Genomic DNA, 57,671 nt, shown 5'->3' on the forward strand with positions numbered 1-57,671 from the left:
CAGCATATCAACATGAATAGCAACACATTAACGTTAAAATCGTATATCTGGGTAAACCCTTTTAGAAATTTAATCGTCTAGAGATAAAACCCAAAGTCATAAAACAAAATTGTTTTTTCGAATGTGCTTATATCACCAAAAATAAATACATTTGCCCTAAAACGATCACTGAAATTTGATTTTGGATTTTAGATGGGAGCGAGAGTTAGTTATTTGCACCGATAGCATAGGTTCAATCTAATAAACGCTCGTGATTAAGGGGAATCGTTTATGTTGATTTCTACGTTTAGATCTCGATAACGTCGATTTTTATTATCAAGTTATCAATACAAAACGATTCCGTCGATGGGGTACACAAGACCTTACTTGTACTCATAACTTACTCACTTAATTATCAAGCCTTACAACAAGGCTAAATGGAATCACCGTTCGTAGTATAACGTTTTGAACATTGGAGTTATAAACGCAGTGACTACAAAAATGGTTAGTTACTGCGTCTGTCTATAAATTGGGAATATTATGAAATCTTCGGGATTAAAAAAATTTTTTAAGATCGCAGTACCTGTTTTGATTATTGTGGGTGGTTGGGGTTTATCCAAAATAATCGTTGCTGTGGCAAGCCCAAATGAAGAATCTACGGTTATTGATTCAATACCCACTGTTAAAGTGGAAAACGCCGTCGGTGAAGACTATCAGATGGTACTTACCGCTCATGGCGAAGTTGAGCCCATAGAAATCACACAGCTTTCAGCCAAGGTTTCGGGTGAAGTAACTAGCTGGCACGAGAACTTCATTGAAGGTGGACTGATTCAACGTGGAGAGCTGCTTTTTACCATCGAAAAAGATCTGTATGAAGCCGCTGTTCTGCAAGCTGAGGCCGCTTTAATTTCTGCCGAGGCTGCTTTAATAGAAGAAGAAGCTATGGCCGATGTTGCTCGTGATGAAGCCAAGCGTAACCCAAATAAAAAATATACCGACCTGTTTCTGAGAAAACCGCAAATTTTAAGCGCAAAAGCCGCGGTTAAATCGGCAGAAGCGCAACTCAAAGCTGCCAAGCGCGACCTTGCCAATGCTGAAGTGTACGCACCCTTTGATGCATTGGTTGTTGCCCGTGATATCGGCGTTGGCCAGTTCTTGATTGCAGGCTCTTCGGTGGCAACAATTTACAACATTGAAAGCGCAAAAATTGTGGCACCAATCCCAGGATTCGACAGTGTCTTTTTACCAGAAAGCTTAAATGGAACACCTGTTTCGGTCTTTGATCAAGGATTAAAGGGAGTTGAACGTAACGGTTTTATCAAACACGATTTAGGCGTTGTCGACCAAGACACACGTATGTCGAGTTTGGTCATCGAAGTGAAAGATCCTTACAGTATTGATTCTGGTCTTCCGGTTTTAAAATTTGGCAGCTATGTTTCTGTGCGGTTTGCCGGTAAAACACTGCCACATGTTTATAAATTACCGCAAGATTTGGTCAACAATAAAACGGTATGGGTGGTAAACAGTGAGCTTCAGCTAGAGCCAAGAACCGTTCAAGTAATTCGTGAAGAAGATAAATATTTTATTATTAATTCTGGCCTTACCGATGATGATCGAATTGTCACTACACCACCGGAGTACCCACAAAAAGGAATGCCGGTAAAAATTCAGGATTCAACACCAGAAAGCCCAGAAACCGACTCGCAAACCAATCTGAGTTCCCTCTAAGTTAACCACGGGATTTTACAGACATGACTGATATTCAAGACAGTAATTACTCAAGTGATGCCGAAAGCGCCGCAGCCTTTGAGGACTCAAAAAAAGGTGTAATCGGTTATTTCGCTCACAACCCCGTCGCTGCAAATTTACTAATGGTGACGGTCATTATTCTTGGCTTATTTAGCTATTTCACTCTGCAACGGCAGATGTTTCCTAACATCGAAACCAACAGAATCGAAATTCGGGCTACCTATCCGGGTGCTTCTCCGCGTGAAATCGAAGAAAGTATTCTGGTTAAAATAGAAGAATCTTTAAAAGACGTAACCGAAATTGAACGCAGTATTTCTAGAGCGTTTCGAAGCAGCGGTTCAGTTTCTTTAGAAATTGATAGCGAAGAAAGTCTGACAGACGTTCTAGACAAGGTAAAACTGCGAGTCGATGGAATTGCTACATTTCCTGCGGCAATGGAACCTTTAGTTGTTTACCAACGCGAATTCCAACAGCCTGTACTTGATTTATCGTTGGTGGGTGATTTACCTGTTTTCGAATTAAAACCTATTGCGCAAGAAATTCAAGACGAACTGCTGCAATTATCAAACGTAGCGTTAGTGGAATTAAACGCGCCAGAGTATGAAATTGGTATCGAAGTTCCACCTGAAACTTTACGTAAATACAATTTAACAATTGCAGATGTTGCGCAGGCTATTCGCGAATATTCCACCAATATTTCTGCCGGTGAATTACGAACCGGTTCGGGAATTATATCGGTGCGGGTTGAAAATCAAGCCTACCACGGTGAAGACTTTTTGGATATTCCCGTAAAACTGGGTGCCAACGGTGCCAAAGTATTGTTGGGCGATATCGCTGTTATTAAAGACGGATTTGAAGAAGGTGAAAATTACTTCAAATATTCCGGTCTTAACGCGGTACATATGAATGTAAATGCAACGAAAACACAAAGTGTTGAACACGTTGCCGACAGCGTTTACAAATACATTGAAAAGAAAAATGCCGAATTACCCGAAGGTATCGAGCTAAAAGTTTTGGTTGATGTAACCTATTATCTGGATGCCCGTTTAAACATGATGCTTGAGAATTTAGCACTGGGTGCTGTTCTCGTGATGATTATGTTGACCATCTTTTTGCGATTTAAACTCGCATTGTGGGTAATGGTAGGCTTGCCGATTTGTTTCCTTGGCGCATTACTGTTAATGCCATTGCTGGGCGTAACCATCAATATTGTGTCTTTGTTTGCCTTTATTATGGTGTTGGGTATTGTCGTTGACGATGCCATTGTAATTGGCGAAAGCGTATATACCGAAATTGAAAAAAATGGCGGCGGCGTAGTTAGTGTTGTAAGAGGTTCACGTAAGGTGGCAACACCCGCAACATTTGGTGTATTAACCACCATGGCTGTATTCGCGCCATTTACCTTGTCATCCGGCCCCGAAAGCGCGTTTTTCTTCGGTATTGCCGTGGTTTCAATGTTGTGTTTGTTCTTCAGCTTGGTCGAATCAAAACTGATTTTACCTGCACACTTGGCACACACTCATTTTACACCGCCTAATCCTAATGGTTGGCGAGCAAAATTTAATAATCGATTCAACCATTTTGTAAACGTTAAATATAGAAAAGTTGTTGAGTGGTGTACTCGTAATCGTTGGCCGGTTTTCGCAAGCCTGATTGCGTTTTTTATCATGAGTTTAGCGCTTGTTACTTCAAACCTCGTGCGTGTTATTCCCACACCTCAGGTGCCTCATGATTTTCCAAGTATTGTCGTAGAAATGAATGAAAACTCTTCCGACGAAGCTATCGTGGAAGCGCTACAAACCATCGAAAAAGTGGTTTGGAACGTAAACCAAGAAGTTATTGAGGAATATGGTCGTCCTGTTGTTCGAGATGTTTTAGCGTTCAATATCTCTCGTGACGAAGGTCGTTTGTTGATTCCTTTGGTTGACGAAGAAGTTCGAGATTTAAACGCATTTGATCTTTCTCGCAAATGGCGTGAACAAATGCCGGTTATCGCAGGTATGCGTTCGGTAAAAATTCTCGATGATGTTAACGATCAAGACGATGGCAACAACGAAATTGCTTATTTGTTCTACGGAGCGGATATCAATGAATTAAACGCTGCTGGTCGTGAATTTATGAGCATGCTAAGTCAACAAACCGGCGTGTTTGACCTAAGCTCAACTATCGATCCAGCATCAAAAGAAGTTCAACTAAGATTACTCCCGGTTGCTTACGACCTAGGTTTAGACCTAGCGGACATCGCGAATCAAGTCGGTGTGAGTTTTTACGGTGGTGAGGCGCAACGAGTTATCCGTAATGGCGACGAAATTCGCGTAATGGTGCGTTATCCAGAACTCACCCGTGAAGCGTTTTCTTCATTAAAATACACGGTAATTAAAACGCCCGCTGGCCGAGAAGTAATGTTAGGTGATGTTGTCGAACTGATTGAAGTTCAGGGTATCAGCTACATTCGTCGTGAAGGTGGTTATAGAAGTGTATATATTGGCGCCTCTATCGACGAACAAGTAATTGAACCGAGCGAAGTGGGTAAAAATATTCGCGAAAACATTTTGCCTGAGTTATTTAAGAAGTTTCCCGATGTTAAATCTAAACTCAGCGGTGATTTAGAAGAGCAACAAGCGCAGCAAATTGAGCAAGTGGCGTTCTTTTTCACCGGGTTGTTGTTGGTATATATTCTTTTAGCGATACCGTTAAAGAGCTACTCTCAGCCACTCATTATTATGTCGGTAATTCCGTTCAGTATTATCGGTGCACTATGGGGCCATTTCTTTATCGGCTTAGATTTAAGTACCATGTCAACCTTCGGTTTAATTGCCGCCGCTGGTGTTGTCGTTAACGATAGTTTGGTAATGACGGATTATGTCAATCAGTTAAGAAAAGAAGGCGTTAGTATTGCAGATGCTGTTATTGAAGCTGGTTGCGCGCGTTTCCGTGCGATTACGTTGACTTCGATTACAACGTTTGCTGGTGTAATGCCGATTATGTTTGAAACAAGTTTACAAGCAAGATTTGTTATTCCCATGGCCGTTGCTTTAGGCTCATCGGTTTTATTTGCGACTGTACTAACCTTGTTGATTGTTCCTTGTTTGTACTTAATCTTGGAAGATATCAAAGCTCTGTTTGGCAAAATATTCGGAGCAATATCTCGTATGGTTCGAAAAGTACCCGTGAACAATACCAGTGATACACCTACAGAAAAGACCGCGTAAGCGGTCTTTTCTTAGACTAACTGCCTTTCAAGATAGTACCATTCTCTAGCTGGGAAACTTTACGATATTGGTAGGGTTTCCCAGCACCTCCTCTTGTTTAATACAGACTTTTATTCTGCGCAAACTGTATTTTTAATATCCCTAGCGATTTAATTAAGCAATCACCGAGTAGTAGAAACCCTGATTTTTCAGGATCTTGGGAAAACGTCACCTACTTAAAGAAGGTATGTCATTAAAGTTGTAGGGTAGGTCATTAACGCTGCGAATAAATTGGGGAAACTCTGATTAACCAGAGTTTCTCGCGACACAAGGATGTGTCGCCAATTTCAAGAACGGTAAGTGATTGAAATTGTGAAGAAATTGGAAATCGCATTTTCAATTTCTGTCCTCTGATTAAATCATGGATGAGTTAATCAGAGGTTCCTGGAATTGTATAAACAATTTCTGCTCTCTGATTAAACTACTAATTTAATCAGAGACTTCTATATATTGAATAGCGATATCAGAAAAATTTAAGCGTCAATCTCACTTCTTATTGAGCTGCTTTAAATCTTGATTTACCTGTAAAAGTGCTTTCATCGTGTTAGATTGAAATTCTCGCTGATACAAAATCCAAACAACTATGCCTACAGAAATAACAAAAAATATCGGATGAATAAACCAAGATAACGCCGCCATCGAAAAATAATACGCACGTAAACCAAAATTATAGCTGTGTGACGCTTGGTCTATTATTTTAGCACCATGGCGAACCAAAACTTCGTATTCCGACTGATCAGCATCTTTAGAAAATAACGGTGAGGCGCCAATCATTACGCCACTAAAACCAAATTGTCTGAGTGACCAAGTGAACGTAAAAAAGGCATAAATAAAAATAAATGCTAGTAGAAGTAATTTAAATTGAACAAGTTCTGTAGAGTTATCTGCGGAGATATGCATACTCGATAACATATCACTAACCTGATCCGCAGAAGTAAGTGCCGTAACAATACCCGCCAGAACTAAAATGCTGGTACTGGCCATGAAAGCAACATTTTTTTCCAGATTTGATACGATAGATGCATCGGCTATGCGTTGCTCACGTTTAAGCATGGCTTCCATCCAACTCAATCTTAAACTGTGCATGGTTGAAGCAATACAGTGAGACTTTTTGGCCATGTGTCGAGCAAATCTCGCGTAGCCAATCCAACAGGTGAAAAACCAAATCAGACAGCCAAGATTTATCCAGTCGATGTTTTGTAAATTAACGGTGTAATTAGCGATAGTCATTTAATGTGAACAAGTTGTTTGTTGAGTTATAAATAGGCTGACTTTTCTTTATACCAATCAGCACACAAAAAATTGAAAAAGTTGTCGTTAATTTTTAACAGTTTCAATTGCTTATGGTTATTGAAATTATCGTTATGTCTTTGTTTCGTAAAAATCTCAAGATTAATGAATGTTTCGAATATTTTATAACGAAATCAACTTTTATACCTAATCAACAAAACACCATTATTGCTCAAACACTTACTGTTTCAGTATGAATAATGATTCTCTAACATTGAATACTGACTAAACATCAGAATCGGATTTCTTATGTTTTTCGGCTTCATCACGTGAATCGAGCATGTCAGCGACTTGAGCCGGGTAGGGTTTTGCCCATAAAGGTGGGCGATGATAACGCCCAACGACCGAAGAGAGCGCAATGAATCCGATGATAGACCACAACACCTTTTCGAATTCGAGCACAAAACATCCAAAAAGCACCACTATGATATCCAAAACAAATGTGGTTTTACCCGGATGCCATTTAAAACGTTTTTCTAAAAACAACACCATAATATTGAATCCGCCTAGGGATGACCCGTGGCGAAATAAAATAATAATTCCAAAACCGACCAATAGGCCGCCAATTATTGCCGTCATAAAATCTTGTTCGGTATTGATATGGAAATACAACCTCAAGATTTCACTGATGCCGCTTAACAATGTAACACTAATGATCGTTCTTAATGTAAATGCCAGCCCCATCTGCAAGAGTGCAAGAATGTAAAAAGGTATATTAATTAAAAAGAAAATTTGACCGAAAGATAACTCGGTAATATTAATTAATATAAGACCAAGCCCCGCGGTACCACTGATCATCAGCTGTGCGGAAGCTAATATGTGAATGCCTAAAGCAACTAAGAAGCAACCTTCAAGAATTGAAAGCCATCGATGAGATTCTTTTAAATAACGCTCTTTACTCGCAGGTGTCATTTTAATTCCTTGGTGCTTGTGGCACTGGTATTTTTGCATGCCTCAACAGAACGGATAATTCTGAAGCGCTTATGATGAAGATCAAATCTTCGTCTAATCTATAGCCAATCCTGCCTTAGTTGGGTAGTCGCAGGCGTTGGATTTGACTGAGACGTACTTTTGGTACACCTCTTCATACATATTTGAGGAATCTAAATGCGAAAAATATATAACACTTTTCGAAACCAGAATTAGAATTAAAAGTGGCTACAGCTAAATACGCTAACTTATTAAACCTGTAAGTTTTTCGGCCGATAGACCATTAACTAGCTAAAGCTTCGCTTTACACGCATGTTAAGTAAGTAAGATTTGGATTGATCAATACAATGAAAAATTTGTTATTGGCGATTATCAATAATAAACGAGATGTACCGTCAACAATTTGAAGTTTTTAGAAGTATATGAAACTCTGATTAACCTAGAGTTTCTCGCGATACAACGATGTGTCGCCTGTTTCAAGAACGGTAAGCGATTGAAATTGTAAAGAAATTGGGAATTGGCTTTTCAATTTCTGTTCTCTGATTAAATCACGGATGAGTTAATCGGAGATTCCTATACAACAGTGTGATTGTAAGCCTTTGATTGATAAAGGAAATTGTAAGTAACATTGAATTATTCAACGTGACAAGTAGATGAGCGAGAGAGAATAATGATAAGAAATTTATCTATTCAAAATAGAATGATACTGCAATCGGCGCTGGTAGCGCTTGGCCTTGTGGTATTAATGTTTGATGGGCTTTCTACTTTGAAAGAAACTCTCTACCACAGCCGCACAGCAAGTACAGAAAACGTGGTATCTACAGCGCACAGTATTTTAGAGCGCTATTACAAACTGGAACAACAAGGCACCTTATCTCGCCAGCAAGCACAAGAACAAGCGAAAGAGGCCGTAGGTGCATTGCGCTACCAAGATGGTAATTATTTTTGGATTCAAGACATGAATCTAAAGATGGTTATGCATCCCATTAAATCCGAGCTTATTGGCCAGAATTTATCCGAAATAAAAGATTCGGCTGGTAAAAATCTGTTCGTTGAATTGGATCGTGTGGTGAAAGAGCAAGGTGCTGGATCGGTGTCTTACATGTGGCCCGCCATTGGTTCTCAAGAAATTGTAGGTAAAATCGGTTATGTCATCGGATTTCAGCCATGGCAATGGATTGTAGGTTCTGGAGTTTACACCACCGATATCGAAACCGCATTTTGGAACGAGGCGCCAACCCAAATTGTAATCAGCGCCATAATAATTGTCATAATTTTATCCTTTTCAGTTTATATCAGTCGCTCCATTTCTGTACCTTTGCAATTAACCTCAAGAGCACTTAAAGATATTGCCGAAGGGGATGGTGATCTAACAAGAAGATTAGAAGTAAATGGTAATGACGAACTTGCCGAAATGGCTAAGAACTTCAATGCCATCGTAATAAAAATTGATAATACGCTCGCTGAAGTTGCCCATGCCACAGCCATGGTTGAGACCTCCTCGAAGGAGCTCGACTACAATATGCAAAACAGTAAAGAGGTGTTAGATAAACAACAGAAACAATCAGAGACCGCCGTGCAGGCTATAATGGAATTGGTGCAAACCGTCTCTGAAATTGCTCGAAATGCAGAAGGTGCAGCATCTTCTGCGCAGGAAGCCAATCGCGAAGCCGAGATGGGTCAAGGCGTTGTCGAGCAAGCAAAAGCATCGGTAAATAATCTCGCGGAAGAAGTTCAGCAAGCCGCGATGGTTATTAAAAACGTCAATACCGACAGCCAAGCTATCTCGTCCGTATTGGAGGTCATTCGCGGAATTGCCGAACAGACCAACTTACTTGCGTTAAACGCAGCGATTGAAGCCGCTCGTGCGGGTGAGCAGGGCAGAGGATTTGCGGTTGTTGCCGATGAAGTTAGAACTTTAGCGGCAAGAACTCAAAGCTCAACTGAAGAAATTCGATCTATGATTGAATCCTTGCAAAATGGCAGTGAAAAAGCCGTAGTCACCATGGACAACGGAGAAAAAACCACGGCCATTACAGTAGAAAAAGCTGCCGCTGCTGGGCAATCGTTATCATCCATAGTTGCGTCGATTAATTCTATTTCAGATTTGAATTTACAAATTGCCAGTGCCGCCGAAGAGCAATCAGCAGCGGTACAAGAAATTGATCAAAGTATTAGCTTGATGGCTAACTACTCTAATCAATCACATTTTGGTATAGAAAAAACCGCCGATACCACCCGTGAGTTGGCAGAGTTAAGCAGTCGCTTACGACAACTCGTAGGGCAATTTAAATTAAGTCGTTGATAGAAATAACCTCTTTCTGTGCCGGTGACAGCGTCACGATATAGCGTTTATCCGAAGGTAAAACTGTAGGTGTAAACGGATAACAGGTGATTAAAGATATTTCATTTTTCGAATCGGAAATTGGAATTCGGCCATCAACCGGTACAGAAACTTCGGTGTTGCTAACCGTATACTCAGTCCAAGATCCCTGATCATTTTGTATTCGAACGATATCACCAATTATTAAATGTTCTAAAAATTTAAAATGCGTGTCTTTATGCCCTGCGATAATTCTACTGTGATTAGGTAATGGGATAGAGTGATTAACGCTTACATGGCTAGATACCACAGGTAGATTTTCACCAAATACCTCTTGGTTGGTTACTCGTCCTGGCCCAAAGGCCAAAGACTGTCCATGCATTCCTTCTAAAATAAGATAATCAATATTCAATTTCGGAACTGTCATTCGAGCGACGGGCCAAGTATCGGCCCAGGACCAAGGTTTAAAAAAATATTCCTTTCGATTTATTGCTGTATTTTCCAGAGTACGACTCCAGGCATTATTCAGTAATAATTGTGCGGTGTAAGCCTTAATCTGTATCCAACCCGCAGAGACAAACATAAAAATACTCGCAAAAAATACCAATAGAGAAAGACCTCTAATTATTCTGTTTCTCGATGACAACATGGTTAACATGAGAGAACCTCTGAATTTTTGCGATTAAAGTTTCGTAATAGTAAGCTTGTGATACTTAAAATAAGGCCGAGCAATATAAACAAATTAGTTCTAGTATCCGTTTGAGGTACCTGTGTCAATTTAAGACCAGCAGGTGTATCGAGTGGTACCGCAGATGTGTACAAAGGGGCTGCGACCGGGCGAGAAATTTCGGTCTCAATAGCAAGCAGACTGGTATAGGCGGTTACCAAATTATGTTTAAGACCTAACTCAATAACCTCAGGCTTTATGGTTGCCTCGGGTTTCCCGACAATTATTTGATCCATTAAGTCTTCAACTTTTTCTTTTGCCCAAAGTTTATCGATACCCGTACGCTTTGGTTTATTTCGGTTAAAGTCCAATATAATTTGTGATTGCCATAGAGTTCCATCTGAAAAATATCCGTGTACGTCTACATTCTCAGCACTTAAAATTCCTTGTTTAGTACTTTTAATTGCCACAACTAAAGGCTCATCTTTGTATAAATCGGTAATTTTTTGTGGCCAAACTTCAACATGATCTGGCCAGTTTATCTGAATGTTTTGTAAAGCCGCGCTTTCTAATTTTTTAAAAAGCTTCTGCATTTGCGTGTTAACCTGTGTAATATCTCCAATGTGAATGTAACTACCTCGACCAAATTTAGCGGATTTTTTCATAAAATAACCATTTGGAGCAGAACCAATGGCTACCGTAAATAAACGTGCTTGATCTAAGCGTTCGTAAATTAACTTTAATAACTCCTGCTCATTGGTTACCGCGCCATCGGTAATAAACACAATTTGCCGTAAATACTTTTCCTCACTGGTTGCGTTAAGAGCAACTTCTAAAGCCGGTCTCATTTCAGTACCGCCATTCGCATCTAAGGTAGAAACAAATTGAATGGCTTGTTGAATGTTGCGCGAATCCGCGAATACAGGATGTGAATACAAGGCACGAGTGACAGAATTGAATTCAATTATATTAAACTTATCCGTAGGTTTAAGACGAGATAGTGCGAGATTGAGCGCATTTTTAGCTTGATTAATCGATGCTCCACCCATTGAGCCAGACGTATCAATTATAAAGCTTACCGATCTGGGAATTGTTTCGACTATTTCTGAAGGTGGAACTAGCATCAATAAACCAAAATTCTCGTTGTTTACAATATCGGTCACGAATGCCGCCTGTGGCGTATCGGTGATTTGCGGTTTCCACGTTAATACAAGATCTCGATTCATAGGAATCCATTCATCTTTTGCAGTGATTTTATAAATTGACTGCATACGCTCTATTTCGATTTCATGAAAAAGTACTTCGATATCTGACAAATTTAAACCGGCTTCAATTTCAATACTAAACTTCATGGGATTTTCTAATTGAGTAGAAAATCTTGGGGTTGGAATAAAATCTTGATTTTCGAAACTAAGTACTTGCGGTAGATTCGCTCCTGCGCCTTTTTCTAAGTTTACCTTTGTATCAACCTCTAAATTAGTAGGCGTACCATTTTGCCGAGGACTGTAGCGAGGCGTCATGGTAGTAGGTAGTCGATATTCAAACTCGCCATTTCTAAAGGGTATAATTTGGTAAAAAGTAATCTCAACATCAATGTTTTCATTGGGCGGAATATTACTTACAGCCTGCACAAATAGATTGGGTTTTTGTTGCTCCAATAAGGCCGCTTTTTTACCTTCTTTTTTGGCAACTTCATATTTGTGTCGTGCTTCAATTTTTTCATGTATTTCGGCGACGATTTTTCGATCGTTTGTGAATATGGCTAAATCTGTCACGGCTGAATCTTCTGGCAAGGGGAATACATACAATCCTTCTTGCCAGTTACTCGATTCGTTTTTAAACGTTTGTCGAACGGTTGTTGTGCCCACTAAACCGGTAATTCTGGTATTGACTTCGGTTTTTAGATGCACAGAAGTTTGAAATCCATTACTGTCGTTTTTGAACAACAACTGAGGTGACTCTTGATATTGCTCTGGTATTGCCGCCCGAGCAACTTTCGCAAAAAATATCGACGTCAGTGTAATAAAAATAATTAGCAAAAATAATTTTAAGAATAAGTCACGCTTTCGTTTTCTCGGCTTGTGATCGAGCAGCATATGTTTCGGAAACTTTTTGGGCTTGTAACCAAGAGGAGGGTAGTCGTTCAAAGCCATATTAATGGCTATTAATTTTGATGATATCAGTGTTGCGCTTTTATGTTTTTGCAAGCAACGGTAGATAAACCAACAAATAAGACGAACAAGGTTCAATAACAGAAAACTAATCATAAATACTCCCTCAATTTTTAGGTTGTATTTAAGCGATCAATTCTCTTAATGAAGGGCTGCAAAAATGACTTTATAGTGATCAAATATGGCAAATTGTGGCAATAACTTGTTAGCGTCTTGCAATTAAGAGCGAGTGGTTCTACTGCATCAAACTCGCAATAAAATTGCACTCGAATGACCATGACTTTGAGAAAGCTCTGTGGTTAGCAAAATACGCTATCCGTGATAGACTGCGCGGCGATAAAACCATCAAAATAATAGCTTTTATCAGTGTTTATTGGCTAATTAGCACATAGGGAGCATTTCATGGCACGTCATATCGCCATTGTTGAAGATGAAATCGCCATCGCCGAAAACTACCGCGATGCTTTAACACGTCAAGGTTATAAGGTTTCCCTTTATCATGATCGTCCCAGTGCACTGAACGCCTTTAATAGCCGCCTGCCTGATTTGGCGATAATCGATGTCGGCTTGGGTGATGAAATAGAAGGCGGTTTTGACCTTTGCCGTAGCTTAAGAACTATGGCACCAACCTTACCAATCATGTTTTTAAGCGCGCGCGACAGCGACTTTGATATAGTTTCAGGTTTACGCCTAGGAGCTGACGATTATTTAACCAAAGATATTTCCCAACCTCACATGCTGGCTAGAATCGTCGCTTTATTTCGCCGTCTTGACGCCATGAAAGAGTCTTCGGCTAATAGCTCTAACGCCATAATTCAACGCGGAAATCTTTCTATCGATATGGATAGATTAATTGCACGCTGGCAAGATCATCTGATTGATTTGACAATTACCGAATTATGGATAGTTCATAGTTTGGCAAAAAATCCGGGCCACGTTAAAAATCGACAACAATTGATGGATGCAGCAAACGTCGTGTTGGATGACAATACCATTACTTCCCACATCAAACGTATTCGCAAAAAATTCCAAAAATATGATCCAGAATTTTCTTCCATACAAACAGCTTATGGTATGGGTTATCGGTGGGAAGAGAAGTAATCTGATTAAATAATAATGAAACTTAGAAAACAACTATTTTTAATTAGCTTATTTTTATTAATACTACCGCTGGCGGGTTTTTTGTACGTTCGAGAAATGGAAGCCATTATCAAGCTTTCTCAGCAACAAGCCATACTGTCTACAGCTCAAGCTATTACGGATCGAGTTCACAATGATTTGGGATTGCAAGAGTTTATTAAAACTACCAATAATACCAACACCAATTTATTTGCCGGTGAACAAACCTATTTAGGTGGCAAAAACATATATTTTCATGATATTCAATCGAACTTAAATTTAGACGGCTATGAAGACGATTGGCAGGCTCTAAACGTCGATTATCACAACTTCATCAATGTAGAAACTCAGCAAAAAATTGGTGTTAAGTCAGTCAAATCTCAAAATTTTTATTATATTTTCGCTACCGTAAATACCACGCAGTTTAGTTATCACAATCCACAATTCAGCTTTCCTGCGTCGGGTGATTATTTTCGTTTAATATTGGGCTCTGAAGAAACGAACATCAGCTACGTATTAAGAACCAGCGCACCGGGTCAATTACAGGTCGTGTATGAACGCGACGGAAAAATTTTTCAAGAATTTAGAATCAAAGGTTTTTTACGAGAATATCAAAGTGATATTCAAGTTGAGTTGCAAATTCCTCAACAATTAATGGGTGATAACTTCGGTATAGCGTTTGTTCCGAAAACTGGCACCCCATTGGGGAATTTCATGCCTATATCTGACGCATCAAATCCAAAAAAACTTGAGATTCCAAAAATTCAGACACAAATAGTGTCTATGAACGCCTTTTTAAACGGTTTCACCCATGAAAATACTCGTGTGCTATTAACAAACCAACAAGGTTGGATTTTGGGAGATATAAATCGGTTAGACATCAGTGATGAGTCTTTAAATCAACAAACGCCACCATTTTTTTGGTTATTACGTCTTGCATTGAATACTCGATCATATCCCGCCTATTATTCACGATACACTCAAGGATTTATAGATACCCCCGAGACTCAAGCGGCAATATTAAACGGTAACATGCTCGGAAATTGGTATCGGTACGACGCCAGCAATCAGCTTATTCGCATGGCTGTGCCACTGGCGGATGAGACACAACAGATATTTGGCGCCGTAGTCCTAGAACAGACCACAGCATCTTGGTGGTTTCTCACCGCAAATGCCGTCTCAAGTTTATTTATTTATACATCTCTAGCCACGTTAATTTCCGGTTTTGCGTTATTAGTGTATGCCAGCTGGTTAAGCTACCGTATTCGCAAACTTAAACGCTACGTCGATCAATCTATCGATAGCGAAGGTTCGGTCCACACGTTAATACCTGTATCAAAAGCTAAAGATGAAATTGGCGAACTATACCGAAGTTACGCAGAAATCATTGGCAGAGTAGGTGAGTACACCCATTATTTAAAAACCTTATCCAGCAAGTTATCCCACGAATTGCGTACGCCAATTGCCGTGGTGAAAACCTCGTTAGATAATCTCGAGCTCACCGCGTTAGATAATGATCAAAGAAAATATCTTGAACGCTCGCAACAAGGTGTCGCACGATTATCTAATATACTGTCTTCTATGGCATCGGCCAAGCGACTTGAAGAGACCATAACACGAACAGAACTCGAGAGTTTTTCTATCACAGATTTATTAAAAGATGTGAGTAATGCCTATCAATCCCTGGCCGAAACAAAAAGCCTTAGATTTTCAAGCAATATTGACCACGTACTTTTAGATAGCGCTGTGTTTGTAAATGGAGCGCCAGATTTAATTGTACAAGCATTAGATAAGCTTATTGATAACGCTTTGGATTTTTGTGTAGCAGAGGGCGAAGTCACGTTGAGCGCGATATACTTGCACCAACGTATAAAGATTGTAATTGCTAACGATGGGCCATTACTTCCAGAATCCATGAAAGAACAATTGTTCGACTCCTTGGTGTCACTACGCTCCAATAAGCAAACACAAACGGCTAAAAACAACGAAGAAACTCAGGTCCATTTAGGTTTGGGACTTTTTATTGTTAAATTAGTCGTAGACTTTCATAACGGTAGAGTCTACGCCACTAATAAATCGAATAATCGAGGTGTCGAGTTTGCAATTGAACTGCCTTGTAAAGGACGCTGATTTAATAAAACGATAGTTGCATATTATTCGAAAGCTTTGTAACTGGCTCGGTTTTAACTTAATCCGAAGAGCCAATCAGAGGCGCTCCTGTAGTTTCTCTTGTGGTCTCTCGTGTAGTTTTTTTCTGTAGCTTCTACCATCTCTCTGTCTTTTAATTATTGCTTAAAACTCCTGGTTAATTAATCTCATCCTAAATAATTTCCGTTTTTTTGTACCTTTTTTCTATCTGCTCTTGCCATAATCGTTGGAATTTTAAAAATCTTAAATGCAGTAATAAATTGTTTCCGTTAAAGCAATATTTTACTGATGTTTCTGCCAGTAGATACCAATAAAAAATGCATAAATTATTCACTGGTTTCGACGTCATTAATCATTAACGTCATTAGCCCATTATTTTTTTCATAAATCATCATTTCGTAATTTAGTTCTATATACTTTTAGCTTGTTTGAATATTCATATAACCACATCTTTATTAATTCGTTATTTATATATCAATACAGGTAGATGTATGAACAAGTTCGTTATTGCGTTACCCATTTTAATGGCCAGCCTATCAAGCCAGGCCAGTATGATTATTACTGGTGTCTTTGACGGACCTTTAGTTGGCGGTTTACCTAAAGGCGTTGAAATTTATGTCAATGAAGATATTCCCGATTTATCGATTTATGGCTTAGGTGCTGCCAATAACGGTGGCGGTACCGATGGACAAGAATTCACATTTAATTCCGGCTCTGTAAGTGCTGGAACTTATATTTATGTTACGTCCGATATTATTGGTTTTAATGATTATTTTGGATTTACGCCCAACATAATTTTCCAATCAAGTGTTGGAAACATTAATGGTGACGACGCAATTGAATTATTTCAAAACGGATCTGTGATTGATGTTTACGGCGATCCCTTAGTCGATGGTACTGGTCAACTATGGGACTATATGGATGGCTGGGCCTATAGAATTAGTGGTTCTAGCATTAATAATGGACAATTTAATTTAAACCAATGGACACTCAGCGGCGCCAATGCCTGGGATGGTGAACTCAGCAACCTAACCGCTGCCAGTCCAATGCCCGTTGGTACCTTCAGTGCTGATGGTGGTTTTACGCCACCACCGGTTGTTGATATTGGCGCATGTTTTGATCCTGCGACATTTATAAGCAGTGTGCAAGGCGAGGGCACTACCGTAACAACAACCGACGAAGTCATTGTTGAAGGTATTGTTACCGGAATTAGAGATAACGGTTACTTCCTGCAAGAAGAACCATCCGATAGCGATTTAAACAGCTTAACATCGGAAGCAATATTTATTGCCACAACTATTTTTGATGGAATATCGGTTGGTACCGTGGTGCGAGTGTCTGGAGCGCCGGGCGAATTTTTTGGTAATAGCCAAATCACACCTAATCAATATCTTACTTGCGGCAGCAGCACCGAAGTTATTTCGTCGGTGAATGTTCCGTTGCCATTCGAAGGTATTATCAATCTCGAATCGCTAGAAGGCATGATTGTATCGGTTAACAACGCTACCATTTACAGCCTAGATAACTTTACGCGTTTTGGTGAAATATTTTTAAGCGATGCCATTAAACGCACACCAAGTGACGTGGCGATTCCCCTGAGTGCCGAATACCAACAAGCAGTAGCGAATACCACTGCAAATATCATTTATGTTGAAGACAACAACGGTCTTACATTTCCAGACACCATCAGTTATTACTCAACACCAACATTTGATGGTTTGAATTACGATAACGCTCCGCGATTAGGCGACTCTGTGAATGCAACCGGACCATTAATGTTTGCCTTTGGCCAATATAGAATCAACCCTACTAAAGAAACATTCCAGATCAACTCTACGCGAACACCATCGCCTAACATCATTAATGGTGATGTATCTATCGCGAGCTTCAACGTACTTAATTATTTTAACGGTGAAGTTGTACGTGGAAATAGAATTACTTTTGATTATCCAGAAAATCGCGGTGCTGCAAATGCCGAGGAATTTGCACTCCAACAAGCTCGCATTGTAGAAGCTCTAGCAACTATTAATGCCGATGTAGTCGGTTTAATTGAAATCGAAAATGATGGTTTTGGTAATAACAGCGCTATTAAACAATTAGTCGATGAATTAAATAATCGTTTAGGCTCCAACGTATACGATTTCGCTAGTTCCAACGATACCAGTATTACCGGTACAGATGCGATCAGTAACGCCGTTATTTATAAACCCAGTATTGTTACACCCGTTGGCGATTTGGTTGGAATACAACTACCCACCCAACAAAACGGTGCTTCAACGGTACGTCAGCGCAACAGTTTGGTTCAGGTTTTTGAGCACACCGCAACTAACGAGCAATTTGCAGTTGTTGTAAATCACTTTAAATCTAAAGGTTCCACTTGTTTTGAAGACAACAACACGCCAACTGAATTAGATACAATTCAAGGCAGTTGTGGCGCATTCAGAGTTTCAACAGCAGTTGCCCTAGGTAATGCATTAAATACCTTAGCCTTGCCAGCCAGACAAATTATTCTGGGCGACCTAAACACATATACTCATGAAGACGCCTTAGCAATATTAACGAGCTATGATCCACAAACACGTGGCTACACCATTCAAACCGCTGTGAATACCGAGTTGAACAACGGTAATTCAGTACCTGTAACAGATACCTTCGGATTTATATCCGTTGCAGAGACTTTTGATCCAAACAGTTTTTCGTTCTATTTCTCGGGAACGGATCAGGCCGGCTCATTAGATCACATATTAGCTTCGCCAAGTGCGTTTAATGATATTGTCGATCTAACTCATTGGACAATTAACAGCGTCGAACTGTTTGAATTAACCTACGATCGAGCCTTGGCGTTCTACAACCCAAATCTTGGTGATCTTATCGACTTTACCGAGGTAGGGCCTTATCGCAGCTCTGACCACGATCCAGTAATTGTTACCCTACAACTGCAACCATAACAATTACCAAAAGTAATACGGATTAATTCAGCGTTTATGGCGACACAAGGACGTGTTGCGAATTATAAAAAACTGCTTGCAATAAATGCTTTGAAGACATCACCGGTGTCTTCATCGAGTTCTATCTACCGGATAAATCGCTGAGATTTATTCGGTAGCCTTCCTTTTTACATCACTGATCCATTTTGGCTCACCTAAAACCCGCTCATCTAAGTATTTTAAAAACCACAAAAAAATAGTGTATTTATAAATGCGGCTTTTTTCGGTAAAAATAGCCCTTAAAATCAATCAAACCCGAAAAAAATCAAAAAATTTATTTAGACTTTAGTCTATTTTTCCTGCACCAAAAATTTGCAGCGAGAGTTTACAATTGATTTACATCCAGTTTTAATCGATAAAGAATTAATTAGGTCGATATACTATTGTTATCAACACTGGTAATAATTGTAGGAAATAGCACACTTTATATTTCTTTATGGAATAATAAATTAATCTTAAAACACGAATAAGTAATTTATTAGAACATTAGTCAACTTTCTAAGTAGGCTTTTAATTACTCCCTAAAATAGTGCGCGAAAAAAGCGTTAACAGAGTAATTTTTTATTCATTGAAACAATATAAAAAATCATTTTGGAATGGGTAAACCAAATATCGGCAATATTAACAAAAAATAAATTTCAATTTATAATCTCATCCGTTCCAACTAGCACGACCAACTAACAAATAAAAATTCGGGCGAAAAATATTTAAAGCGGTAGAACTCCAATTAATTGACCGCATGATTAAATATTTTTAAATCGGTTAATTAAAGATACCCAAAAGGATTTGGCTGGAGGATACATGAAACATCTTTGGATACTTTCCTTGATATTTTTGTGCTCGTGTAAGCCGAGCGAAACATTTAACTATAACGATAACGTTGTTTTTTCTTCTATAAATCAATCTGAAAGTAAAAATTACCAATCTCGATCGAAAGAAGTTCAAAGCCTTTGGATTGAGAAAAATGGAATCACAACCAAACGTATTGCATATTTGCCCAACTTTAACGCAAGCAATGAAGAAGATTGGAAAGCGTTAATTCATTACGGCAAAGAAAAATCGAAAGCAGCTGTTGAAAACGAAAACGCAGAAATAGTTTATTTTGTGTTATCTGAAAACATCAGTGAACCTGCCGATTTTTCGGAATTCGAGCACAGTCTTAATAAAAAAATATTCGCACAATTTAATGGCTGGTGTGTGCAAAATGGCCTTAATTTTCAGGTGCACAATTACCACGGATTTGAAAAAAGCTTTTTTAACAATTACAGACAATCGTTTAGTTCAATTTCAGAAGAATTCCCAAGCGTACTATTATTCTAATCGTCAGATATTTATTTCTTATCTAATAAAACCAATCTCCAAGCTTATCTAAAGGCTTGGAGAGCAGGTGAGATCTACCTATTACTAAATCCGCCAGATTCCCATCCAAGCTGCCCACCATACATTTTGGAATGCTCGGTAATATCTATTTTTAACCATCTAACTTGCTGATTCTTTTGGTTAATTTACATCTAGTTTGCTACCAATAAAGACAAAGTGATCAGTCATTAATCGAAAAATAAAGAAATACAAAATTTTCAAAATTTTTGCTTGACTCCGCAAACTCTATCCCTAAAATACGCACCTCGTTGCATGACTTGAGCCTTGTTTACTTACGTTATGTCTGGTTTGCAGACTCTAAAAAGTCGCTAAGCATCAGAAAAGACTAGGAATTTTCTCTTGCTTGGTTTAGAATTCGCAACCTCTGGCGCGATAGCAAAGCGGTTATGCCACGGATTGCAAATCCGTTGAGGCCGGTTCGACTCCGGCTCGCGCCTCCACAAAGCTCTGTGAGCTTTGGTTGAGCTACCACTCAACTAAAAAAACACTTCCCTTAGCCCGGGTGGTGGAATAGGTAGACACAGGAGACTTAAAATCTCCCGGCCTCACGGCCGTGCCGGTTCAAGTCCGGCCCCGGGCACCACCTTAAATATTCTTTAAATACAATAGCTTAACTAACTATACCGTAGTAATCTGCTTTTTGGTATGTTGTTTTTGGCGTCAAAAATTGATGCTAGGTTAGCACCAGGTGAACACAGAAGTTTTAAACTGAGTGTTCCGGCTCACACAGGCTTTTGCCTTAACGAGAAGAATCTGTTCTCTAAACCATCTATGTGATATTACGTTCAAGCTCATGCTCAGCCGCTATACTTCAAGAGTAAGATAAATCACCTCTTTAAAAATACTCATATCAAACTAATACAACCGTGTTTAGTACCGCTCTAATTTGTTTCTTGAGTGAATTTTGTCAATGGCCAAAAAGATATTTTCGGTTTAAATCCTCGCCGTTTTTTGCTTTTCGAATTCTTAATCTCTTTTAGACTCAAAGTCGATTTTCAGTAATACCGCTAAATCTGTGCCGGGCGTTTTAATACAAGATTAATTTTAAAAAAGAACATAAACTCTTTGATGTTATATTTTAAATTCCACGAATTGGCAAAAGATTGTGTCTCAATTTAAATAATGATTTTAAAAGACAGAAAGATGCAATAAGTGCCAAATAATTTCTCACAAGCTCTGAGTGTTTTAGAAGAAGAATTAGATTGTGATTTGCGCTATTCAACGTTTTTATGCGCTCCTCTAGTACTTTGTTATTAATTGATCATATTTATATTACCTAATGTGTCCGAAGGCTTATCATAGCGTCACAGTTTAATAATTGACCGAAAGTAACCATTAATTTACACGTCATTGCACGCACTCTTCCTACCGCCTGTATTTTTTCGATTATTTTGTACATAAGAAATGGGGTTATGACGAAACCTGTGTGGCTGGCGAACCATAGGACAAGTGATAATTTCACAAAGTGAACAAGAATGACGGAATATGAAGCTTTATTTCAGATAGTATTGTAAATTACTCAACTCGAAACATAACGGTAATTGATAATTGACTGTGATTTTAAATTTACATTGATTTGGATTTGATGAAATGCCTGAGTGGTTATATTTAGCACTATTACTAACAATTCCTCCTCTTCTTTCCATTACATTAGTTGTAATTATATTTAAACAAAACGAAGATAGTCTTCATTCCGAAATAAAGAAGATATTTCAACTAGACGAAAAAAGCTTACATAACCAAAGAATTTTTTGGCACTCAATAATGTTACCCGTTCTATATTTTTTGGCGCTCTGTAGTTTATTTTGGGAAGACTATGATCTATGTCTAACTGTAGATGGGATTAATACTTTTTGGGATCTTGGCAAGCTTCAACTTGCAGTACTTTCCACATCAATACCACTTTCAATATTGGCGTCACGTGCGCACAGTACTTATCAAACTGAAATTCAAATAAAAACAGCACGAGATAAAAATAATTTTGATTTTTATAATGAACAGAGAAAAGATTTACTCGATTATTTCGATAAATTGCCAGAAAAAAATTATCATGATGTGTTCACAGGAAAGTTTTTGATAGATATTAGGCTTCACTATGAACTTTTTTTAAAAAAAGATCATGAATATTTATTGCAAATAAAAAATTCTGACACAGAAAATACACAAAGTTTTGAAGATTTGGACAAAAGTATATTGGCAGCTGGCAATGCATTAATTAACTTAAAACAAAAAGTGATTTTTGATGAATTCGATGCTGAATCACATTTTGAAGCTATGGAGTTAAGTCGTTCTCATCATGAAGACTACCGTTATTTTTCTGATCAAATAAGACAGTTGATTTCAGTACTTCTTATGTCTGAATTAAGAGATATTGCGCGAGAAGGTGCCACTATTTACGAGACGGTTGATGATGATGTAGTAACGACTTGGAAGGCTTTTGGTTCGTCAACAAAGGAATGTGTCGCTATTTTCAGTTATGTTTATGACTATTACCTTTATCTATGTTTATTTTCTGGACGAAAACCTAAGCAGAAATTCATTCACAGCTTCACAGATGTAGAAAAAATAACAAGCAATATCGATGATCTATATATTGACAAATTACTAAAAGGCTTTAATAGGAATGGGTCGGATATATATCATGCTCTGGAATTATAATTCGTATCCTTTCTTCTATTAAACTTTTTGAAGCCATCACATTAATTCTCTACGACAATTGTTTTCTTTTCGGTATATCCTGTATCAAACCCTTTTTCTTTAAGCGCTTCGGCTATTTTTCCGGGTGAATAAAAGTTTTGTGTTTCTACTCTTAAAAATGGATGTATACCTAAAAGTGCGTGATTGACATATTGATCTCGATGATATCGAGTTTGATTTTTATGGCTGCTGTCGTCCAACTCTATAACGGCTTTTATTTTTGTTTTCCAATCAGTAATTACAAAATCAATAGGTTTATTATAGGCTTTGCTACGGTGTTCTTTAAGCGTGGGTTTGGTTAATGCAATTAAAGAGGTTTGGCAATGAATCATGTAGCGATCACCCAATACAACTCTTAATGCTTGAAATAGTTTTTGTTTATTTTTTGAGGTTAAGTAACCTTGCTTTAAGTGCTCAATATTTGTATAAGTACTGTTATCTTTTATAACTTTATTAGTGTTGCCGTTTTTACCGTATTTTATTGCGGCTACAATTAACGCAATTAAAAGTAATGCAATTACGTAATCCATATTTAATTTCTTCAATATTGAAGGTAGAGGCGAAGGCCTATTATATTTATTGACGGATAAATAAATAGTATTCCATAAACTTTTTACAGGTTGCGGTATTTGCGGTTAATTAATGGTGGTTAATTCTCAGAGTTTGTTTGTTGCTTATGCATTAACAAAAAACGCAGCCATATGGCTGCGTTTTTTTAAGTTATTTAAGCGCTTTTGATTTTTATGTATACATCAGTTGGCCATAAATTGGCCGCCATTGATTGAAAGGGTAGCGCCGGTTATGAAGCTATTTTGTTCATCAGCCAAAAAGCGGGCGGCTCTTGCGATGTCACCGGTATTGCCTAAACGACCAACGGGAATACGTTTTACAATTTTTTCTAATACGTCTGCAGGTACAGCGCGTACCATTTCGGTATCAATATAACCGGGAGCAATGGCGTTAACAGTAATACCGTATTTGGCGGTTTCTAGTGCTAGAGCTTTGGTAAAACCAAGAATACCTGCTTTAGCGGCAGTGTAGTTTACTTGACCGTATTGACCAGCCTGGCCGTTAACCGAGCTAATATTAATAATGCGACCAAAACCACGCTCACGCATACCCGGTACAAGTTTATGGCAGGTGTTGTAGCACGATTTTAGATTGGTATCTAATACAGCGTTCCAGTTGTCACACGTCATTTTGGCTAATACGCCGTCGCGCGTAATACCGGCATTGTTCACAATAATGTCGATAGGGCCGAAATCAGATTCAATTTGTTGTAAACCTGATTCAACCGCGTCGTAATCCGCTACATCAAACTTAAATGCAGGAATACCGGTACGGTCAGTAAATTCTTTTGCAGCTTGATCATTACCACCATAATTGGCAACGACTTGATGGCCCATTGATTTTAATTCTAAACAAATTGCTTCGCCGATGCCTCTAGTTCCACCTGTAACTACAGCGACTCTTCCCATGGGATATATCCTCATAAATATATTGTTTACATTGTTGTGCAACTACAGCGAGGAAGCGCTTGCACCATAGTGTTATTGGTTACCACCTCAAATCGAGGCACAGTTGTATAAGGTTGTTATTATTTTTTTATTGTATTTTTGGAGCTAAATGAAAATTTTTTGAATGAAAGCGGGCAACAATACAAACTTAAGTGTATAAGCAGAGGTATTCTGGGATGTGCTTGTTGTTCACGCCTATAAAATTTTAATTATTGTCAAACAGTACTTTGCTGTTTAGATCGATATTAACTTGGTTAAAATAAACTCATGTATTGATTTAATGAGTTGTTGAACAGAAATTTAGTTTCGCTTCTGTCTATTTTTATTTCTAACGTATTTTTATTGTGAATTCAACTTTATTTATTATGGTGATATTTGTAAGCAGTGTGATATGCGAATGTACAGATTTTAAAATTTTTTAATATTGCAGAGCTATGCTTTTAAATACGATTTTGTTTTAAATCAAAGAAAATTCTCAATTTGATTTCTCGCGTTTGTACATATTTTGCCTTACTCGATTAATTCTGCAATGCAGCAAATTTTAATTTTTAGTGATCAAAAAAACTTGTGCAGATTTACGTATATTTTTTATTTTTACAACCTCAGATTAATTTTTACTAATATAATTTCAGCATAGGATTTCTAAAAAGCAAATTATTTAATGAAATATTAGTCGTTTAAAAAACTATCACCTTAGCTTGGTTAATATGTAAACCTGTTCGATTGTTACCGTAAACGATAATCACACAATATTTTTAAGGTTGGGTTTCATTTAGATACAATACCCCAAATTTAAGATGTTCGATTATTGGTTTTTAATTCAGCCTATGTTTAAGCGTGTTTAATCAATTCTGATGGTGTGTTATTTCTCAGAACAACAATCAGTATCACTGTTGTTTGCATGAAATAATGATAAAACCATTATTACTATTTCTAGTAAATGATTATTCGAAATAACAATCAGATTCTATGCAAGTTATCACCTCACGAAACGTTAAAGTTACCTTTCGAAACAGGCCCTATAGATTTTTTCATGTGTGAACGCGTTCAGAGTTACCTCTAAACACTATTTGCTACGCAAACACCGTGCCTTGGGGTTGTAATGTTGACGGCGAACCCCTATAAAACAACCAACGTTTATGGGGAGTACAGAATGACAAGTCATATCATCGAGATTGATCAAAATAACGCCCAGCAGGTGTTAGTGGATGAATCGTTTCAACGTATTGTATTGGCGGATTTTTGGGCAGACTGGTGCGAGCCCTGTAAATCTTTAATGCCGGTGTTAGAGAAACTGGCAAACGAGTACGCAGGTCGTTTTTTGTTGGCAAAAATCAATGCCGACGAACATCAAATGATTGCCTCACAGTTAGGTGTGCGTAGCTTACCGACGGTATTGGTCTTTAAAGAAGGTCAACCAGTTGATGGTTTTGCCGGCTTGCAACCGGAGTCTGCAATTCGCGAGATGTTAAATAAGTATTTACCCAAATCTTGGGATTTAGACTTAGAAAAAGCACAGCAATTGATCGCAGATAACGAGATTGATCAAGCCTTAGTTTTACTGCGTCAAGCGGTTTTAGACTCTAATCAGCAGGCTAATATTTGCCTGGCCCTTGCTGATGTTTTAATTGGAACGAATCGACTCTCTGAAGCAGAAGAAGTACTCGCGCAAATTAAAATGGTCGATCAAGATGAGATTTATAAATCGCTGTTGGCTAAGTTAGAACTTGCCAAAGAGTCGGCCGTTTCTCCTGAATTAACTGCACTTCAACAGCAAGCAGAAAATAATCCAGAAGATCATCATATTCAATTGCAGCTTGCGGTACAGTACAACCAAAGCAATATGCATGAGAAAGCATTAGAAATTTTATTGAATATTCTCCGCAAGGATATGAACTTCCAAGAAGGCGCCGCTAAAAAATTCTATTTAGATATTTTAGCGACACTCGGCAAAGGAGATCCATTGGCGGTTCAATATCAACGTAAGTTTTATACGTTACTTTATTAATTAACGGTAACTCATATCTAAAATTAATGCTTAACGTCGGTTTAGTAGGCGTTAATAACTCGTCAGTTAGTAAATAATGCGGAGACTCAACTCTTGTTGAATCTCTGCATTTAATTTTTTGCAGTTTTATTATTTGTGATTAAAACGCGTTAAACACTTTAAGAACGAAAGTTTTCTTGTGTATTAATTGCACATTTTCCATTCAAAATTTAGTAGAGTGTTTATTTTTAGTGCATGCATATCTACAGCAAATACCGGTAGTGGTTTTGCACCGGATTTCTCTTTGCCAATAAATTAAGAAAAACTCCGATTAAACTGAGTCTTTAGCAACATCAAGATGAGTGTTCTGATTAAATCACGAATGCGTTAATCGGAAATTCCTCAGATCCTTGAGCCGTCATTTGCAAATACTTGTGCTATTGTTTGCAAACAATAGCCGCTTGCTATTTTACTGATACCCTTTGGCTTGCAGTTTAAATAAATGTGCGTAGGTGTTGTTTTTTGCGAGCAGTTCTTCGTGGCTGCCTTGCTCGATGATTTCGCCATTATCAACGACCAAAATATGATCGGCTGTGCGCACGGTTGAAAAGCGGTGGGATATAAAAATCGCAATTCTATTTTCTGTGTGTGATTTAAACTGCGAAAATATTTCTGCTTCGGCTTTTGCATCCATAGCGGATGTCGGCTCGTCTAAGATTAAGATATCTGCCTCAGGTTTTATAAACACGCGTGATAGGGCAATTTTTTGCCATTGTCCGCCGGAGAGTTCCTGTCCGTCTTTAAACCATTTACCCAGTTGGGTGTGATATCCGTTCTGAAGGTTATTAATGAACTTGTCGGCCAAACCTTTTTCGGCGGCTCGTACCCAGGCTTGTTCGTCATCAAATCGAGCAACATTACCTGCACCTAGATTTTCGCCCACTAAAAACTGATAACGCATAAAATCTTGGAAAATTACGCTAAATCTTTGGTGCAGTGCCGAAGGTTCCCAACTTGAAAGCGGTGTACCGTCCAGTGTAATGACACCTTCGGTGGGTTGATAAAGGTTTGTTAATAATTTAATGAGTGTAGTTTTACCGGAACCATTTTCACCAACAATCGCAAGTTTTTGTCCGGGTTTAATATGTAGATTGATGTTTTTTAAGGTTGCAAATTTAGCGTTGGGATAGGTGAAGGAAACATTATTAAAGCGCACTCCGTCACCGGGAGTTTTGCCGAAGGTAGCGGTTCCATGGTCTGAATCAACTGGTTGATCTAGGTACTCAAATAGGTTTGACAGATATAAGTTATCTTCATACATGCCACTGATGGCGGTTAATGAAGCGCTTACGGCAGATTGTCCTTGTTTAAAAACCAACAAGTACATGGTCATTTCACCCAAACTGATCGTTCCGTAAATTGCGGCTAGAGCAATCCAAATATAAACGGCATAAAAAGCAATAGAACCCAGCAAGCCGAGCAACCAACCCCAAGTATCTCGTCTAATGGTGAGCTTTTTGTCTTCTAAATAAATTTTGTCGAAAATAGCCTGGTAACGATTGAGTAATCTTGGCCCTAGGTTAAAAACCTTAACTTCTTTGGCACTGTCTTCTCGGCCGAGTAGCGTCTCTAGATACAAACGTTGGCGAGTCTCTGGGGCGCGCCAGCGAAATAGACGAAAGGCCTCACCAGAAAATTTGGCCTCTGAAATAAAAACCGGAAAAGAGCCAATTAATAAAACCAGCAACGCCCAAAAAGAAAATTGCCACAGTATTACCGCGTAGCTTACAAGCGAAATGGCGTTTTGCATTAAACCAAATAATTTATTGATTAAAGCTAGCGGCCTTACCGAGGCTTCTCTGCGTGCGCGGGTTAATTTGTCGTAAAACTCCGAGTCTTCAAATTGGGTTAATGACAGTGTTAATGCTTTTTCTAAAATCATGACATTAACTTTTTCGCCCAGCTGCGCGCGCAATAGTGATTGGCAAACTGAAATTCCACGCTGCACGGCTGCAAGAACAATCACCAGTATCGCCTCTAATACCACCCAAAAGAGCGCGGTATTCTGCGGCTCGGTAACATCGGTATTGCCTTGTTGGTGTAGATTAGCAGCAAGTACTACCGAATCGACAATGTATTGCCCAAGTATTGCAATAGCTGCCGGTAAAAATCCGGCGATAAGTGTCGCCACCGCAAAGGCTATCGTGAGCGGTTTTGAGGTTAACCAAACCAGTTTTAATGCTTGCGGGCTGTATTGGAATGCGCCGCTGAAATTTTTAAGATTTAAACTATGCGGCTGGGGCTCGTTTTGTGTCTTCACAGTAACTCGATGTTTTCTTGTAGGTTTCTAGCTTTTTAAAGCAGTTATCGCTAATTATACCTGTAAAAGTAAGGCTGGCTTGTGCAAATCGGAGAATACGTGGTTTTAGGGTTCAATCGCAGGGGATAATTTCCGTGCACCTTTCATCTAGTGTCACGTAGTGGTCATTGAGTTGCTTATTGACATAAATAACGAACATTGGAATTTGATTTCTTCAAATAGCGTTTATCTTGCAGGCTAGGGCACAAACTCCTATTATCGCTGGCCCAAAATGTACCTGTGTATTTATGAGGCAAGACAGCCATGCAAAAGCCTGATGTAAAACCGAATAACCCACATTTTAGTTCTGGTCCGTGCAGTAAACGACCTGGTTATTCTGTATCCAACTTGGATTTGACCACGCTTGGGCGATCTCACCGTGGCTCGGTCGGCAAGCCTGCATTGGCGAAAGCTTGTTCTCAAACCGCGGAAATTTTGCGTTTACCGCCGGGCTACCGCGTAGGTGTTGTACCGGCTTCGGATACCGGCGCCGTTGAAATGGCACTGTGGAGTTTATTAGGTGCCCGTGGCGTTGATGTTTTAGCGTGGGAATCTTTTGGTTCTACATGGGTAAGCGATATTACCAAGCAACTTAAGCTAGATGACGTTCGTGTTTTAGAAGCCGATTACGGCAATTTGCCCGATCTAGAATCGGTAAACTTTGATAACGATGTTGTCTTCACGTGGAATGGCACAACTTCAGGTGTTTGCGTTCCTAATGGCGACTGGATTGCCGATAATCGTGAAGGTTTAACCATTTGCGATGCGACCTCTGCGGTTTTTGCCATGGACTTACCCTGGGAAAAACTCGATGTCGTTACTTTTTCATGGCAGAAAGTGCTTGGCGGCGAGGGTGCCCACGGCATGCTAGTGCTTGGCCCAAGAGCGGTAGAGCGATTAGAAAGCTACACCCCGTCTTGGCCAATGCCGAAGATTTTCCGCTTAACCAAAGGCGGTAAATTAATGGAAGAGGTATTTGAGGGCTCTACAATTAATACACCTTCAATGCTGTGTGTTGCAGATTACCTAGATGCATTGAACTGGTCTGAGTCGATCGGTGGTATTGATGCATTAATTGCCAAAAGCCAAGCAAACCTGAGTGTTATTAAAGAGTTTGTTGCTGCCAACGAGTGGATAAACTTTTTGGCTGAAAAACCAGAGACTGTTTCGAGTACCAGTATTTGTTTAACCTTAGATGCAACGGAAGCACAGTTAAAATCTATGGTGAAATTACTTGAAAACGAAGCCGTAGCTTACGACATTGCTTCTTATCGCGATGCACCTGCTGGTTTAAGAATATGGGGCGGGGCGACGGTTGAATCGTCAGATTTAAAAGCGTTGTTGCCTTGGTTGAGCTGGGCCTATCAAGAAGTTACCGGCAATTAAGGTACATTTTTCAGTAAAAATAACTCAGTTTAAGTTATCTGGGTCGCTAGAAATTGGCCCAGATAACTTGCATTCAAAAAAGCTTCTACGTTGCACGTTAACACGCCTGTCTTTCTGTTATTGATTAACACATCTGTTTTCTTTTAATTGCAAACATTAAATAATTCTAAACATCATATCTCGATAACCATTTGTCTTTTCGTTTAATAAACACAATTGTGTTTTATTTTTAAAGACAAATGCTTGTATGCCGAATCTCTTTAGAAGTCTTTGATTAACTCTTCCATGATTTAATTAGAGGGCATAAATTAAAAAATGTGATTTCCAACCTTCTTACAATTTCAATTATTTGGGTATATTGAAGCTGGCGACAAATTCTAGTGCGCAAAAAAGCTCTGGTTTCATCTGAGCTTTTTATAAATTGCCTATAAAGTGCCAGTAAATTGAGTTTGCGCACTTAAACGCAACCTAGAATTCATAAAGCTGCCATGATTCTGAAACTTTGTGCCATTAATTTGGTCATATAGCAGCCTTGTAGCCGCTTTTCGGCTACCGATAAATACAGACAGATAAATACAAGAGAATAAAAATGGAAGATTATATAGAAGAGTTATTAGAAGAAACTTTTTTTGATGAAGAAGAGTTTTCACTCGACAGTGACGAAATGTAAATTTACGCAACACTGCGAATTTGTTATTTTGCAGTTACATCTCGACCACGTTTAAAATCCCTCCCAGTTTCAACATTAGCCTTTGGCAATGTTTGAATTCATAAGACGCTAGGGAAAGTATTAAAGGCTGTGCTAAATTCTCTTTTTGGCACATAGCTTTTTATTTTCTTAGATCATGCAATTATAGAAGCCAATTTTGAGTAGACGTTATCAGTGCCTTTGAGCTTATAAGTGTGGCTGGATCGAAATTTTTCACTACAATAGGTAGAGAAATCCGTTACATTACGTTTTGTAATACACCTAATGAAGTGTGAAGTACTCTAAAAAATCACCAATAACGGCCATTCATATCACCTAAAATCTCAGGATCTTTGCACCATCTCACAGATAGTCGATGTTTTTATTTAATCTTCAGTAATATAATTTTAACTAACGAGCCTATAAGTTAGGCGTATTACAGTATTTAGGTGACACATGGTTTCAAGCGACAGTGATCAAGCTCAAGCGGTTGTTTTTATAAACAACAATCACATCGAGCGCGAAATGCTGTATTCAGAGTTTGAAGCTGTTTTAGATTCGTTCATTCCATTGCCAGAATTGGCCGGCCGCAACGCTACAGCGGTTTATCTGCAAATTAACAAACAGTTGATGGTTGAGTCGGCGGTGTTTTTCCGAATCAACTTCAATTTGGACGGCTTTCCAGACAAGACTTGGAATGTCCCTCTTATGCAACTAGCGTCTATAGCGGCGAGAGGCCCTAACTTGGGTGCCGGTCCAATCAAACTGGCTTGCTATACCCAATGCCCAATCGCAAATGCTAAACACAAACTCTGGGACCCAGAAATGGCTCCTGGTGTTAATCATTTTGCCGCTATCAAGAAGGTAGTGGCACGCAATCGCCTGTCTTTACCTTACGAAGCACCACCAAGCCAGCACGATTACAACTCTGAAGACCATATTCCAACGCTGAATATCATCGAAGAACGACGTTTTGAAAAAGCGCGTATTCTTGAAATTGAAGACGAAGTTCGAGCAAAGTACCAACAGAGTTTTCGTAATCGTCTAGCCGACACCCTAAAGAAACAGCGTTTGCAATTGGCGACTTTACGCAACAAGCATCGCCAAAAGCTTGATCAGGTTCAGTTAGAGCACAAATACGAAGTAGAGCGCTTAAACAACAAAGTAGCATTGTTAGAGCAATCTTTAGCCGACGAAAAGCTCATGGTTTCTGAGCTGCAAAACGAACTTGAACAGCAAATTCGAAAAATGGGGCACATTCGTGAATATTTTGAAGAAAAACTCAAAAGTTTGCGTAATGTCGGTGAAGAACAGTTCGCCATCTTGCATCAACGTCATGAAAACGAAGTTGAATCACGTATCAGTGAGGCGACCGATGCCCTGAACGAACAGCTGCAAATGCGCGATATTGAATTGATGTACTTAACGGAACATCAAAAAAATCTTGCTGAAGAAGTCTCCCAACTTCAAGAAGAAAATAACCAATTAAAAGAAAACACCAGTGATAAGTTTCTTTCAAAGTTAAGTGCGGCCGGAATTAGCTTTGCGGCTTATCAATCGGGAATTGGTCATATTAATATCGATAAAAACGAGCTTTTAGATTACATACAAGACCCAGAATTATTTGCCGCGCAAAAGTCCGGCGTCTCTGTATCAACTTACAAGTCTTGGTTGGGTCATTTTAAAAGCCCAACCTGTCAGGCTTTAAAAAGAGACGGTAGTATTTGCGGTTGTCAAATTAATCGTGTGACATCACCCATGGAATTCCACCCCGGTGAGAGTGATCGCTGTGAAGAACACAGCCAGTCTAATGTTATAAAGTTTAATCGAGCTTAGCTTTTGTAGCTCCTGCACCCTAATCTAAAGAAATTTAAGTCCATCGCATAAAAAAAGCCATCTATTAAGATGGCTTTTTGGTTTTTAGGATTTATTTAAAACGGCGATATTTAATCGACATTTTTAACCAATAATCCTTTTTCTAAATTATTACCTTGAACAATTAAGCCAGGTATTTGTTGCCACTGAATTTTCACGGTATAACCGGTACCCAATGCTGCTTCTAAAGGCTTACCGTTTTTGGCATTAATCATTTCGGTTAAGGTAAATTCAAAATTACCAACAGGCGTTAAAAGCTCCAGTTTTTGGCCAACCTCAAAGCGGTTTTTGACTTCAATAGTTAATGATTGATCGTCGGTGTTAACCGCTTGAATATCACCAACAAATAATTGCGTGTTAGCGGTTGAATTACCAGTTTCGTAATTTTGGTATTCGCTAGGTACGTGGCGGCGGTAAAAACCTTCGGTAAAACCACGGTTGGCCATACCTTCAAGATCATCCATCAATTGGAAGTCAAATTCTTTACCTTCAGCGGCATCAAGAATTGCGCGCTTATAAACTTGCGCAGTTCGAGCGGCGTAATAATAACTTTTGGTTCGGCCTTCAATTTTTAATGAATCTACACCAATCTCCATTAAACGTTTTACGTGTTGTACCGCGCGTAAATCTTTGGAGTTCATAATGTAAGTGCCGTGCTCATCTTCGTAAGCCGGCATCAATTCACCGGGACGGCCTTGTTCCTCTAATAGATACATCGGCGATACACGGTCTAAACCATCGTCGCTTTCAGGCTCTTTGGTCGGATCAAAAAGCTCGACGGGTTTTTCGGTGATCTCTTTTAGCGGAATAATTTCTCCGCCTTCCGATTGCTCAGCCTTGTGGGTGTTGTATTTCCAGCGGCAGGAATTCGTACAGGCGCCTTGGTTAGAATCGCGGTGAGTCATATAGCCAGACAGCAAGCAACGACCAGAGTAGGCGATACAAAGCGCACCGTGGACAAACACTTCCAATTCCATTTCAGGAACGCGTTGTTTAATTTCTGCGATTTCGTCCAAAGACAGTTCGCGCGATAAAATAACTCGGCTCAAACCTTGTTGATGCCAGAACTTCACCGTTGCCCAGTTAACCGCGTTTGCTTGTACAGAAAGGTGCACCGGCATATCGGGCCATTTCTCACGAACCATCATAATCAAGCCGGGATCAGACATGATCAAAGCATCGGGTTTCATAGCGATAACGTCTTCCATATCTTTAAGATAGGTTTTCACTTTATCGTTGTGAGGGCTGATATTGCTGGCAATGTAGATTTGCTTACCCAATTCGTGGGCGCGCGCTACACCTTTGGCAAGGTTTTCAATTTTATTGAATTCGTTTTCACGTACACGCAAGCTGTAACGTGGTTGTCCGGCGTATACCGCATCTGCACCATAGGCAAACGCGTATTCCATGTTTTTAAGGGAACCGGCAGGAGAGAGAAGTTCTGGTAATTTCATAGTGTTTTAAGTTCAGATCGTAAGTCTAAAAACCGCGTATTTTACTCGGATTAGGATTGAGCACAAACTGAATTTTAAAAATCGTAAATTTCTGGAAGAAAAGCATCGAAAATCGACGTTTATAAGAGAAATAACCCGAAACGGCCAGAATTTGAGGGAAGGTTTTTGTTGTTAATTGAATATTAACCCAGAAAAATCTGGGTTAATAAGGTCTCACAAAGTTTCTTACATCGTCTTATTGAGAGCAATTAGGCATCATTCATAAAAGCCCTAGGTTCGTTATCAAAGATTCAACATTAATAATAAACGCTGCCTGCGATATATGCCGGGAGGATAATTAATACCTTTAGAAAGTTCTGATTAACTCAAACCTGACTTAATCAGAGGTTTTAATTAGAGCCTTAAATTTTCCAGCTTAAACCTAAACGTACATCACGACCGGGTTCGGCAACACCAATAATTTCGCCAACACGACCAGAAAAGCCGAAGGTACCGTGATCGAGATAATACTGATCAAACAAATTGTTAATGGTTAAATTAACGGTCATAGTATCTTTACCCGTTGGTGACCATTCTAAATAAATATCTTGGGTATTGTAGCCAGGTTTTTTCGGCGAGCCATCAGGCACCTTATCAAGAGAGCGAACTAAGCGACCATTCCAACCAAGTTCTAGATTGGTTTTTTCAAAGTGGTAAGCCATATTTACCGAAAGAACGTCGCCGTAAGAGGTACCAATACCGGTATCGCTATCGCCGAGTGGCTCACCGTTTAATTCTGGGTCAACGTGAGAATAGCTAAAACCTGTGGTGAAACGAGACCAGTTTTGAGAAACCGAAACGTTGTAACCACGGGTGACCAAATCGCCTGCGTTGTCTAACACAGTTCCTAAATTTGGATCGGCAACGGTATCAACTACATTGTTAATTTCACTGCGATACACTTCAGCGCTCGCCTTAAAACCGCCATTGTTGTAACTCAATACTAACTCAGCGTTGTCGGCTTCTTGGCTTTTAAGATCAGGCGAGTATGCACGCGAACCAATTAAAACGGCTTCTTTAACATTTTGCCCGCGCAGTGCTTCAGAGTAGCCTGCACGTAAAGACCAGTGAGAGGTAAATGCGTATTCGGCATTAATGTTAGAGCTAATACCGCTATCAGAAAAATGCTGATCGTCTTCGTCATCCAGCCCGTAGTGATCGAATCGAGAACCAAAGCTCAATGACAATTTGTCGGTTAGTGCGTAAAAATCTTGTACATAAACGCCATAAACATCGGAGGTTTCTTCGAAACGTTCAATCGCATCAAAAGATACTCCTTCGTCTTCACGAAAATCCATTCCGTACACCAAACGGTGTGAACCCAATAAACTGGTGTTGCGAATATCCAAGCCGTAACTCTCTACGGTTGCACCAAAATCAATGTTGGCAGCGGATTCGCGATTGGTAATTTCGGTTTCAGATTGGTACGCGGTAACTTTTAAATCCACCAAATTGCTTGGACTATTAAACGAATAACTGAACGTAGTGGTTTCGCGTTCACTGGTTTGGTTAGTTGCGGTGTTACCGTTAAAATCGATAAAATTCGCGCGCAAATTACGAACAGCGTTATCATCACGGGTATCGTAACTTAAGCGCAAGGTTTGGTTTTCGGTAATTCTGCTGGTTAATTTTAATAAACCAATATTTTGCTCGGCATCGGTATTGGGAATTTCATCACCATGACCATCATGAATTTCTTCGCCTTTGGTTTGGCCCAATACCAATAAACCGCTAGTATTTTCCGTCAAGCGTCCGTATAAGTTTGCGCTAACACGATAACCACGATTATTACTATTGTAACCGGTTTTAAATAATGAACCGAAGTTTTCATTCGCATCTAAAAGATCTTCAGCATCCTTGGTTTCAAATTGAATCGCACCACCCAATGCACCAGGGCCATCAAGCGCGGTACCGGCACCGGCTTTAATTTCTACGCGCTTTAGTAACTCAGGATCAACCGACACACGACCTTGGTGGTGGAATAGGTAACCGGCTTGGTTAGCACCATCAATGGTAATGTTAAGGTTGGTGTCTTCTAAACCACGCACATAAATCTTTTGTGCAACACCTAACGAACCACCTACAGAAATTCCGGGTTGATCGCGGAAAATGTCTTCCAAATCGTTTGCTTGTTTTTTTTGAAGTTCTTCAAAATCAACAACATTAACCCCGTTAACACGATGACCTTCAACCTCAACAACTTCTATCTCATTTTCAGCCCAGGCCAAGTGGCTCGATTGAGCTACCGCAAATGCTAATAAAGACAACTTAAACTGGTGTTTTAACATAATGAATGATCTCGAATACTTAGCCATATTTAATGCGAAGTATTATCATTTGCACTTGATAAAAGTTCCAGCTAATTAACAAATATTAACAAACAACTGTTGGATCTCGATTCAACACCTAGAAATTTCAAAAAATTGCGTAGCTGGTTTAATTTAAATCAATAAAAACAACCGGTTATGAGAAAATGAAGAAATTTTGAAAATTTAAGGTCTTTCACAATATATGACTTTATTAAAGGAAACTCTGATTAACCCAGAGTTTCTCGCGACACAAGGATGTGTCGCCAATTTCATGAACGGTAAGTGATTGAAATTGTAAAGAAATTGAAAATCACATTTTCGATTTCTGTCCTCTGATTAAATCATGAATGAGTTAATCAGAGGTTCCTAAAGTAATTTAATATGAAAACTCGAATTAATCGGATAATTACCGCCGTGAAGGCATGATCCTTATTCGAACGAAAAAAACATCTATCTCATTGGTAATTCAGTAATAGAAAGGTAACCAACTTTTGAACAAATTCTGGTAATAAATTTAATGAATAACAAACCAGAATAATTTTTCTAGTTTAATCATAATAAAACTCTGATTAACTAACGTTTCAGCAGTACAGAATGTGTTGTCAATTTCAAGCACTGCAAATGATAGCATTCCAAAAATTGACAATAAGACTTTCAACTTTTTGTCGTCTAATTTAATCAAAAATGCATTATTTAAAGAGGCTCCATGAATAGGTTATTTATAGCTTCTAAAAAATGTTAATTTTGTTATTTAAACACCGGCAAAAACACTGGAAATAAAGAACTTATACTTTACTCAATTCATATTTAAAAGTTTTATAAATTGCCAAATTGATCCGCAAAGCACATAGATAATTAACGCATTCCGTGTATGATTCAATGTTATAACCATTGACACGAACGAATAGGGCAGGCTTTATGAAAATCAAGAAAATAATTAACACTTTAGTATTGTGTGTGGCAAGCTCTAGCGCAATTTCAGCTTGGGCAGAATCATCCGTTTGGAAGGTAACAAAAGGTGATAAATTCTTTTACATTGGCGGCACTGTACATTTATTAAGCTCAAGTGATTTACCACTACCCAAAGAGTTTTCTACCGCCTATAACAATTCTGACGAAATTATTTTCGAGACCGATACAGAAGTAGCCAATTCCTTGTCATCTCAACAAAAATTAATTGCCGCAATGACATTACCCGGTGACCAAACACTACGCACGCAGCTTTCTCCCAAAGCTTACCAAGCGTTAAATACTTTCTTTTCAGAACGTAACTTACCACTCGCAAGTTTTGAAAAATTTAAACCATGGGGCGTGTCGTTATTGGTTTCGGTTCTCGAATATCAACGATTGGGATTGCAAGCAGAGTTCGGCGTTGAAACCGTAATCTCAGGACTCGCGCAGCAAGATAATAAGCCGCAACAAGAACTCGAAAGCTTTGATGAACAACTTTCATTCTTTAAAAGCATGGAAGCAATAAACAATAATCAAGTTATCGAATACACATTAAGCGATTTAGAACAATTACCCGAATTTATTACCGACATGAGACAAAATTGGCGCAGCGGAAATTTGGAACAGCTTTTAGAAAACGTCTCCATTAAAGAAATGAAAACTAAATTCCCCAAAGTGTATAACACACTCATATTGAATAGAAATAATCGCTGGATTAGCCAACTCGATGAGCTTAACAACGACAATAAAGTAGAATTTGTTTTGGTCGGCTCATTACATCTTCCCGGTGAAGATGGTGTACTGAATAAATTACAAAAAAAAGGTTACAAAGTAGAACAGCTTAACAACTAATGAGTTTTTGTGGTTGAGAATACATATGGAAGACAAAATGATGGAGGCCTTAGTTGGCCTAGCTTGTGGCGACGCGGTTGGTACAACCTTAGAATTTAAAGTCAAAGGAACATTTGAACCTATTAGCGACATGATTGGCGATGGTCCTTTTAATTTGGAAAAAGGGCAGTGGACTGATGACACCTCCATGGCTTTATGCTTAGCACACAGTTTGGTGTATAAAAAAGGGTTCGATCCTGTTGATCAAATGAATCGCTATTGTAATTGGTACCAACATGGTTACATGAGTAGTAATGGTCACTGTTTTGACATTGGCGCAACTGTATCGACCGCTCTCAGACGATATCTAACCGATAAAAACCCGTTTAGTGGCTCAACGGATCCTCGTTCTTCGGGAAATGGCTCAATCATGAGGTTAGCGCCAATTCCTATTTTTTATCATAAAGAATTGAATGCCTGTGTTCATTATGCCGGTGAAAGCTCAAAAACTACCCACGGTTCTAAGCTTTGTATTGAATCATGCCGTTTGTTCAGCTATTTAATTCACAAAGCATTCTCTGCAAACAATAAAGACGAAATATTCGAAAATATTCCGTTCAAAATCTGCGATGAATTACGCTTAATAATGGATACTTCTTTTAAAGATTTAGCGTATATACAACTAACGGGTAGCGGATTTGTTATCGAGAGTTTAATTTCTGCATTATGGTGTTTTTATCACGGAAAAGACTTTAGAGACGCAATCCTGCTTTCTGCCAACATTGGTAATGATGCCGATACAACCGCAGCTATCTGCGGCCAAATTGCAGGTGCTTACTATGGTTACTCGAATATTCCTGTCGATTGGCGGGAATCAATCACCATGGCAGATGAAATTAAAAGGGGTGCTAGCCACTTCTTATTACTTTATTTCGTGAAACGGTTTGTGAAACATTTCTTGAGGCGTAGAGCCATCTAATGTGATGTTATCACTAGCTTTTCCTTGATTTATCAGCCGTATATCGCTGTTTTTTCCACATTTGCTTTATACAATTCGTGATCTCATAGGTCGACACGCTTCAGGGTAGTCCTAATGCGGTGTCCAATATTGATTTGGTTGTGTTTTGTGAAAATCCTAACAGAAGAAGAAATCGCCGATTACCACGCCTCCCCAATAATCAGCTCCGAGAGCCAAGATTATGAATTTTCGTTAAATGACAAAGAGCAGTCCTTCATCAAGAAGCGCGAGTCGGAGGACATTCAAATTTACTATCGGCTATTACTAAGCTATTTCAGAATAAAACCCATTAAAATTCGGTTTGATCCAATTAGGTCCGAACTGGATCTGAAATTTATCGTTGGGAAATATTTTCCAAATTTGAAGCGAGAACTTATACCACTCACTTCGCTAAGAAAATCCAATATTTACAGCCGGATATTTGCAGCGGTAGGAGTTAAGCCTTTTAATACAAACGTAGAAGAACAACTAAAGAAATACCTTTACCAGGAGGTTAGGACCAAGTTGGATCCACGTGAGTTGCTTGATCAAGCATTAGACTGGCTTGATCACCGCAATATCGAAAGGCCGTCCTACAGAATCATTAGCCAGGTTATCGCAAGCGTTATCTATTCAGAAAATTCCCGAGTAAAAGAGTTAGTAAAAAATATTCTTTCGGATAACACGAAGGACATATTGACGAGCCTGCTCCAGGACGCAAAATCAAAAGATGTTTTCGATGCGATTCGATATCAATCGACCGACTTTAGACCGTCCCAGGTTAACAAAGAGACGAGAGCTTATCTCTGTCTAAGCGAAATATACGCAGAAATTAAAGATATGGTCAGTCAACTTAAGTTGCCGAAGTCCGTTGTTGAATATTATGCCACTTTGTTCAACTACCATGATGCGTGGGAGCATAAAAGATCTGACCCTCTGAATTTCTACCTGTATTTTTCGTGTTTTATATACTTGAGATTTACGGAAATTACGGACTATTTCGTATTGGCTTTCGATTACCACTATAAGAATACGCATGCGTCTGCGAAGGAATTTGTAAAAAAAAGAATTATTAGCGAGCGGGAGGGGATGGCTGAGTTATTAATCAAGGTGGGCGAAGTGTTGGATCTTCACGGCAGTGCAAAGGTATCCGATTTAGATCTAAGAAAAAAATCAGAAGATATTTTGCCATCCGGTCAGAGAGTAATCGTTGCCAAATATCTTAAGTCAATAAATGTTGACGAAGAGGCCTATTACTGGGAGTACATTGATTCGATAAAAGACAGCAACCTTAAGCTTCTTAGAAAAGTCTTCAGGTTCCTTAAATTTGTGGAACCGTCCAGTAAGTTGTCATTGTTTGTTCAAGCGATGAAATTGAAATCAGAGTTGGACGCAGATGGGATATGTCAAACGTTTGACGATAGACTAATTTACAAGAAAAACAGAGTACATCTATACGACGAGGAAAAATCTTTAATATCCCATAGGGCTGAATATTATATCTATCGTTTAATCTCTGGTCGCCTCAGCAAAACACATTGGGGAGTTGAAAACAGTTCCGAATTCTCTCCACTGGAGGAATCCCTCGTAGGCATTGATGTGTTTGAAAAAGACGGTGACACCATGATAGAGGCGATTAACTCCGTCAATTTGGACATGCCTATAGAAACGCTCTTGGCTCTGAAGCATGAGCAATTTAGCAAATTGAAGAAGAGGGTAGTGGAGCGAATCATCAGCAGGGAAAACGAATCGGTTATTTTATCCACCACAAGTGGTAAGAAAACTTGGACCGTAAAACAAATGAAGGGAAACGCTGAGGTTAATGACCGTATCTTTTTAAACCTGCCCAAGCGCGGTATTTCATCGGTTATTGCTATCGTCGCAAGAGAAACTGGTTTTTACGAACGAATTCGACACATTAAATATCGACAAAAAGATCCAAATTTTTCAGGAAAGCTTATATCGTGTCTAATTGCTAATGCGACCCGGCTCGGTGTGCATAAAATGGCAGACCTTTGCCCTTTTTCGTATGATCAACTCAAAAATTTCGAATCCAATTACTTGAGAGCGTCTGCCCTCGAAAATGCGGCTGATTGCATCAGCGATGAAATTGCAAAATTAGGAATTTTCAAGTATTACAATTTTCGACCAGATGTTATTCACGGGAGCATTGATGGTCAAAAATTTCGATCCAAAAGAAATACTGTAAGAACCCGTTATTCAAGTAAAGACTTTGGCAAGGGGAAAGGATTGTCAGCACTCACACTATCAATAAATCACGTGCCGGTAAACGTTGAAATAATGCCTCTTAATCATCATGAGTCTCATTATACATTTGATCTTCTCTACAATAATACCAGCCAGTTACAACCTGATATAGTCTCTACGGATACCCATGGCACTAATAAGTGTAACTTCGCTTTATTGGATTTGTTTAGTTGGGTTTTCGCGCCGCGATACCGGGATGTTGCTAGTGAGCTGGACAAAATGTTTTTCGTTTCTGAATCAAAAAAAGGGCTTTCAATTGAGCTATCAAAACCCATTGATGATCACAAGATTATTGATGGTTGGAAGCATACTCAAAGGATTTGTGTGTCATTGCATCAAAAAGAAGTAAAGCAATACGAAATCGTCAAGAAGATTTCGCGCTCTACTGAATCTGATAAGATGCTGGATGCGCTGCGTGAGTATGACAGGCTGGTCAAGGCGATTTATCTCTTGGAGTATGTTGATGATGACAACCTAAAGCGCTATGTGCAAAGGGCGCTTAATAGGGGAGAGGCCTATCATCAATTGCAAAAAGCCATTTCTAAAGTAAATGGTCCATCGAGCTTTCGCGGCAAAAGCGACAGGGAGATTGACATATGGTATTCGTGTGCCCGGCTTCTTGCGAACTGTACTATCTTCTATAATTCTGCACTCATGTCTAATGCGCTCAGTAGATTGGAGGAACAAAATAAAGGACCTTTGGCAGATGCTCTAAAAAAGATTTCACCGGTTGCATGGGAGCATCTTGTTTTTAATGGGGAGTATCCACTTGACGATATTGTTGAACTGCCCTCAATTTTGGATTTGTCTCTAAACATTCTAAACGAGTAAAGGCATTCATTAGTTATCTTGTATGAAGGGCTTGATACATGTCCCGCAGACAATTTTTAAACCCGGTTTTCCCCAGACTTGGGAAAAGCAGCTTGAACAGTAGTACTTGGTCTTGCTTGAAGGCTTCTGTGGTCGAGAAGTCACATTTTCAGACGGAAAGTTATCGAGCAAAGATGCCTCAATCGCTGCGGTGAAGGCATCCATATCCACGCCCAAATCGATTTCTTTCACCGGGCTGGAGCTAACACTCAATGTTTCTGACGTTGAGGCAGACATGGGAACATTTTTTGACGACAGTGTTGCTGATGGTTTTGGCGAAATGGAAATGGTGTCAAACCAAATCAACTCAAAACCTTGTTGAATAATGTCTTCGACAGCCGATTCAAATGGTCCACCTTCAATAACATAGTCCATCATTCGCTGGCCAACGGTGTTTCCACCTGGTTTGCCTGTGGACGATGGCATTAGACCAATGGCTATCATTTTTTGGCTCCACTCCTGATTGTGGTAGCCGTTTCGCGTGGGTGAGCCAAAGTGAGCTTGCCAAATATGGACCATTTCATGGCATAATGTTTGGAGTATGTCCGTCAATGGGAAGTTTGCAAAATATTCCGGGTTGATCGCAAGCTCATCGATTGATTCGTTACGCTTGTTTTTCCATCGATTAAAGGAGACGTAGCCCATTAGTCGGCTTTGTCTCTGGAAAGTGATGAGACATTTGGGCAAAGCATTTTCAAACAGCCGCGCATTAAAAAACGCGTAGGCCACTTCGAATATTTTATACGTTTCTTCGCTGATCTCAGCCATTGGTTAAAATTTGTGCGTATCGTACGATACACAAATCTCCAATTTTGGTTATAAATAAATTATATTTATTCCTTTCGGAAATATCACACTGATTTCAGTACGATCATACAGAAAGTTTACTAAGAACTATGTGCTTAATAGTACTCATTGATTCATATTCGTACCAAAAAAATTTGTTACTCATAAACGCAAGTTACAAGAACGGACCAACAGGACCTCGCTGGCATAGTGCCGGTGCGAGTGGTTGTCTGTTTTCAATGAAGGAAGGAAAACGGGATGCTAAATCAGGTTGTTCTTCAGAGTTGATGACGAGGGACGATGAGGGTTTGGGCAAACGTTCCATCAGAGAGCCCCTGAAGCACGTGTAACGAAAGGTCGTGTCCGGACTCTTCTTTTGTCCAGCTTCCACTTCGAATCGCAGCGAACGTCAAACTGGCGATCCTGCGCTTCTGCTCAAAGGCCATTCGAGTCATTAGTTCACGGTACGTGGTGGTGCTCATCCATTCACCGGCGAAAAGTTGATCATGCGTTTTCGAAAACGACCGAATAAGCCCAGAGTCGACTCGTAAGCTTCCGCTAACGTGGTGAAGGGCAAAGCGGTAATGTCTTCTTCTGGTTCCCCCAGAGATAGCAGGCCAGGCTGATGCTCTTGATCTTCACCAGAATCGTTCGTTTTAATTGTATCTATCTCATTGGTGCCGGATTCGACCTCTGCTTCTACTTGGTCGGTCAACAGCGTTTGCAGACTTCCCTCCATTGTCTTGAGTGATACGGTATTGGCAGAAGGAATATCTTCAGCGACCCGATGTGCATATTCGATTAATTTGGGCTCGGCTGGCATGATGAGTAGCGCTTCCTCATTGCCACTATTTTGTACCCTCAAAATCCTGCCTAGTACTTGTCGAAAATACAATTCCGTTTTAACGCGAGTGAGGTGACAACATACCTGTAAACGAGGAATATCGGTGCCTTCGCTGATCATGCCGACCGAGACGATCCATCGGGTCTGTCCATCACGAAAATGTTGAATTGCCTGTTGAGACTTGTCATGCAGATATGTCACCACCGTCGGAGATTCTCCACAAATGCGTTCTAATATTGTGGCGATAAGAACCGCATGTTCCACTGAAGCTGCGACGATGAGTCCGCCTGCATTTGGTTGAACCCGTCTTAACGTGTTGAGGGCTTTGTGGCTTTGCTCAACCAAATATCGAATGAGTGTGAGGTTTTCAAGGAGTTGCTGGTATGTGCACCGAGAGGACTTCAGTAGATCACCAATGGATCCATAGACCTTTTCTTTCCCATTATTTTGTACGGTGATTTTTTCATTGTCTATTACGGTGATTTTGGGCGTACGGCAAACGCCATCTTTGATGGCTTGAGCCAAACCATAGCTGTAGTCGCAATGAACTTTTCCTTCCCGGCAATACGACGTCAATGCGATGGGAATCCGATCCGAGCGCCAGGGTGTGCCGGTTAAAGCGAGACTATAGGTCGCCTTACCTTGAATGTGCTGAATGATCTTTTGACCCCAGGCGTTGGCATTGCCGAGATGATCGCCGGAGCAATGGTGGATTTCATCAAAGATTACCAAGGTGCGATGTGTCTTCATCAATAACCAGAATGATCGGCCAAGATTGAGCATGGATTGGTACGTTATTACATTGCCTTTCGCACCGAGCAGTCCGTTTAAACGAACCCCAAGTACAGACTCCAATGTGGACTGAAAGGAAAGAGAGACGTTTAGCGATGGGGAAAAGCAGAAAACAAAATCAATATCTCCGTTTTCAAGCAACCTTTTGGCAACGGTAGACGCCATGTACGTTTTACCGGCACCAGGAGTGGCCAAGCATAGAAAATGGCTTTGGCCGTTGCGAAAACGGGATATACAGCGTGACACAGCTTCGCGCTGCCAGCGTCGCAGTTCCATGTCTATTTCCTGGAGCCGCGGGATGACAGAAGACTTTCCAGCGCTTTGATTTTTCCCAACAGTAAAGCACTCCGTTCTCTGGCTTCCGAATAGAGAGCTTGTGCTTCCTCGCTAAGTTCAAGCAACTCCTTACATAGAGACTCGTATTCCTCCGCCTCACCCAACGCACATAACATGTCGGATCGGTGTTTATTGAGCCGCTCTCTTAACGCGGTGATGGGCTTGCTGGGGGGAGCCGATTGAATTTTGACGCTTGTATTCGGCTTGGAGGGAAGGGAGGTGAGTGCCTCTTTTTCGGTTAATCCAGAGCGATGCGATCTGAACTTCTGGGTGAGTCGGTACTTTGGCCACCCACCATTGTCAGGCAGTTTCTCCATGAATCCCGTATTTATCATCCGTACTATATTCCGGTAGATGAATTGCCTCGCTGGCTTTTTACCTTTATGCAGGCTTTCCGGATGTTCCAAATAGTGTGTCGTTAATTCGGCAACGGTGAAAGACTCTCCTTGGATTTCGTTAAGTGCGTGAAGGAGTTCGGGTTTTATATGGATCATGCTCATGACGTAAATTGACGCGTATATTGTCTCGAATTTCGCGACATTCTACCTTGTCTCTATCATCGAGACAATGAAGCCATCCTCATACTCACCTCACTACGACAAACTGCGCACCTGGATGAAGCAAAAACGGGAGGAGAGCGGTTTGTCTTTAAGGGCGGTGGCAAATATCGTAGGTCGCCATCACTCAGTGGTAGGTAAAATGGAACAAGATCGGCGGAAAATTGAATTGATGGAGTTCGTTATATACTGTGAGGCTATTGGCGCTGACCCGCATGAGGGGCTCGGTCTTATCATTTCAAAGAAGTAATCTTATTATAAACAAGACAGTGCAAACTACGGTAAGCTCTATTTGAATACCGAATCTATAATTCAGAGGTATTCCACCCCACCAAAATAATGCTCATCCCAAATAAGTGTGACAAATGCATCTATCCAATCCATAGTGAAACACCCACAACACGCAGCCAAACCTAAGACTTGGACATTGTCGCAACGACGCCAACTCAAGCGACTGAAGGACTTTCTTTTTGCAGCAAGCTGGTAGAATTATACTTCAGCCCCTCATCGATAGATCAAACTTATGGAACTATATTCTTAACCTTCGCTCTGAGTGTCGATTAAATTGCAGAGCATAAATAACAGTTAAACTAGATGTGAATAAGTTACGATCTACTCATTGGGCCAAAAGGGCTCTAACCGTATTGATGCTTTGCGCGTTATTGCTGCAGGTACAGTCGGTTTTTGCTTGCCAAATGATGGATCACAGCGGCCCTATTGAGCAGTGCTGCTGTGACAATGAAAGCTCACCTGCGGCAGTAGGTGAAAATCAAAATTCTGCGATGCAATGCTGCGATTATGGACTGGAAGTTTCCATGGACGTGGATATTGATGAAGAGCACCCCGTTCTTCTCACTTCGCATTCCTCTCTCGATCCACCGCCGATCTCTGTCTATTTTATACTGGCCGCCTTATGGCCCGAGCTTGAACAAACCTCTCCGGCCCCAGCCCTTTGGGATCTGGACTCTCAACCCGCCCATCCAGGAACCGAAACCTGGATGTCTACCTTGCGCTTACGTATCTAAGACACTCCTCCAATCCTGACTCGCTCGGGATAAAAATTCAGCGTTTTTGTTAACACCGTCAGCTTTGAATGGCTGACGCTTAAACCTTGATTTTTAGAGGAGTTCCTCGTGAATTTTTACACATTTCTGGTGCCATTTGGATTGGCACTACTAGTGGCCGGGGTCTGGCCCGTTCCTGCTACAGCTTCGGAAGAAGCTGAGTGCAGCATCCCCACAATTGTGAGAATCGAAGATCTCGTGAGGCATTCGCTGGCATGTAACGGCACTCAACAGGCCATAGATGCCCGTTGGGAAGCACAACTGCTTCGCGCCGAGGTGGTTGGCTACCTGGATGACCCAAAACTTTCGGTGGGCGTTGCCCCACAAACCCTGGGCGATGAGCGATTTGACGATGGATATATCGTTGAACTCAGCCAACCGTTGCCCTGGCCGGGCGTTTTGTCTTTGCGAAAACAAGCGGCAGGCGCCCAGGCCGATGCTCTAGGGGCCATGCAACTGCAGGGGCGGGTAAATCTCGCCAAACAGGTCCGACTGGCCTACGCCCAATGGCAATACCACCTGCAATTATTGTTGATTAATCAACGCCATCAGGCGCTCTGGCAGGAGTTTCTTACCGTCGTGCGCGCAAAGTACGCGGCGGGCACAGCCGCCAAGTCCGATGTCTTGCATGCGACGCATGAATATCATTTGTTGTTGCAGGAAGCCATTGAACTGAAAGCACGTGTTGAGCGTGATCTCAGTGAAATGAAGCGATTGGGCAATCTGGATCAAGGTACGCCCATTGAGTTGAACATCCTCCTACCGCTGACAGATTTTCCAGACGAGCAATGGCGGAGTTCTATGGCCAAGCTCGAGCAGCAGCCGCGTATGCAGATGCTAAACGCGCAACAGCAGCAAAAAAACGTCGAACTCTCTTTAGCCGAAAAAGATCGCTATCCCTCGTTCAACGCCATGGCCCGCTATAACAGTTTATGGATCAATGAGGAGAAGCGTTGGGTAGTCGGTGTAGGTGTGAGCTTGCCGTTTACGTTTAGCAAGCGCAGTCGGCGCGAAGATAGCCTGCGGGCCGAACAACTTGCCTTACGTTGGGAACAACAGGATCTGCATACCCAGCTACGAGAAGTGTTGATTCAAACGCACAGCCACTGGCAGCAAGCACAAGATGTCTATGCCTTGTACCAGCAAGAACTTCTGCCGCTTGCCGAAGAAACTCACACCACCGCACAAGACGAATACCGATCGGGAAGCGGTGATTTTTTAACAATACTCACGGCCCAACGTCAGCTGCTTTCCACTCGACGTGCGGCTGAAAAAGCCCTGCGCGATCAATATGTGCAATTTTCCCAGCTTTTGGCCGCATCTGGCGTGGTTTTCAAAACCGAGCTAAATGCCGACGATCTGGAGGTCAGTCATCATGATTAATCCATCAAACGGAATAACAAAAGAATATGTCATTGGCATATCCGCGCTGGTCGCTATCTTGGTCGTTGTCCTTGTGGCCGTGCAGGTTGATTGGGGTTCAAAGTTTTTCTCTTCAGGTCATTCGATATCATCAGCGAATCCGGACTTTGTTCAAGCGGGGCCTTGGCAGGTTGCGGTGAGCGTGGAACCTGAAACCCCTCAAGTGGGTGAAAACCGCATCACCGTCCAGGTGAAAGATCAGGAAGGCAAGCCGGTGTCAGGCGCTAAGGTTCGGGCCGTTGGCGAGATGCTCGCAATGGGTACTATGCCTGCCATGTACGCCCAGGCCGACATTCAAGAAAACGCTCCGGGCGTCTACCAGGGTGATTTTGAACTGATAATGGCCGGCAGCTGGCCCCTGGCGGTCGATGTGGCGATGGATGAGGCGCACCACGTGGATTTGGCTTTTGATATGGCAACCGGGCGTAGGGGTATCCAACTCACAACAGCTACCCCTTCGGGAGATGTGGCCTACCACACCTGCTCAATGCACCCCTCAGTGAAATCGGCAGCACCCGGCACCTGTCCCATTTGCGGAATGAACTTAGTACCGGTTACCCGCGAAGAGTTGCAAAGCGGTAGCGTAATGGTTGACGAAGGACGCAGGCAAACGATAGGCGTCAAAACCGGCAAAGTAATTCGCGCCCCCTTTGCGGTTCCCATCCGCTTGCAAGGGCAAATCACCTACGACGAAACACGCTTGATGGCGATCAGCCTGCGCTTTGACGGCTGGATCGGTGAACTGTATGCAGACTTTGAAGGTAAACCCGTTCGTAAGGGCGACAAGCTTTTTACCGTTTACAGCCCGGACTTGCTATCCCTGCAGGAAGAATACCTGGAAACCGTGAAGCGCAGTCGTCAAGACGCGGTAGGCAACCAGCGCCAGGCGTTGGTCAGCGCCAGTCGCAAGCGTTTAACTTTGTGGGGGCTTAACAACGCGCAAATTGACTGGCTGGAAAAGCAAGGCCAAGCTCAGGACTATGTTCCCTTGTTTGCGCCCGTCGATGGGGTGGTCATACAGAAAAATATCATTGCCGGTGCCGCCTTTAGCCAAGGACAAACCCTCCTTAAAATTGCGGATCTGTCTTCCTTATGGATAGAGGCATTCGCCTACGAACAGGATTTACCGTTAATCGAATCGGGCATGTCAGCTTCGGTGCGTCTCACCAATATTCCAGGTGACGAATGTACGGCGACGGTGATGCAGGTCGATCCTTTTCTCGGTGAAAACACCCGTACCGCCCGTGTTCGGCTTCAGGTGGACAATGCCGAAGGTCAGTTAAAACCGGGGTTATTTGCGCGCGTCACACTGAAGTCGGAGTTTGGAGAGATGCGCCTGATTCCCAAAGATGCCGTCCTGGTTTCCGGCGAAAAACGCATCGTATTTAAAGATTTAGGAGAAGGCCGATTAAAACCGGTAACGGTGCGCACGGGTTACAGTGACGATGAGTATGTGGTGGTGCGGAGAGGATTAGAGGAAGGCGACAAGATTGTCACCTCTGGCAATTTCCTGATTGCGGCGGAAAGTAAACTCAAGGCGGGGATTGATCAATGGTAGATTCAAACGAAGCCACGCGAGTTGACGATGCCGAGACAAAGCCGCCAGAGCATCAACAACCCAGCAGTTGGGTGGCGCGGCTGATTTCCTATTGTGCTCACAAACCCGGCATTACGATTCTGTTGGTGCTGATCGCCGCCGTGTGGGGCTATCGCAGTTTTTTCCAGGCCCCACTGGACGCCATTCCGGATTTGTCGGATGCCCAGGTCATTGTCTATACCCAATGGCAAGGCCGCAGTCCCGATCTGGTAGAAGATCAAATTACCTATCCGCTCACCACGGCCTTACTCTCCGCCCCTAACGTGCGTTTTGTGCGTGGCCAGAGTTTTCTGGGGTCGAGCTTCGTATATGTGATCTTCGAGGATGGTACCGATATTTATTGGGCGCGTTCCCGAGTATTGGAATATTTGAATACCGTGTCCAGTCAGCTCCCCGATAATGTCCAGCCCACCCTGGGGCCGGATGCCACAGGCGTGGGTTGGGTGTTTCAGTATGCACTGGTGGACAAAACAGGCCAGCATGACCTGTCCGAGTTAAGAGCCATCCAGGACTTCAAACTGCGTTACTGGCTAACGGCTATAGATGGTGTTGCCGAAGTCGCGTCTATTGGAGGGTTCGTCAAGGAATATCAGGTACAGGTCGATCCACACCGCCTGGCGAGCTTTGGTATTGACCTCCCCAAGGTCATTGAAGCGATACGCCGTTCCAATAACGATGTCGGCGGTCGGGTGCTGGAAATCGCAGGCCACGAACATTTCATACGCGGCCGCGGCTACCTGAAATCCCCGGCGGATTTGGAAAAAGTCGTCATCGGCGTGGATGACAACCATGTTCCGATCAAACTGTCCCAGGTGGCGGATGTGACGCTGGGCCCTGCCATGCAGCGAGGCTTGGCTGAACTGGATGGCGAAGGTCAGACGGTCGGAGGCATCGTGGTCATGCGTTACGGTGAGAACGCCCTTGACGTGATCGACCGAGTCAAACAACGCCTGAAGGACGTCGAAGCTGGTTTACCGGACGGGGTGGAAGTGGTGATCACCTATGACCGTTCCGATTTAATTTTACGGGCCATCAATGCCCTAAAAAACACCTTGATCGAAGAAATGGTGGTGGTGACGCTGATTATCATGGCGTTCCTACTACATGTCCGGTCGGCGCTGGTGGCCTGCATCACCTTACCGATTGCCATTCTGTTGTCATTTATCCCTATGGCGTTCCAAGGGCTTACGGCCAACATCATGTCCCTGGGCGGTATTGCGGTAGCGATCGGGGCAATGGTGGATGCCGCCGTGGTGATGATGGACAACATTCACAAACGGCTGGATAAAAATGGCGATAGTGGCAACCGAAAAGCCGTGATCATCCGTGCGATGCAGGACGTCGGACCCAGTATTTTCTTTTCTCTGGTGATTATCACTATCTCGTTCATCCCGGTGTTTGCCTTAGAAGCCACCGAAGGCCGACTCTTCAAACCGCTGGCTTTCACCAAGACCTACAGCATGGCCTTTGCCGCAATTTTATCGGTGACCTTGATCCCGGCACTCGCCGTCTTGTTAGTGCGGGGCAAAATTCACGCCGAGCGCAATCCACTGAACCGATGGCTGCTCGCTCTCTTCCTGCCCATGATCCGCTTTTGCATTCGCTTTCGTTGGCCGGTCGTCGCGGTGGCCGTGGTGTCTCTGGTACTGACCTGGCCGGTGGCCCGGCAGTTGGGCAATGAGTTTATGCCCCCTTTAAATGAGGGCAGTATTCTTTACATGCCCACAGCGCTGCCGGGAATGTCCATCACTGAAGCCGGCAAGGTACTGCAAAGCATGGATGCGCAGCTCAAAAGCTTTCCCGAAGTGGAGCGGGTCTTTGGCAAAGTCGGCCGTTCGACCAGCGCGACCGACCCGGCGCCGCTGTCTATGGTGGAAACCGTCATCACCCTGAAGCCCAAGGATCAATGGCGTGAGGGGCTGACCTGGGATGACCTGATTGCCGAGATGGATGAAAAGCTGCGCTATCCCGGCATGCCCAATATCTGGTGGATGCCGATCCAGACACGCACCGAGATGCTGGCGACCGGGATTCGCAGCACCCTTGGTATCAAGGTCTTTGGTGACGATCTCAGCCAGATTGAAGAAACCGCCGTGGCGATAGAGAAGGCCTTGCAAGCGGATTCACGCACCGCACCCTATACCCGCAGCGCGTTCGCCGAGCGTTCGACCGGGGGTTATTTTTTGGATTTTGATATCAATCGGGACGCCGCTGCGCGTTATGGCTTGAATGTGATGGATGTCGAAGAGGTATTGATGACGGCTGTGGGTGGTATGCCCGCCACGCAAACAGTGGAGGGACGTGAACGCTATGAGGTGATGGTGCGTTACGCACGGGACTATCGTGACTCCATTGAAGCACTAGAGAAGGTACTGGTGCCCACCAAAACCGGCACGCAGGTACCAATTACGGAGGTGGCGGATATCGAATTTCGCTCCGGGGCGCCCATGATCCGCAACGAGGACGGCCAATTAGTTGGTTTCGTGTTCGTTGACCTTAAAGGCGACTTGGGTGTAGCCGACTACGTCACGCAAGCCAAGCAGGTCGTTTCCGAACAGGTGGCATTGCCGGCAGGTTACCGCCTGGGATGGGCGGGCCAGTTCCAGTATTTCGAGCGGGCCAAGGCCAAATTGCAGTGGGTGATACCGGCAACCTTATTGGCTGTCTTTCTATTGCTCTATCTACACCGTGGTCGTTTCAGTGACACGATGTTTGTACTGTCGGCCATGCCCTTTGCCTTGATGGGCTCGATCTGGCTGCTGTTTCTGCTCAATTACAAACTCAGTGTGGCGGTATGGGTCGGCATGATTGCGATGGCCGGTCTGGCGGCGGAGTTGGGTTTATTGATGCTGCACTACCTGGACGATGCGTTGCAAAAACCGGAAGCACTGGATTCAAAAAACCGACTGGATGAGTTTCACGAAAAAGTCGCGCAAAGCGCCGCGCAACGTATTCGGCCGATGCTAATGACCAGCCTAACTTTACTGATTTCGTTGATTCCCATTTTAATTAGCGATGGCACCGGAGCCGATGTCATGAAACGTATTGCCGCGCCCATGATTGGGGGGACGGCTTCGGCGCTAATTGGCGTGTTATTGGTCTTTCCTGCGTTGTTTGTTGTGTGGAAGCGTCCCATCATTGAAACATCACCTGAAAACTGATTGCTGCTGTGAAGACACAGATGATTTTATCTGTGTCTTCTAACCCTTTGCTTTCGAACAGCAAGCTTTATCTTGTTGTATTGGAGGACATGGAACAGTTCCAAAGGAACAAAATACACAGCAGTCTTCTGGCTTAGGCCGCAGCACGGTTTGGCAGCTTTCACACTGATAAAACCATTGGCAGGCATCAGTTGGCATTGTTTCCTGTTTTTCATGTCCGCACTCTGGGCAAGTAAGTACAGATTCTAATACGACAGCCTTACTCATTCGTGTCGCTCAACCCTAACTTCGAAGGGTAACCTGCGTTGGTAGTGGCTTCTATCAATGAGGCAACTTCCGTTTTTTCATCATCAAAAATCACAATTGCCAACTTGGTTTTATAGCTCACATCTGCAGATATAACACCATCTACCCTTTTAAGCGCCTTTTTGACCGTAATTGGACAGGTCGCACAATTCATCGTCGGTACACTCAAAGTGACTTGTTGCTCCCCAGCAAACGCGAAACTGGTATACAGGAAACAGAGTATCAATAGCATTGCTCTTTTCATGACTTTACCTCTATGCAAAAAATAATATCCAATACGGGCTGAAAATTAAGATTGCTGCTACTAGCACTGCAACACAGTACAGCAGCTTACGGTTTCGCTGCACCGTGGGGTCTGCGCAGGCTTCTCCTGTTATACAGGAATCTCGACCTGTCAGTTCAGGCTTAAATATTCGCCATCCACTCCACCCGAACACAGCAATGACAACGGCAATAAAGAGTGGCCGGTAGGGCTCAAGCTCGGTCAGATTGGCTATCCAGGCGCCACTGATGCCAACACTCAAAAGTATGAGGGGGCCAGCGCAACAAAGGCTCGCTCCAATAGCGGCAACAATACCAGCAATAAGTGACCATGATGTTTTTGGCACAGTACACCTCAAGAAAAGCGAAAGATAGCTGAAGTATAAACTCCGTACCAAGGTACGGAGTCAAGGCTAAGTATCACTTCGGTTGTAGCGAATTGATGATTGGACAGTGAGCTTGATTTTCATTCTCGTTGCATTGGGCCAGCAAAGCTTTGAGTGCGTTTTCTAATCGCCTCAAGTCCTTCATCTTTGCTTGGACAGCCTCGAGTTTATTTTCAGCAAGTTCTTGTACTTCACTGCATGGGGAATCCTCAAGGCTGAGCAAGCGTGACACTTCGTCCAGTGTAAAACCAAGCTCTTGTGCGCGCTTGATAAAATGGATTCGGTCTACCGTTTCATCAGGGTAATGCCGGTAACCATCCTTCGGTTTCGGAGGCTGTTCGATTAAAGATTTTCGCTCATAGAAGCGAATGGTTTCTACATTTACGTTAAGCTCTTTAGCTACGCGGCTGATGGTTCTTTTCATGTCTTTTGTTTCGATCAGCGTTAGTTATGCATTGTATAAAGTAAAAATCCCGATCCCGACAAACCCAACTCCAGCGATATAATGAAGATACTTTTCGTTTATATACTCGGATATTAAACTTCCTGCCAAAACGCCGATTGCAGATGCTACGATAAGTGCCGCAGAAGTAGCGAGGAATACAGTATATTTACTGACTTCTTTATCTGCTGCAAAAAGCATGGTTGCTAACTGAGTTTTGTCGCCCAGCTCCGCAATAAATACTGAGGCAAAAATTGTTACAAAAATCTTCCAGTCCACCATTTTACCTGTTGTCAAAAAGTGTATTTAATTTTTCGTCTACAGCCAGCGCCTAACCTGCTGGCAATACTCACGATATTCCTGTTTGTGTTGCCGTGTTAGATAATCTTCCTCCATCGCAACTTGTATTTGAATCAATGCGATATTAAGAACCAAAATAGCGAATGTGATCGAATTAGGTAACACCAATAAATATCCCAAAGACATAAAAATCACACCAACAAATATTGGGTTTCTTGAATATTTAAATAACCCTCTTTGTACAAATTCCGTTTTTTGATCGTGATCAATACCTATCCGCCAAGAGGCGCCCATTTGTGATTGAGCAGTTACCACCCAAACTAGAGCAACCAACATTATTCCCGTGCCTGAATATTGAATCAGAGCATAAGTAAGAAGTTTGATGGGGCCCAGCAATAGATACACATTTGGAAAAAGCGCAAAAACAACAAACACCAAAATTGATACCAAGGGCAAGCACTTGAAATACACACCTGTGATCGCTTCAGGTCCCGTTTTCTGATTCAGCTTAAAGGCGTTAATGCCAGTGCGCTCTGCGACAGAATAATTTCGCCAAATAACGGCAACACCGAAAAACAGAACAAAATAAATTAGCAAAAAATTGTTAATCAATTGATTCATATTGTTTGCCCCTCCCAGCTAAGAGGGGCTCCTCCTTAAGGCTGTGTTGTATCTCGTTTATGAACCCATTGATACAGCACTGGCAGCACAAACAAAGTCAAAATTGTTGACGAAATAATGCCACCAATCACGACCGTGGCGAGCGGGCGCTGTACTTCTGCGCCAGTGCCTGTGTTCAATGCCATTGGCACGAAGCCGAGGCTCGCCACCAGCGCTGTCATCAGAACGGGCCGTAAACGAATCATTGCGCCTTCAATAATCGACTCGTTAAATTGCCCGGTCTCATGCCAGAGCTGACGAATAAAAGCGAGCATCACCAAGCCATTGAGCACCGCCACCCCGGAAAGTGCGATAAAGCCAATCCCCGCCGAAATGGACAGTGGCATATCGCGCAAATACAACGACAACACACCGCCGGTGAGCGCCAACGGCACACCACTGAAAATAATCAGCGCATCCTTGAAGGATGAAAATGCCATCACCAATATGCCGAGGATCACCAGTAGCGTGAGCGGCACGACGAGGGATAATCGCTGGCTGGCTGACTCCAATTGTTCGAAGGTGCCGCCGTAATCCAGCCAATAGCCGGGAGGAATATCGGCTTTCTCGCGAATCGTTTCTTGAACTTCTTTGACGAAGCTACCCAAATCTCGACCCCGCACATTCGCCGTAACCACCATTCTACGTTTACCATTTTCTCGACTGATTTGCGCAGGCGCGGGTGAAATATCCAGGGTTGCGACTTCTTCCAGAGGAACGTAGTCACCGTTTTTTAGTGGCACCGGCAGAAATTTCAGCCGGTCAATATCACGGCGAGTCGTTTCGGGTAAACGTACAATCAGCTCAAAACGGCGGTCGCCTTCATAAATAATGCCCGCCGATTCACCGCCGATGGCTGCGGACACCCAGTCCTGCAATTCAGCCACGTTCAATCCGTATCTCCCCAAAGCCGTGCGATTTGGAATGACCGAGAGTGTGGGCAAACCTGTGACTTGTTCGACACGTGCATCGGCTGCACCGTCGATGGCATTCACCACGTTGAGGACTTCATTCGCCGTCAGAACCAGCTGATCCAGGTCATCACCAAAAACTTTGATCCCCAACTCGGCACGTACTCCTGAAATCAATTCGTTAAAACGCATTTGAATTGGCTGGGTAAACTCGTAGTTGTTTCCCGGTAATTCTTCCAACGCGAGTTCCATCTCTTCAACGAGTTTAGCTTTTGTCTTAGACGAATCTGGCCATTCGCTTCGTGGCTTCAGGATGACAAAGTTGTCCGCGACATTCGGTGGCATTGGATCGGTTGCGACTTCGGCCGTACCAATGCGCGCAAAGACTTTTTCTACTTCCGGAAACGCTTTGATTCGCTGCTCCAGTATTTCCTGCATTTCCACCGCTTGCTCTAAACCGGTTCCTGGAATACGGATGGCGTGAAGCGCAATATCGCCTTCGTTAAGCTGTGGAATAAATTCCGAACCCAACGTAGAGGCCAGCCACAAACAAAGACCCACCAGTACCGACGTAAAGCCCATCACGGCGTAGCGAAATCTAAGTGCTAACTTCAGTAGAGGTCGATAGGCGGATTTTGCCTTGGCAATTACCACACTTTCTTTCTCGCTGATTTTTCCGTTCATGAACACTGCGACGGCTGCCGGTACAACGGTAAGTGATAGCACCATCGCCGAGAGTAAGGCCATGACGACTGTGGCGGCCATCGGGTGGAACATTTTTCCTTCCACGCCCGTCAAGGTGAAGACTGGAATGTAGACGATGGTGATAATGGCCACACCGAACAAACTCGGACGAATCACTTCCGACGTTGCGTCGAATACGGTATTCAATCGTTCGCGTGAATCCTGCTGCCCGTTTTTATGTTGATGCTCCGCCAGCCGACGAACACAATTTTCAACGATAATCACTGCGCCATCGACAATCAAACCAAAATCCAGGGCGCCGAGGCTCATTAAATTTGCGGAGACACCGGTTTTTACCATACCGGTAATCGTCATCAACATGGATAAAGGAATCACGGCTGCCGTGATCAGCGCAGCGCGGAAATTGCCCAGTAAAAGAAACAGTACAACGATCACCAACAGTGCGCCTTCCAACAAATTCTTGGAAACAGTGGCAATGGCTTTATCCACCAATGCGGTGCGATCGTAAACGGCTTCGGCAATTACACCGTCTGGTAAAGAGGCCTGAATGTCCACCAATTTGTCAGCCACATCCTGAGCCACGGTCCGTGAATTGGCGCCGATTAGCATCATGGCGGTGCCCAACACGGTTTCCACCCCATCCCGTGTCGCCGCGCCGGTACGCAGCTCTTTGCCAATACCAATGTCCGCGACATCCTTCACTTTAATCGGAACAGAATCGTGTTCCGTGATGATGACATTACCGATATCATCGACGGTGCCAAGCTGCCCGGGTGAGCGCACAAGCAGTTGTTGACCGTTGCGTTCGATGTAGCCTGCACCGCGATTGTCGTTATTCGCTTGCAGCGCTAGCACCACGTCTTCGACACTGACTTGGTAGACCAGTAATTTTGCGGGGTCTGGCATGACGTGGTATTGC

38 protein-coding genes and 2 tRNA genes (1 of these 40 cut by a window edge) are annotated in these 57,671 nt (G+C 41.9%); 21 read left to right on the top strand and 19 right to left on the bottom strand.

What is annotated here, in order from left to right; genetic code table 11:
* Window positions 1-519: 519 nt before the first annotated feature.
* Both ACYQ28_RS08155 and ACYQ28_RS08160 read left to right on the top strand, forming a co-directional pair.
* A complete protein-coding gene (locus ACYQ28_RS08155; protein ID WP_460049399.1) occupies window positions 520-1,707 on the top strand; it encodes an efflux RND transporter periplasmic adaptor subunit in 1,188 nt (395 codons plus the stop codon).
* Between the two features lie 23 nt (window positions 1,708-1,730).
* Window positions 1,731-4,940 carry an efflux RND transporter permease subunit gene (locus tag ACYQ28_RS08160; protein WP_460049398.1) on the top strand — a complete coding sequence of 1,070 codons (3,210 nt, stop codon included), beginning with the start codon at window positions 1,731-1,733 and terminating at the stop codon, window positions 4,938-4,940.
* A 525-nt stretch (window positions 4,941-5,465) separates the two neighbouring features.
* On the opposite strand, the gene ACYQ28_RS08165 is transcribed toward ACYQ28_RS08160, so the two are convergent.
* On the bottom strand, window positions 5,466-6,209 hold the full coding sequence (locus ACYQ28_RS08165; RefSeq protein ID WP_460049397.1) for a DUF599 domain-containing protein: 744 nt from the start codon (window positions 6,207-6,209) through the stop codon (window positions 5,466-5,468).
* Window positions 6,210-6,494: 285 nt separating this feature from the next.
* A complete protein-coding gene (locus ACYQ28_RS08170; RefSeq protein ID WP_460049396.1) occupies window positions 6,495-7,181 on the bottom strand; it encodes a YitT family protein in 687 nt (228 codons plus the stop codon).
* A 688-nt stretch (window positions 7,182-7,869) separates the two neighbouring features.
* On the opposite strand from ACYQ28_RS08170, the gene ACYQ28_RS08175 reads away from it, so the two are divergent.
* Complete coding sequence (locus ACYQ28_RS08175; RefSeq protein WP_460049395.1) at window positions 7,870-9,504, top strand: methyl-accepting chemotaxis protein; 1,635 nt, start codon at window positions 7,870-7,872, stop codon at window positions 9,502-9,504.
* Here ACYQ28_RS08175 and ACYQ28_RS08180 read toward each other — a convergent pair.
* Together ACYQ28_RS08180 and ACYQ28_RS08185 are read right to left on the bottom strand one after the other, a co-directional pair.
* Complete coding sequence (locus tag ACYQ28_RS08180; protein ID WP_460049394.1) at window positions 9,488-10,180, bottom strand: sortase domain-containing protein; 693 nt, start codon at window positions 10,178-10,180, stop codon at window positions 9,488-9,490. The genes ACYQ28_RS08175 and ACYQ28_RS08180 overlap by 17 nt on opposite strands.
* Window positions 10,174-12,456 (bottom strand): marine proteobacterial sortase target protein, encoded by a 2,283-nt coding sequence (locus ACYQ28_RS08185; protein ID WP_460049393.1) that lies wholly within the window; start codon window positions 12,454-12,456, stop codon window positions 10,174-10,176. The genes ACYQ28_RS08180 and ACYQ28_RS08185 overlap by 7 nt, the downstream gene beginning before the upstream one ends.
* Window positions 12,457-12,762: 306 nt before the next feature.
* Here ACYQ28_RS08185 and pdsR point away from each other — a divergent pair, with 306 nt between their 5' ends.
* The 7 genes from pdsR (at window position 12,763) to ACYQ28_RS08220 (ending at window position 22,652) form a co-directional block, all read left to right on the top strand.
* Window positions 12,763-13,461, top strand: coding sequence for a proteobacterial dedicated sortase system response regulator (gene pdsR, locus ACYQ28_RS08190; RefSeq protein ID WP_460049392.1), 699 nt, complete (start codon window positions 12,763-12,765; stop codon window positions 13,459-13,461).
* Between the two features lie 15 nt (window positions 13,462-13,476).
* Entirely contained in the window at window positions 13,477-15,609 is a 2,133-nt protein-coding gene (locus ACYQ28_RS08195; RefSeq protein ID WP_460049391.1) for an ATP-binding protein, read from the top strand.
* Window positions 15,610-16,118: 509 nt separating this feature from the next.
* A complete protein-coding gene (locus ACYQ28_RS08200) occupies window positions 16,119-18,575 on the top strand; it encodes an ExeM/NucH family extracellular endonuclease (RefSeq protein ID WP_460049390.1) in 2,457 nt (818 codons plus the stop codon).
* 840 nt (window positions 18,576-19,415) lie between these two features.
* On the top strand, window positions 19,416-19,934 hold the full coding sequence (locus ACYQ28_RS08205) for a hypothetical protein (RefSeq protein ID WP_460049389.1): 519 nt from the start codon (window positions 19,416-19,418) through the stop codon (window positions 19,932-19,934).
* Between the two features lie 426 nt (window positions 19,935-20,360).
* Window positions 20,361-20,434 (top strand) — tRNA-Cys (locus tag ACYQ28_RS08210).
* A 56-nt stretch (window positions 20,435-20,490) separates the two neighbouring features.
* Window positions 20,491-20,577, top strand: a tRNA-Leu gene (locus tag ACYQ28_RS08215).
* A gap of 1,007 nt (window positions 20,578-21,584) precedes the next feature.
* On the top strand, window positions 21,585-22,652 hold the full coding sequence (locus ACYQ28_RS08220; protein ID WP_460049388.1) for a hypothetical protein: 1,068 nt from the start codon (window positions 21,585-21,587) through the stop codon (window positions 22,650-22,652).
* A gap of 41 nt (window positions 22,653-22,693) precedes the next feature.
* Here ACYQ28_RS08220 and ACYQ28_RS08225 read toward each other — a convergent pair whose 3' ends face one another.
* Both ACYQ28_RS08225 and phbB read right to left on the bottom strand, forming a co-directional pair.
* Window positions 22,694-23,221: a DUF2726 domain-containing protein gene (locus ACYQ28_RS08225; protein WP_460049387.1), complete on the bottom strand. Its 528-nt coding sequence runs from the start codon at window positions 23,219-23,221 to the stop codon at window positions 22,694-22,696.
* A gap of 222 nt (window positions 23,222-23,443) precedes the next feature.
* A complete protein-coding gene (gene phbB, locus ACYQ28_RS08230) occupies window positions 23,444-24,169 on the bottom strand; it encodes an acetoacetyl-CoA reductase (RefSeq protein ID WP_460049386.1) in 726 nt (241 codons plus the stop codon).
* A gap of 1,192 nt (window positions 24,170-25,361) precedes the next feature.
* On the opposite strand from phbB, the gene trxA reads away from it, so the two are divergent.
* Window positions 25,362-26,216, top strand: a complete 855-nt coding sequence (gene trxA, locus ACYQ28_RS08235) for a thioredoxin (protein WP_460049385.1) — start codon at window positions 25,362-25,364, stop codon at window positions 26,214-26,216.
* Between the two features lie 448 nt (window positions 26,217-26,664).
* Here trxA and ACYQ28_RS08240 read toward each other — a convergent pair whose 3' ends face one another.
* On the bottom strand, window positions 26,665-28,515 hold the full coding sequence (locus ACYQ28_RS08240; RefSeq protein WP_460049384.1) for an ABC transporter ATP-binding protein: 1,851 nt from the start codon (window positions 28,513-28,515) through the stop codon (window positions 26,665-26,667).
* A 303-nt stretch (window positions 28,516-28,818) separates the two neighbouring features.
* Between ACYQ28_RS08240 and ACYQ28_RS08245 the strand changes: the two genes are divergently transcribed.
* A complete protein-coding gene (locus ACYQ28_RS08245; protein ID WP_460049383.1) occupies window positions 28,819-29,940 on the top strand; it encodes a phosphoserine transaminase in 1,122 nt (373 codons plus the stop codon).
* 1,144 nt (window positions 29,941-31,084) lie between these two features.
* Window positions 31,085-32,464, top strand: a complete 1,380-nt coding sequence (locus tag ACYQ28_RS08250; RefSeq protein WP_460049382.1) for a hypothetical protein — start codon at window positions 31,085-31,087, stop codon at window positions 32,462-32,464.
* A gap of 110 nt (window positions 32,465-32,574) precedes the next feature.
* Here ACYQ28_RS08250 and trhP read toward each other — a convergent pair whose 3' ends face one another.
* Both trhP and ACYQ28_RS08260 read right to left on the bottom strand, forming a co-directional pair.
* Window positions 32,575-33,957 (bottom strand): prephenate-dependent tRNA uridine(34) hydroxylase TrhP, encoded by a 1,383-nt coding sequence (trhP, locus tag ACYQ28_RS08255; protein WP_460049381.1) that lies wholly within the window; start codon window positions 33,955-33,957, stop codon window positions 32,575-32,577.
* Window positions 33,958-34,358: 401 nt separating this feature from the next.
* The gene (locus ACYQ28_RS08260; protein ID WP_460049380.1) at window positions 34,359-36,284 is read right to left on the bottom strand and encodes a TonB-dependent receptor domain-containing protein; all 1,926 of its coding nucleotides are present in this window, start codon (window positions 36,282-36,284) and stop codon (window positions 34,359-34,361) included.
* 939 nt (window positions 36,285-37,223) lie between these two features.
* Between ACYQ28_RS08260 and ACYQ28_RS08265 the strand changes: the two genes are divergently transcribed.
* From ACYQ28_RS08265 to ACYQ28_RS08275, 3 genes are all read left to right on the top strand, one after another.
* Entirely contained in the window at window positions 37,224-38,108 is an 885-nt protein-coding gene (locus tag ACYQ28_RS08265; protein ID WP_460049379.1) for a TraB/GumN family protein, read from the top strand.
* Window positions 38,109-38,133: 25 nt separating this feature from the next.
* Window positions 38,134-39,066 (top strand): ADP-ribosylglycohydrolase family protein, encoded by a 933-nt coding sequence (locus tag ACYQ28_RS08270; protein WP_460049378.1) that lies wholly within the window; start codon window positions 38,134-38,136, stop codon window positions 39,064-39,066.
* Window positions 39,067-39,213: 147 nt separating this feature from the next.
* Window positions 39,214-42,183: a Tn3 family transposase gene (locus ACYQ28_RS08275; RefSeq protein WP_460049377.1), complete on the top strand. Its 2,970-nt coding sequence runs from the start codon at window positions 39,214-39,216 to the stop codon at window positions 42,181-42,183.
* A 9-nt stretch (window positions 42,184-42,192) separates the two neighbouring features.
* On the opposite strand, the gene ACYQ28_RS08280 is transcribed toward ACYQ28_RS08275, so the two are convergent.
* From ACYQ28_RS08280 to ACYQ28_RS08290, 3 genes are all read right to left on the bottom strand, one after another.
* Window positions 42,193-42,990 carry a SprT-like domain-containing protein gene (locus ACYQ28_RS08280; RefSeq protein ID WP_460049376.1) on the bottom strand — a complete coding sequence of 266 codons (798 nt, stop codon included), beginning with the start codon at window positions 42,988-42,990 and terminating at the stop codon, window positions 42,193-42,195.
* A gap of 496 nt (window positions 42,991-43,486) precedes the next feature.
* The gene (locus ACYQ28_RS08285) at window positions 43,487-44,920 is read right to left on the bottom strand and encodes a DEAD/DEAH box helicase (RefSeq protein WP_460049375.1); all 1,434 of its coding nucleotides are present in this window, start codon (window positions 44,918-44,920) and stop codon (window positions 43,487-43,489) included.
* 2 nt (window positions 44,921-44,922) lie between these two features.
* Window positions 44,923-45,480 carry a hypothetical protein gene (locus ACYQ28_RS08290; RefSeq protein WP_460049374.1) on the bottom strand — a complete coding sequence of 186 codons (558 nt, stop codon included), beginning with the start codon at window positions 45,478-45,480 and terminating at the stop codon, window positions 44,923-44,925.
* Between the two features lie 115 nt (window positions 45,481-45,595).
* Here ACYQ28_RS08290 and ACYQ28_RS08295 point away from each other — a divergent pair, with 115 nt between their 5' ends.
* The 5 genes from ACYQ28_RS08295 (at window position 45,596) to ACYQ28_RS08315 (ending at window position 52,781) form a co-directional block, all read left to right on the top strand.
* Window positions 45,596-45,787: a helix-turn-helix domain-containing protein gene (locus tag ACYQ28_RS08295; RefSeq protein WP_460164702.1), complete on the top strand. Its 192-nt coding sequence runs from the start codon at window positions 45,596-45,598 to the stop codon at window positions 45,785-45,787.
* A 346-nt stretch (window positions 45,788-46,133) separates the two neighbouring features.
* Window positions 46,134-46,562, top strand: a complete 429-nt coding sequence (locus ACYQ28_RS08300) for a hypothetical protein (RefSeq protein ID WP_460049371.1) — start codon at window positions 46,134-46,136, stop codon at window positions 46,560-46,562.
* A gap of 108 nt (window positions 46,563-46,670) precedes the next feature.
* Window positions 46,671-47,984 (top strand): TolC family protein, encoded by a 1,314-nt coding sequence (locus ACYQ28_RS08305; protein WP_460049369.1) that lies wholly within the window; start codon window positions 46,671-46,673, stop codon window positions 47,982-47,984.
* Window positions 47,977-49,581 (top strand): FixH family protein, encoded by a 1,605-nt coding sequence (locus tag ACYQ28_RS08310; protein ID WP_460049367.1) that lies wholly within the window; start codon window positions 47,977-47,979, stop codon window positions 49,579-49,581. Before ACYQ28_RS08305 ends, ACYQ28_RS08310 begins: the two co-directional genes overlap by 8 nt.
* A complete protein-coding gene (locus ACYQ28_RS08315) occupies window positions 49,575-52,781 on the top strand; it encodes an efflux RND transporter permease subunit (protein WP_460049366.1) in 3,207 nt (1,068 codons plus the stop codon). The genes ACYQ28_RS08310 and ACYQ28_RS08315 overlap by 7 nt, the downstream gene beginning before the upstream one ends.
* Before the next feature lie 39 nt (window positions 52,782-52,820).
* Here ACYQ28_RS08315 and ACYQ28_RS08320 read toward each other — a convergent pair whose 3' ends face one another.
* From ACYQ28_RS08320 to ACYQ28_RS08350, 7 genes are all read right to left on the bottom strand, one after another.
* Window positions 52,821-53,048 (bottom strand): GDCCVxC domain-containing (seleno)protein, encoded by a 228-nt coding sequence (locus ACYQ28_RS08320; protein WP_460049365.1) that lies wholly within the window; start codon window positions 53,046-53,048, stop codon window positions 52,821-52,823.
* Complete coding sequence (merP, locus tag ACYQ28_RS08325) at window positions 53,041-53,331, bottom strand: mercury resistance system periplasmic binding protein MerP (RefSeq protein WP_460049364.1); 291 nt, start codon at window positions 53,329-53,331, stop codon at window positions 53,041-53,043. The genes ACYQ28_RS08320 and merP overlap by 8 nt, the downstream gene beginning before the upstream one ends.
* Window positions 53,332-53,341: 10 nt before the next feature.
* Window positions 53,342-53,695 carry a mercuric transporter MerT family protein gene (locus tag ACYQ28_RS08330; protein WP_460049362.1) on the bottom strand — a complete coding sequence of 118 codons (354 nt, stop codon included), beginning with the start codon at window positions 53,693-53,695 and terminating at the stop codon, window positions 53,342-53,344.
* 73 nt (window positions 53,696-53,768) lie between these two features.
* Entirely contained in the window at window positions 53,769-54,158 is a 390-nt protein-coding gene (gene merR, locus ACYQ28_RS08335; RefSeq protein WP_460049361.1) for an Hg(II)-responsive transcriptional regulator, read from the bottom strand.
* Window positions 54,159-54,182: 24 nt separating this feature from the next.
* On the bottom strand, window positions 54,183-54,473 hold the full coding sequence (locus ACYQ28_RS08340) for a TMEM165/GDT1 family protein (RefSeq protein ID WP_460049360.1): 291 nt from the start codon (window positions 54,471-54,473) through the stop codon (window positions 54,183-54,185).
* A 21-nt stretch (window positions 54,474-54,494) separates the two neighbouring features.
* On the bottom strand, window positions 54,495-55,097 hold the full coding sequence (locus ACYQ28_RS08345; protein ID WP_460049359.1) for a methyltransferase family protein: 603 nt from the start codon (window positions 55,095-55,097) through the stop codon (window positions 54,495-54,497).
* 35 nt (window positions 55,098-55,132) lie between these two features.
* On the bottom strand, window positions 55,133-57,671 hold the 3' portion of the coding sequence (locus ACYQ28_RS08350; protein ID WP_460049357.1) for an efflux RND transporter permease subunit. It continues 575 nt past the right edge of the window; the window shows 2,539 of its 3,114 coding nt (coding positions 576-3,114); its start codon lies off the right edge, out of view; the stop codon is at window positions 55,133-55,135.

The organism is Sessilibacter sp. MAH1, from assembly GCF_054658315.1.

What these genes read in the sequence shown, in the direction of transcription:
- ACYQ28_RS08265 (WP_460049379.1), top strand. Translation starts at nt 37,224, where the DNA reads ATGAAAATCAAGAAAATAATTAACACTTTAGTATTGTGTGTGGCAAGC.
- pdsR (WP_460049392.1), top strand. Translation starts at nt 12,763, where the DNA reads ATGGCACGTCATATCGCCATTGTTGAAGATGAAATCGCCATCGCCGAA.
- ACYQ28_RS08270 (WP_460049378.1), top strand. Translation starts at nt 38,134, where the DNA reads ATGGAAGACAAAATGATGGAGGCCTTAGTTGGCCTAGCTTGTGGCGAC.
- ACYQ28_RS08200 (WP_460049390.1), top strand. Translation starts at nt 16,119, where the DNA reads ATGAACAAGTTCGTTATTGCGTTACCCATTTTAATGGCCAGCCTATCA.
- ACYQ28_RS08180 (WP_460049394.1), bottom strand. Translation starts at nt 10,180, where the DNA reads ATGTTAACCATGTTGTCATCGAGAAACAGAATAATTAGAGGTCTTTCT.
- ACYQ28_RS08225 (WP_460049387.1), bottom strand. Translation starts at nt 23,221, where the DNA reads ATGGATTACGTAATTGCATTACTTTTAATTGCGTTAATTGTAGCCGCA.
- ACYQ28_RS08260 (WP_460049380.1), bottom strand. Translation starts at nt 36,284, where the DNA reads ATGTTAAAACACCAGTTTAAGTTGTCTTTATTAGCATTTGCGGTAGCT.
- trxA (WP_460049385.1), top strand. Translation starts at nt 25,362, where the DNA reads ATGACAAGTCATATCATCGAGATTGATCAAAATAACGCCCAGCAGGTG.
- ACYQ28_RS08245 (WP_460049383.1), top strand. Translation starts at nt 28,819, where the DNA reads ATGCAAAAGCCTGATGTAAAACCGAATAACCCACATTTTAGTTCTGGT.
- ACYQ28_RS08170 (WP_460049396.1), bottom strand. Translation starts at nt 7,181, where the DNA reads ATGACACCTGCGAGTAAAGAGCGTTATTTAAAAGAATCTCATCGATGG.
- ACYQ28_RS08205 (WP_460049389.1), top strand. Translation starts at nt 19,416, where the DNA reads ATGAAACATCTTTGGATACTTTCCTTGATATTTTTGTGCTCGTGTAAG.
- ACYQ28_RS08295 (WP_460164702.1), top strand. Translation starts at nt 45,596, where the DNA reads ATGAAGCAAAAACGGGAGGAGAGCGGTTTGTCTTTAAGGGCGGTGGCA.
- ACYQ28_RS08160 (WP_460049398.1), top strand. Translation starts at nt 1,731, where the DNA reads ATGACTGATATTCAAGACAGTAATTACTCAAGTGATGCCGAAAGCGCC.
- ACYQ28_RS08185 (WP_460049393.1), bottom strand. Translation starts at nt 12,456, where the DNA reads ATGATTAGTTTTCTGTTATTGAACCTTGTTCGTCTTATTTGTTGGTTT.
- ACYQ28_RS08285 (WP_460049375.1), bottom strand. Translation starts at nt 44,920, where the DNA reads ATGGAACTGCGACGCTGGCAGCGCGAAGCTGTGTCACGCTGTATATCC.
- ACYQ28_RS08195 (WP_460049391.1), top strand. Translation starts at nt 13,477, where the DNA reads ATGAAACTTAGAAAACAACTATTTTTAATTAGCTTATTTTTATTAATA.
- ACYQ28_RS08310 (WP_460049367.1), top strand. Translation starts at nt 47,977, where the DNA reads ATGATTAATCCATCAAACGGAATAACAAAAGAATATGTCATTGGCATA.
- ACYQ28_RS08290 (WP_460049374.1), bottom strand. Translation starts at nt 45,480, where the DNA reads ATGAGCATGATCCATATAAAACCCGAACTCCTTCACGCACTTAACGAA.
- ACYQ28_RS08320 (WP_460049365.1), bottom strand. Translation starts at nt 53,048, where the DNA reads ATGAGTAAGGCTGTCGTATTAGAATCTGTACTTACTTGCCCAGAGTGC.
- ACYQ28_RS08280 (WP_460049376.1), bottom strand. Translation starts at nt 42,990, where the DNA reads ATGGCTGAGATCAGCGAAGAAACGTATAAAATATTCGAAGTGGCCTAC.
- ACYQ28_RS08345 (WP_460049359.1), bottom strand. Translation starts at nt 55,097, where the DNA reads ATGAATCAATTGATTAACAATTTTTTGCTAATTTATTTTGTTCTGTTT.
- trhP (WP_460049381.1), bottom strand. Translation starts at nt 33,957, where the DNA reads ATGAAATTACCAGAACTTCTCTCTCCTGCCGGTTCCCTTAAAAACATG.
- merR (WP_460049361.1), bottom strand. Translation starts at nt 54,158, where the DNA reads ATGAAAAGAACCATCAGCCGCGTAGCTAAAGAGCTTAACGTAAATGTA.
- ACYQ28_RS08220 (WP_460049388.1), top strand. Translation starts at nt 21,585, where the DNA reads ATGCCTGAGTGGTTATATTTAGCACTATTACTAACAATTCCTCCTCTT.
- merP (WP_460049364.1), bottom strand. Translation starts at nt 53,331, where the DNA reads ATGAAAAGAGCAATGCTATTGATACTCTGTTTCCTGTATACCAGTTTC.
- ACYQ28_RS08315 (WP_460049366.1), top strand. Translation starts at nt 49,575, where the DNA reads ATGGTAGATTCAAACGAAGCCACGCGAGTTGACGATGCCGAGACAAAG.
- ACYQ28_RS08165 (WP_460049397.1), bottom strand. Translation starts at nt 6,209, where the DNA reads ATGACTATCGCTAATTACACCGTTAATTTACAAAACATCGACTGGATA.
- ACYQ28_RS08250 (WP_460049382.1), top strand. Translation starts at nt 31,085, where the DNA reads ATGGTTTCAAGCGACAGTGATCAAGCTCAAGCGGTTGTTTTTATAAAC.
- phbB (WP_460049386.1), bottom strand. Translation starts at nt 24,169, where the DNA reads ATGGGAAGAGTCGCTGTAGTTACAGGTGGAACTAGAGGCATCGGCGAA.
- ACYQ28_RS08175 (WP_460049395.1), top strand. Translation starts at nt 7,870, where the DNA reads ATGATAAGAAATTTATCTATTCAAAATAGAATGATACTGCAATCGGCG.
- ACYQ28_RS08155 (WP_460049399.1), top strand. Translation starts at nt 520, where the DNA reads ATGAAATCTTCGGGATTAAAAAAATTTTTTAAGATCGCAGTACCTGTT.